General features: G+C 61.4%; 37 protein-coding genes and 6 pseudogenes. 32 read left to right on the forward strand and 11 right to left on the reverse strand.

The window, feature by feature from the left end:
• Positions 1 to 136: 136 nt before the first annotated feature.
• Positions 137 to 254 (reverse strand): annotated as a pseudogene (locus tag HDG33_RS38510) (IS5/IS1182 family transposase); the annotation flags it as partial.
• Between HDG33_RS38510 and HDG33_RS33675 the strand changes: the two are divergent.
• Together HDG33_RS33675 and HDG33_RS37830 are read left to right on the forward strand one after the other, a co-directional pair.
• Positions 239 to 448, forward strand: a pseudogene (locus HDG33_RS33675) (IS110 family transposase); the annotation flags it as partial. The pseudogenes HDG33_RS38510 and HDG33_RS33675 sit on opposite strands and share 16 nt — an antisense overlap.
• Before the next feature lie 1,560 nt (positions 449 to 2,008).
• Positions 2,009 to 2,131, forward strand: coding sequence for a hypothetical protein (locus HDG33_RS37830; protein ID WP_311548409.1), 123 nt, complete (start codon positions 2,009 to 2,011; stop codon positions 2,129 to 2,131).
• 71 nt (positions 2,132 to 2,202) lie between these two features.
• Here the strand turns inward: HDG33_RS37830 and HDG33_RS38515 are convergent, their stop codons facing one another.
• Complete coding sequence (locus tag HDG33_RS38515; RefSeq protein ID WP_409259122.1) at positions 2,203 to 2,643, reverse strand: BspC domain-containing protein; 441 nt, start codon at positions 2,641 to 2,643, stop codon at positions 2,203 to 2,205.
• Positions 2,644 to 3,256: 613 nt separating this feature from the next.
• On the opposite strand from HDG33_RS38515, the gene HDG33_RS33685 reads away from it, so the two are divergent.
• A complete protein-coding gene (locus tag HDG33_RS33685) occupies positions 3,257 to 4,996 on the forward strand; it encodes a penicillin-binding protein 2 (protein WP_260330673.1) in 1,740 nt (579 codons plus the stop codon).
• Positions 4,997 to 5,445: 449 nt separating this feature from the next.
• Here the strand turns inward: HDG33_RS33685 and HDG33_RS33690 are convergent, their stop codons facing one another.
• From HDG33_RS33690 to otsA, 4 genes are all read right to left on the reverse strand, one after another.
• A complete protein-coding gene (locus HDG33_RS33690) occupies positions 5,446 to 6,690 on the reverse strand; it encodes a sodium:proton antiporter (protein ID WP_184039797.1) in 1,245 nt (414 codons plus the stop codon).
• Positions 6,691 to 6,946: 256 nt separating this feature from the next.
• Positions 6,947 to 8,071, reverse strand: coding sequence for a mechanosensitive ion channel family protein (locus HDG33_RS33695; protein WP_184039800.1), 1,125 nt, complete (start codon positions 8,069 to 8,071; stop codon positions 6,947 to 6,949).
• A gap of 157 nt (positions 8,072 to 8,228) precedes the next feature.
• The gene (locus tag HDG33_RS33700; RefSeq protein WP_184039803.1) at positions 8,229 to 8,450 is read right to left on the reverse strand and encodes a hypothetical protein; all 222 of its coding nucleotides are present in this window, start codon (positions 8,448 to 8,450) and stop codon (positions 8,229 to 8,231) included.
• A 149-nt stretch (positions 8,451 to 8,599) separates the two neighbouring features.
• A complete protein-coding gene (otsA, locus tag HDG33_RS33705; protein ID WP_184039806.1) occupies positions 8,600 to 10,033 on the reverse strand; it encodes an alpha,alpha-trehalose-phosphate synthase (UDP-forming) in 1,434 nt (477 codons plus the stop codon).
• Between the two features lie 335 nt (positions 10,034 to 10,368).
• Here otsA and HDG33_RS33710 point away from each other — a divergent pair, with 335 nt between their 5' ends.
• On the forward strand, positions 10,369 to 10,905 hold the full coding sequence (locus HDG33_RS33710; protein WP_184039808.1) for a hypothetical protein: 537 nt from the start codon (positions 10,369 to 10,371) through the stop codon (positions 10,903 to 10,905).
• 118 nt (positions 10,906 to 11,023) lie between these two features.
• Here HDG33_RS33710 and HDG33_RS33715 read toward each other — a convergent pair.
• A pseudogene (locus HDG33_RS33715) lies at positions 11,024 to 11,260 on the reverse strand (SDR family oxidoreductase); the annotation flags it as partial.
• 504 nt (positions 11,261 to 11,764) lie between these two features.
• Between HDG33_RS33715 and HDG33_RS33720 the strand changes: the two are divergent.
• The 8 genes and pseudogenes from HDG33_RS33720 to HDG33_RS37835 all read left to right on the forward strand — a co-directional run.
• Entirely contained in the window at positions 11,765 to 12,511 is a 747-nt protein-coding gene (locus HDG33_RS33720) for a GntR family transcriptional regulator (RefSeq protein ID WP_184039877.1), read from the forward strand.
• Between the two features lie 168 nt (positions 12,512 to 12,679).
• Positions 12,680 to 14,248 (forward strand): gamma-glutamyltransferase family protein, encoded by a 1,569-nt coding sequence (locus HDG33_RS33725; RefSeq protein WP_311548410.1) that lies wholly within the window; start codon positions 12,680 to 12,682, stop codon positions 14,246 to 14,248.
• 112 nt (positions 14,249 to 14,360) lie between these two features.
• A complete protein-coding gene (gene oxlT, locus HDG33_RS33730) occupies positions 14,361 to 15,662 on the forward strand; it encodes an oxalate/formate MFS antiporter (RefSeq protein ID WP_184039814.1) in 1,302 nt (433 codons plus the stop codon).
• A 52-nt stretch (positions 15,663 to 15,714) separates the two neighbouring features.
• The gene (locus HDG33_RS33735) at positions 15,715 to 16,491 is read left to right on the forward strand and encodes an ABC transporter ATP-binding protein (RefSeq protein WP_184039816.1); all 777 of its coding nucleotides are present in this window, start codon (positions 15,715 to 15,717) and stop codon (positions 16,489 to 16,491) included.
• A complete protein-coding gene (locus HDG33_RS33740; protein ID WP_184039818.1) occupies positions 16,488 to 17,342 on the forward strand; it encodes an ABC transporter permease in 855 nt (284 codons plus the stop codon). Before HDG33_RS33735 ends, HDG33_RS33740 begins: the two co-directional genes overlap by 4 nt.
• 41 nt (positions 17,343 to 17,383) lie before the next feature.
• Positions 17,384 to 18,364 (forward strand): ABC transporter substrate-binding protein, encoded by a 981-nt coding sequence (locus HDG33_RS33745; RefSeq protein WP_184039821.1) that lies wholly within the window; start codon positions 17,384 to 17,386, stop codon positions 18,362 to 18,364.
• 20 nt (positions 18,365 to 18,384) lie between these two features.
• Positions 18,385 to 19,737, forward strand: coding sequence for an amidase (locus HDG33_RS33750; protein WP_184039823.1), 1,353 nt, complete (start codon positions 18,385 to 18,387; stop codon positions 19,735 to 19,737).
• Positions 19,738 to 19,853: 116 nt separating this feature from the next.
• Positions 19,854 to 20,007: pseudogene (locus HDG33_RS37835) on the forward strand (IS6 family transposase); the annotation flags it as partial.
• 228 nt (positions 20,008 to 20,235) lie between these two features.
• Here HDG33_RS37835 and HDG33_RS33755 read toward each other — a convergent pair.
• Positions 20,236 to 20,478 (reverse strand): annotated as a pseudogene (locus HDG33_RS33755) (transposase); the annotation flags it as partial.
• A gap of 208 nt (positions 20,479 to 20,686) precedes the next feature.
• Here HDG33_RS33755 and HDG33_RS33760 point away from each other — a divergent pair.
• From HDG33_RS33760 to HDG33_RS33805, 10 genes are all read left to right on the forward strand, one after another.
• Entirely contained in the window at positions 20,687 to 21,037 is a 351-nt protein-coding gene (locus HDG33_RS33760; protein ID WP_184039825.1) for a hypothetical protein, read from the forward strand.
• A gap of 475 nt (positions 21,038 to 21,512) precedes the next feature.
• Positions 21,513 to 22,814: an ATP-binding protein gene (locus tag HDG33_RS33765; RefSeq protein WP_260330674.1), complete on the forward strand. Its 1,302-nt coding sequence runs from the start codon at positions 21,513 to 21,515 to the stop codon at positions 22,812 to 22,814.
• Positions 22,815 to 23,078: 264 nt separating this feature from the next.
• Positions 23,079 to 24,077 carry an efflux RND transporter periplasmic adaptor subunit gene (locus HDG33_RS33770; protein WP_311548411.1) on the forward strand — a complete coding sequence of 333 codons (999 nt, stop codon included), beginning with the start codon at positions 23,079 to 23,081 and terminating at the stop codon, positions 24,075 to 24,077.
• A 12-nt stretch (positions 24,078 to 24,089) separates the two neighbouring features.
• Entirely contained in the window at positions 24,090 to 27,164 is a 3,075-nt protein-coding gene (locus tag HDG33_RS33775) for an efflux RND transporter permease subunit (RefSeq protein ID WP_184039829.1), read from the forward strand.
• The gene (locus tag HDG33_RS33780) at positions 27,161 to 30,313 is read left to right on the forward strand and encodes an efflux RND transporter permease subunit (protein WP_184039831.1); all 3,153 of its coding nucleotides are present in this window, start codon (positions 27,161 to 27,163) and stop codon (positions 30,311 to 30,313) included. Before HDG33_RS33775 ends, HDG33_RS33780 begins: the two co-directional genes overlap by 4 nt.
• Entirely contained in the window at positions 30,310 to 31,728 is a 1,419-nt protein-coding gene (locus HDG33_RS33785) for an efflux transporter outer membrane subunit (RefSeq protein ID WP_221311625.1), read from the forward strand. The genes HDG33_RS33780 and HDG33_RS33785 overlap by 4 nt, the downstream gene beginning before the upstream one ends.
• Positions 31,729 to 32,006: 278 nt before the next feature.
• Positions 32,007 to 32,147 (forward strand): hypothetical protein, encoded by a 141-nt coding sequence (locus tag HDG33_RS33790; protein ID WP_184039834.1) that lies wholly within the window; start codon positions 32,007 to 32,009, stop codon positions 32,145 to 32,147.
• A gap of 137 nt (positions 32,148 to 32,284) precedes the next feature.
• Positions 32,285 to 32,950: a MipA/OmpV family protein gene (locus HDG33_RS33795; RefSeq protein WP_184039837.1), complete on the forward strand. Its 666-nt coding sequence runs from the start codon at positions 32,285 to 32,287 to the stop codon at positions 32,948 to 32,950.
• 147 nt (positions 32,951 to 33,097) lie between these two features.
• Entirely contained in the window at positions 33,098 to 33,544 is a 447-nt protein-coding gene (locus HDG33_RS33800) for a glycine zipper domain-containing protein (protein ID WP_184039840.1), read from the forward strand.
• 119 nt (positions 33,545 to 33,663) lie between these two features.
• Complete coding sequence (locus HDG33_RS33805; protein ID WP_184039843.1) at positions 33,664 to 33,915, forward strand: EF-hand domain-containing protein; 252 nt, start codon at positions 33,664 to 33,666, stop codon at positions 33,913 to 33,915.
• A gap of 736 nt (positions 33,916 to 34,651) precedes the next feature.
• Here the strand turns inward: HDG33_RS33805 and HDG33_RS33810 are convergent.
• Positions 34,652 to 35,398, reverse strand: a complete 747-nt coding sequence (locus HDG33_RS33810) for a response regulator (protein ID WP_184039847.1) — start codon at positions 35,396 to 35,398, stop codon at positions 34,652 to 34,654.
• A gap of 589 nt (positions 35,399 to 35,987) precedes the next feature.
• On the opposite strand from HDG33_RS33810, the gene HDG33_RS33815 reads away from it, so the two are divergent.
• Positions 35,988 to 36,734, forward strand: coding sequence for a response regulator (locus tag HDG33_RS33815; RefSeq protein WP_184039850.1), 747 nt, complete (start codon positions 35,988 to 35,990; stop codon positions 36,732 to 36,734).
• 49 nt (positions 36,735 to 36,783) lie between these two features.
• On the opposite strand, the gene HDG33_RS33820 is transcribed toward HDG33_RS33815, so the two are convergent.
• Together HDG33_RS33820 and HDG33_RS33825 are read right to left on the reverse strand one after the other, a co-directional pair.
• Positions 36,784 to 37,743, reverse strand: coding sequence for a response regulator transcription factor (locus HDG33_RS33820; RefSeq protein ID WP_311548412.1), 960 nt, complete (start codon positions 37,741 to 37,743; stop codon positions 36,784 to 36,786).
• 10 nt (positions 37,744 to 37,753) lie between these two features.
• Positions 37,754 to 41,182, reverse strand: coding sequence for an ATP-binding protein (locus HDG33_RS33825; protein WP_184039856.1), 3,429 nt, complete (start codon positions 41,180 to 41,182; stop codon positions 37,754 to 37,756).
• 181 nt (positions 41,183 to 41,363) lie between these two features.
• Between HDG33_RS33825 and urtA the strand changes: the two genes are divergently transcribed.
• From urtA to HDG33_RS33870, 9 genes and pseudogenes are all read left to right on the forward strand, one after another.
• On the forward strand, positions 41,364 to 42,638 hold the full coding sequence (gene urtA / locus HDG33_RS33830) for an urea ABC transporter substrate-binding protein (RefSeq protein WP_090804068.1): 1,275 nt from the start codon (positions 41,364 to 41,366) through the stop codon (positions 42,636 to 42,638).
• A 55-nt stretch (positions 42,639 to 42,693) separates the two neighbouring features.
• Positions 42,694 to 43,611 (forward strand): urea ABC transporter permease subunit UrtB, encoded by a 918-nt coding sequence (urtB, locus tag HDG33_RS33835; protein WP_090804070.1) that lies wholly within the window; start codon positions 42,694 to 42,696, stop codon positions 43,609 to 43,611.
• Positions 43,612 to 43,679: 68 nt separating this feature from the next.
• Entirely contained in the window at positions 43,680 to 44,846 is a 1,167-nt protein-coding gene (urtC, locus tag HDG33_RS33840) for an urea ABC transporter permease subunit UrtC (protein ID WP_184039859.1), read from the forward strand.
• A 3-nt stretch (positions 44,847 to 44,849) separates the two neighbouring features.
• The gene (gene urtD, locus HDG33_RS33845; protein WP_090804072.1) at positions 44,850 to 45,593 is read left to right on the forward strand and encodes an urea ABC transporter ATP-binding protein UrtD; all 744 of its coding nucleotides are present in this window, start codon (positions 44,850 to 44,852) and stop codon (positions 45,591 to 45,593) included.
• A gap of 20 nt (positions 45,594 to 45,613) precedes the next feature.
• Positions 45,614 to 46,303, forward strand: coding sequence for an urea ABC transporter ATP-binding subunit UrtE (urtE, locus tag HDG33_RS33850; RefSeq protein WP_184039862.1), 690 nt, complete (start codon positions 45,614 to 45,616; stop codon positions 46,301 to 46,303).
• A 52-nt stretch (positions 46,304 to 46,355) separates the two neighbouring features.
• Positions 46,356 to 47,594 (forward strand): formamidase, encoded by a 1,239-nt coding sequence (fmdA, locus tag HDG33_RS33855; protein ID WP_184039865.1) that lies wholly within the window; start codon positions 46,356 to 46,358, stop codon positions 47,592 to 47,594.
• 25 nt (positions 47,595 to 47,619) lie between these two features.
• The gene (locus tag HDG33_RS33860; RefSeq protein WP_184039868.1) at positions 47,620 to 47,955 is read left to right on the forward strand and encodes an FmdB family zinc ribbon protein; all 336 of its coding nucleotides are present in this window, start codon (positions 47,620 to 47,622) and stop codon (positions 47,953 to 47,955) included.
• A gap of 72 nt (positions 47,956 to 48,027) precedes the next feature.
• A complete protein-coding gene (locus HDG33_RS33865) occupies positions 48,028 to 49,053 on the forward strand; it encodes an aliphatic amidase (protein WP_184039871.1) in 1,026 nt (341 codons plus the stop codon).
• A 55-nt stretch (positions 49,054 to 49,108) separates the two neighbouring features.
• Positions 49,109 to 49,524: pseudogene (locus HDG33_RS33870) on the forward strand (DDE-type integrase/transposase/recombinase); the annotation flags it as partial.
• Positions 49,525 to 49,709: the final 185 nt, after the last annotated feature.

Below are 49,709 nucleotides of genomic sequence, written 5' to 3' on the forward strand. Positions count from 1 at the left end.
GAAATGAGCGTCGATTCGATTCGTTATCCAGAAAATTTGACGCGTCTTGATCTGCAAGCCGATCCGACAGTTCATTAATCAGCGTTTCCCTAGCGGCGGCAGGTGGATTTTGCCGCACGCCCGGATTGCGATGTTGTTGAAGGATCGAACGCTGGTCGCTGACTATGGCCTCGAAACAACCCCGCCCGAATCCAGCGTGGCGTTTGCTGATAGACCATCTCCCACGGCGGGAAGTCTCGAAGGTCTGCCCAAGGCCATCATCGACCGCGCCTGGGACGCCCAGGTACGGCTGTGCCGACGATTCCGCCGGCTGACGGCGCGAGGCAAGCCCATCAACATCACGGTCGTGGCTATTGCTCGCGAACTGGCAGCGTTCATCTGGGACATTAGTCGACTGGCCATGTCGCTTGCAATACCTCGCAGAAAACTGCCCGCGGCCTGTGTGTGATTCCCCGAACAACGGAAGAAGTTTCCTGAAGGCGGCGCAGCCCGGCATCCGAGCAACCCGCGATGGTATTACGCAACGGGCATCACCAACTTGCGGCGGAAGTTAGCGGCAGGCTCATGAGGCGGACCTCTGTAATGCGGTATCCAACCCGCGGATATCAGTGTGATCCACCGTCGAGACTTACTGCTGCGCCGCCCTCAGGAAATTCATGCGTCGATGCAACAACCTGAAAACCAATGTCGTGATTGACATGCAAAGTCATATCAATACCAGCGAACCGCGCAATTGATAACGACTGCAGGGAAGCGGTGGCCGTGATAGGGTGATTTCGTTTTTTTCATCATTTCATTCTACCGCCGCCGCCCCACCGACCTGACAGCGCCCGCGACATTCACGCTGAATGTCGCGTTGACACCTTGAATGAATAACGGCGGCATCAAAATCGCTTTCGATTCTTGAATTTTCGGTTCGGGGAATGTGGCAGCCGACCTGAGCGTAGGAAGCGGTAACCAAAGGACTCGTACACCTATTGAACGTCTTTGCAGGTCAACGACCATAGATTCGGATATTGATTCGGCCAGTCCCCAGAAATTGCCTTCTGCGCGCGAGTCAGAGGAAGCGCACCCGCGCATACGCAGTGTCTCAGGAATACAGCAAAGCGCCGCTTGCGGCGTTCACCGTGTTCGCCTTCCCACGGTATCAAGTCGATATTTTCGGGTGCGTCTGGTGCCCCGCCGAGTAGTACGGGCATGCGGAAGTCGAGAGCGTAAGCGGTAGCCGATTCGGCCGGTATATTTCGTTGCTCAAGCAGTCCCGCTTTCAGTCGCATCCGCTCGTCGAATGAAGGCATCACCTCTGCGAGGTGTCCTCTGCGGCATATCGTTGTTTTGATGGTCTGCTGAGAAACGCGCGTATCGGTCCACGCCGTCTGGGCTTCGCAAAGCGCCGCCGTGCATAGCAATAGCACAAATCCGGTAAGCGTCGCCGCCCTGCGCCACCATGCCGGGCGCGAACGTTGAACTGTCAATCCATGAACCATGAGAAAGCCGTTCTGCCTGAAAGTAGGGTAACTACGCAGAAAAGATGTGGCGCCACGGAAAAAGTTTACAGTGTAGCCGCGGCAGGTCGAGTTTATAACCCGCTTGCTGTGGACGGGATAACCCTATGCTGACGTTCTCGAGAGGCGAAAAGACGACTTACGTGCAGTTGGCCCACCGCACGTAAGCTGTCTGTGCAACCGGAGAATGTCTTGATGGCCGTTAAGGTGTGAACATGCCTCCCCTTGCTGAAGAGCGCATCGGCATCTTTAGGTGCCTGACGTTCGCAGCTTCGCGGTATCCGAATCTTCGATCGACCATGTGACGTTATCGGTTTCCCGGCGAGTGATGGCGAATTTGACAGAGCGTCAAGGAAAGAATGCGAGCGTCGGCAAGGACAACGGGCACGAGATCGGCGGCAGGCTATCGCATGAAGCAAGATATCTGATGATTGCAGGCGCGGTGATCGGGGGGAGGGCTAACGGTCATCGCCAACGCACCCAGTCCGGCCGAGATCATCCTTGTGCGACGGGGATTTTCTAATGAATCCGTCAGTGCCCTCTGGCTGCTGGCCAGCCCCATTCTTCCGACCGCTACGGCGCGCGTAGCATTCGTTTTGCTGCAGACGCGTTGCCAATCGCGCTGACGCGCTCGGACAAGCATGACTACCAGTAAAGTCGTTAAAAGCTTCGGGTGCAACGGCAGCCAGCGTGCGCTTTATGGGCGTCGCTCTCTAGGTCTAAGTGAAAAGGAAACGACGTGCTTCTTCCAGACACCACAGGAAGCCGTGACAGGAATCCACACATACTTTTGTCGAAGCTTGGCGACTGCAGGCATATCTACTGTTGCATCGAGTATTGCCGATTGCCCTGATTCTTGCGCGCCTCTCCAGGGCAATACTTTTGCGTGTAACGCATTGCCCGCCGAGACGATAATTGAATCGTAGCGCTGCCCGGTTCGAACCCATTGGTCGAACGCCGCGATGCAATTTACGACCGCTTCGCGAACATGGATGCGTCTGAGAAAGGTGTAGTCGGCTAGTGGTGAGGGTTTCGGTTGCGCATGAGCCAGGTGATACGTCCAGCAACATACGACGAGAAAAAAAAGACTAGTGATAACCTTCATTCGGTAGCAAGCCCGCAGGGGGCACTTATCCATAGGGCAACAAGCCGTGAGTATACACGCAGCCTTAAACCGGCTTTCTGCACGCTTTGCCCGGAGCGGGGATGCCCACGACAATTGCGCAGCAGTGCTGCGAGTCGGGATTGCCGGAGCGGAGCGATACTCGCATCACCGCCGAACGAGAAGGAACTGGATGCTTGCCGCGGCATTTGGATGCGCCATGCTCATATCGTGTTCACGAACGCATGATGTGTTTGAAGGTGCACCCATTTACTCGGGCGCGACTGAGCTGGACGTGTCATCCGTGGTCGAATGCATCACCGAACGCTGGAAGCGTAGCACGCGCAAATTGCACCGTTCGCGCTCCGGGGAGGGTGTGCGATTGCAAGGTAAGACTTTCTTTCGTGGCGTACCCGTTGGCGTGACGGTAGCTCGCGCAATGGGGCGCACTCGCGTGCAGTTCTTTCAGGAGCGGTCGACAGATCACATCTATATGTCGTTTGTGAAAGGCTGTGTGCGGTAGAGATCGAGCGCAGAGGGGCTCGTGCTAGTATTTTGGAGATCCCAGGCTCGGATGCTTCCTCGTACTGCCCATGTTGGCGGTCGTTCCCGTCCAGTTGGCGAAGGACATCTCCTCTGAAATCACTCAATGCGTTTCCGCTCCAAGTCCATCAATTTTTCGCCAATTTCGACTAGACCACATGCGCTGCCGCGTTGGCGTTCGCACGCGCTGGGAGCGGCTTTCTCATTGGGGTTTCTCGTCCTCGCTGCGCGAGCGGCGTGGGTGCAGGGGATCAACGATAGGTTTTATCAGAAGCAGGGGGAACTTCGACAGGTGCGCGAGTTCAGCATTCATGCGATGCGTGGACGCATTCTCGACCGCGACGGGAGAGCGCTGGCGGTCAGCCTTCCGACGCGCACGTTATGGCTGGATGCGGACGGTGCGGACACGGTCTCGTCCGACCAGGCATCTGCACTGGGTAAGTTGCTCGACATTGACGCGGACCGGATCGGCGCAATGGCGGCGTCCCACAAATCATTTGTCTACCTCAAGCGGCAGGTGCCCCTGGATGTTGCGCAGCGGGCGATGCTTCTCGATGTGCCGGGCGTTTATGCCCAACCAGATTACCGTCGCTACTATCCGGAAGGCAGCATTGTGGCGCATGTCACCGGTTTCGCTGGCGTCGACGGTAATGGTCTGGAGGGCATTGAAAAAGTCGATAATCGCCTACTGACCGGTGGCAATGGCAGGCGCCGCGTGCTGCGAAACGCTCAAGGGCAGGTCATCGATACGCTTGCGCTGCAACGTCCCATCGCCGGCAAGGACGTGACGCTCACCATCGATGAGCCCGTCCAGTACGCAACCTTCAAAGCCTTGCGTGATGCCGTTGAGCGCACCGATGCACATTCAGGCTCGGCGATCGTTCTGAACGCACACACTGGCGAGATTCTCGCAATGGCAAACTGGCCGAGTTTCGATCCGAACACCCGCCGCGGAAGAACGGGCGAGGCGATGCGCAACCACGCTGTCACCGATGTGTTCGAGCCGGGCTCGGTCATGAAGCCCCTGACGATCGCACTGGCGTTGCAACGCAATGAGGTATCGCCTCGCTCCGTGGTACCGACCAACGGTGGAAGGCTGCGGCTCGACGGGGCCGTGATTCACGACGACAAGAACTTCGGCACTTTGACGGTTAGCGGCGTCGTGCAGAAGTCAAGCAACGTGGGCACGACAAAAATCGCGCTGCTGATGAAGCCACACGACATGTGGAACAACTTCCATGCTGTCGGGCTGGGTCGGGCGCCGCGCGCGGGGTTGCCGGGCGCGGCAACCGGCACGCTGCGTCCTTACCAGAACTGGCGGCGGATCGAGCAGGCAACGATGTCATACGGCTACGGTCTGTCCGCGTCGTTGCTGCAACTGGCGCAAATGTACACGGTGTTCGGCAATGAAGGTCTGTTTGTACCCGCTACGATTCATCCGCGACATGGTATGCCGGCGCATGGTCGACGCATTTACTCGCCACGCGTCGCGGCGGAAGTGCTCACCATGCTTGAGTCCGTGGTGTCCGAGGACGGTACAGCACCACAGGCAGCCGTACCGGGCTATACGGCCGCAGGCAAGACCGGAACCGCATATCGTTGGACCGCGCGCGGCTACGACCGCAGTCAGTATCGGGCGTCGTTCGTTGGGATTGTCCCGGCACAACATCCGAGGGTGATCATCGCGGTGTCGATCGACCGGCCCCACGTGGGCTCGCATTTCGGCGGCGCAGTCGCAGGACCTGCCTTCTCGGATATCGCGGCGAAGACCATGAATCTTCTGGGCGTGACGCCTGATGACCCTGGCGCACAATTTGTGCAGGACAAGCCAGGGCCGGTCACATAGACGATATGCACCAGGTTTTGTCGCAGCGCATAAAGCGATAGTGCCGCCTGAGCTCCGTCACGTTTACGGGGCCGTCGGCTAAGTTGGTGTAACGAAAAAAGCGAAATCGCTCCGTTAGGATCATCGGTTTCGGATTGCCTTCTTAAGGCTAGGCGCGCGGAGCACCTGAAGCAAACGTTCTGTCGGCCGGCTAATGGGTGCCGCCTGTTATATGTTTGGCCTGGAGTCGACCCACTGATGCCTGAATTCCAGCACGTGTGTTGAGCGGCCGCCGGGACGAATCAGACTCTCAGCGGGGTATTTGACTATCCACCTCCCGGGCAATCGCCGGATCTGATTCTCCGATACGGCGTCGCAGTCCTGGTCGAGATCGCGTCTCACGCGCTGTCGTTAGCGGTCGACGCCTGGCAATCCTTTTGTCGTAACTGGCCACCGCTTACGGACCGTTTTCATTCTTCCTTGACACCTGCTGCCCGACGGATAACCCAGCCAACCGTGAGCCCCTGACCCAGGATCGACGAAACGACCACACAGTACGTCAACGCGAGGACGACGTCGCGCCCCGGTCCAGGCTGAATCGATAGTGCCAGTGCAACGGAAATGCCACCACGCAGCCCGCCCCATGTAAGCACACTCCACGCTCCTTTCGGTAGCCGGGACGCCCGCCCAAGAAGCATGACAGGCAGTCCCACCGACACCAGTCGCGCGAGCAGTGCGACCAGTGCCGCACCGGCGCCAGCGAGTAGTATCCTGCCGGGGAACTCGACGAGCAGAACCTCCATGCCGATCAATACAAAAAGAACGGCATTCAGAATCTCATCGATCAACTCCCAGAACATGTCCACGTATCGCCGGGTCGTCTCGGACATCGCGTCGGCGCGGCCGCGGTTGCCGATCATCACGCCCGCAACCACCATGGCGAGTGGCCCGGAGACATGCAGATGATTAGCGAGCGCGTAGCCGCCGATCACCGATGCGAGCGTCATCAGGACTTCGACCTGGTAATGGTCGACGCTTTTGAGCAGCCGATATGTCAGATAGCCTACGACACCGCCGAATAGCAGGCCGCCGCCGGCTTCCAGGATAAATGCAGCCAACCCCGTCTGGACGGATGGTGTGACGCCCGTGCTGGCCATCGTGAGCAGCAGAGAGAAAAGCACGACCCCGACGCCGTCGTTGAAGAGCGACTCTCCAGTAATGACCACCTTCAGGCCTTCGGGCGCGCCTGCGGACTTCAGGATGCCCATCACCGCGACGGGGTCCGTCGGCGAAATCAGGGCGCCGAACAGCAGGCAGAAGGGCAGCGCGAGTTCGATTCCGCAAAGGGGGAGCAGTTTCCACATCGCGAATCCGATCAGCAGCGTGGAGGTCGCCGTACTGAGCACAGCCAGACTGATGATCTGGGTCCGGAAAGCCTTCAGCTTGCGTAAATCCACATGCATCGCGCCGGCGAACAGCAAAAGCGACAGCATGCCTTGCAGAAGCACCTCACTGAAATTGATCGAGTTGACGAGATGCTCTTCTGCAACGCGCAGACCGTGCGCGACGCCAAGCTTGTCCAGTCCAACGATCGCAAGGGAGAGTCCGAGCGCCGTTACCATGACGCCGATCGTCGTCGGAAGCCTCAGAAAGCGGTGATTCACATACGCCAGTAGCGCGGTGACGACCAGACAGATGGCAATGATGTCGAGCATGCGGGTTGGTGGGGGATGAAGGTTCTGGGCTGGATTGAGCGGACCAGCGGCGCTGGATCAGGTGATCGGATTCGCACGGGAAATCTATGTTGAATTTTCTGCATCCGGACTCCAGCCGTGCCTTGGGAAACGGGAGTATACGCGGTAGCCAAACAGGTCATCCGGCAGACGCGTGGGGCAGCCAGGCGCCTGAAATCCTGTCCCAGGCATTAACCCGAACACGCTCAGGAACGGCCCGGGCGGTATTCGGAAGCGTTTATTGTGCCTCTCGAGTAGCCAATTCCGCGTGCGGTGCGAACGATGACCTCTTTGCACCGTCCTCCGCCTGTTGCTTGTTCACTACGTGGAGCGTGCGCGTCGGGAAAGCGAATTCAATACCCCGTCTACCAAATTGGGTCATCAACTCGAGATTGATTCTCTGCTGTATGTCCATGTACAGGTTGTAGGCGGGATCGGTGACGTAATACACGACTTCGAAATCGAGCGAGCTGTCGCCGAACCCCTTGAAATGCGCACGATCAAAGCGGGTCTTTCCGGCGGATTCGACTGCCTTCTGTACGATGGCAGGAACGGCGCGCAATTGCTCGGGACTCGCATCGTATGTCACCCTGAAATTGAACAGAATGCGCCGCTCGGCCATTCGCTTGTAGTTGTGAATCGTGTTTTTCAGCAGTTCGGTATTGCTGCAAACGATCTGTTCTCCACTCAGACTCCGGATGCGTGTGGTCTTGAGTCCGATGTGCTCGATGCTCCCGGCAATCTCACCGAAGACGATGAAGTCGCCAATCTCGAATGGCTTGTCGAGTCCGATGGCCAGCGATGCGAAAAGATCACTCAGAATGCTTTGTACCGCGAGTGCGACGGCAACACCACCCACACCCAGGCTCGCGACAAACGCGGTGATGTTCACGCCCATGTTGGCGAGCACCGCCAGCATAAGAACGGACCACAGCAGCGCGCGCAACGTCCACGACATCATGGTCGTGATGACCGGATTGTGGGCGAGCGTCTCTGTCGCTTGCAGCCGCCTCTCGGTCCATAGCGTCACGCCACGGTTTATCCACAGGGCCAGCTGAAAACCGATGATGAGAAACCAGAGATGGCCAAGACGGGCGTCCCACCTGTCCGGCAATGTCAGAAACTTCGTGCCGACCAGCGCTGCTGCCGCGAGTAGCGTAAGCCGGTGCGTGCCTTCAATGACCTGAACCAGCATATCGTCGAGACGGGTTGACGTTCGTTGGGACAGCATCGAAAGGCGCGTGATGGCGAACTTCAGCAGATAGATCAATGCCAGGTAGCTGACGATAGTCGCGATCGCCGCATAGATCCACTCGCTGGCAGGGATACCCAGAAACACGTTCAGGTCGAGCCACTTTTTCATCGATTTTCCTCCCCAATTGATTCCGAGTGACGGAACTCATAGACGTGAGCGGTGTAAGCGCTCGTACCGGTCTGTCAGGCCTCCAGGAAGATAGTTCCCCAATCAGCTCAGCCATGTCGGTCTCCATCGTCAAGTATGCGGAACCGCCGTGCGCGGCTCAGTCCCAGTTTTCGTCGCACCATTTGATAGCCCACGCTTTCGCGCAAGATATGGCATCGGCCTCGTCGGCGAACGAATCGATATCACCTGAATCATGCGTTTCGACGCGGTCTTCCGCGTCGCCCGGTCCGCGACTGATTCTGGCTCTCGCAACGTAACGACCATCGTTAGCGCGGTGCGCCCGGCAATCGATGTGAAATGTTCCGTAGTCGTATTGCATCGCGGCACCTCAACATTCGTTTGTTACATCAGTTGTCACGCAATCAGTCTGCATGTGCTCTTCAGTGGGGCTGCAACGCGATGTCGCGTGGGTACTCGAGCCGATTGCGTCGTCGGCGCAGGGCGGCACGATGCGCCAATCGCCGTCGGTTAGCTCGCGCGATCGGCTGAATGTCCCAGCACCGGTTCACGGCCGTCACTGCGCTCAGCAGCCGAGAGATCCCTCAGAAAACTCGAACTCCACCAGTGCACATCGAACTGGCGAATCCGCCCCATCAATGCCGCGTGACGACTGATCCGTTCTTCGATTGACATCGTCAGCGCACGCTGAATGACGTGCGCTGTCCCGTGCGTATCGTACGGATTCACAAGAAGAGCTTCTTTCAATTGTTCCGCTGCGCCGGCAAATCGGGAGAGAACCAGCACGCCGGGATCGCCTGGGTCCTGCGCGGCGATAAACTCCTTGGCGACCAGGTTCATCCCATCGCGCAGTGGCGTGACAAGCGCGACGCGGCTTGCGCGATATAGTCCCGGTAGCCGCTTACGGGCGACGTTGCGATGAATATAACGAACCGGCATCCAGTCAAGTTCGCCGAAGTCACCGTTTATCGCGCCGCAGAGGCTGTCCATCTCGCGGCGCAGATCGTCATAGGCACCCACGTCTTCCCGGCTCGGGGACGCGATCTGGATGAGTGTTGCACTGTTGCGGTTCTCGGGGTAGTTCGCGAGAAGCTCACGAAACGCGTGCACGCGCTGCGGTAGACCCTTTGAGTAATCCAGCCTGTCGACGCCGAGAAGCAGGCGGCGTCGGGAGTACTCCTGTCGCATACGATCGAACATTTCGACACCCTCCCGGTCCTGCGCGAGAGCGGCGAACTCATCGACGTCGATTCCTATCGGATACGCCCCGACCCGCAACGTGCGATTGAAGGCCCGAAGCTGTGCGCCGGGTAGCGCGTCAGCGCTGGCTTCGGACTCAACGTAGCGCGTAAAATGCGTTACGTCCGCTTCGCTCTGGAAGCCGGCCAGATCGTAGGCGAATAGTGAACGCATGAGCCATTCGTGCTCTGGAATGGCCGCCATGATGAGAGGCGGTGGCATCGGGACATGCAGAAAGAATCCGATCCGGTTGCCGCACCCCATCGCTCTGAGTTCGGCAGCAAGGGGGATCAGGTGATAGTCATGGACCCAGATGATGTCGTCGGGCCTGAGCAACGGTAGCAGCTTTCGCGCGAACAGCTGGTTGACCCGCCGGTACCCTGCTGCGAATCGTACGTCAAAATTCGCAAGGTCCAGCCGGTAGTGGAATACCGGCCATAAGACATCGTTCGCGTATCCCAGATAGTAGCTATCGTAATCCTGCTGGTTCAGGTCAAGCGTCGCCAGTTGTATGTTCCCGACTGTTTGCAGTTTGACGCTGGTCTCGCTGTCAGATTCGGGTGCCGCGTCGCGAATCTTGCCGCTCCAGCCAAACCACATCCCACCTGTCTGCTGCAGACTCTCTTTTACCGCTACAGCGAGACCTCCCGCTGCGGCCTTCCGGAGGTCAGCAGTGCGATTCGAAACAACAACAAGACGGCTCACTCAATCCCCCGGTTGGATACCGCAGCGCAAGGCAAGGGCGTGAGCGTGTTATCAGCAGGTCCGATTTGCCCAGCGCTACCGCTTGTCGCAAGGACAAAACCGCCTTTACCAAGCGTCCGTTCTTTACTACAGTGTGTAAGCAATCGTAACACAGTAGTGTTTAGCGCTATTCAAAGCCGCGAAGTTCACTACGAATGGGCTGGAAAAAGGCTCAAGGCCGGGGCCGTTGAGTGGGTGGGACATGAATTGAGCAAGAAAAACACTTTCCATTCCTATCGAGGCGCCACGGCGAAGTACATCCTGCAGGCGTTGTGCAACCTGTAGCTGGCTGCGGGATGTTGGTGGCAATCGTCATGATTGCGCTATCCGCTTTCGTGCTGTATCAGAGCCGTCGCGATGCCGCAGAATATACTCGAATCAACCTTCGCAATATCGCCCTGATTGCAGAGCGGGACATCGAGAGAAATTTTGCACTGTATCAATTGTCGTTGCAAACACTCATCGAGCGGCTGCGGCAACCTCGCATCATGACTTTGCCGCTGGCGGTACGGCGGCAGGTTCTTTTCGATCGCATGGCAACCGCGGGATCGCCTGGAACCGTCCTGGTCGTCGATCGCTCGGGTCGCGTTTTGCTCGACTCGGATGATGCGACGCCTGAACAGGTAAGTGTGGCGAGTCAAAAATATTTCATCGTTCAACGAGACGATCCGCACGCGGGCTTTTATATCAGTGATCCCTATTCTTCCCCATTGCGTTTCGGCACGCCCAGCATAGCCCTGAGCAAGCGGATCTCCGAGTCAGACGGATCGTTCGGTGGAATCGTCGTCCTGGTCATCAGTCTCGACTACTTTCGCGCCTTGCTGTTTCGCTAATCGGGAAGGATGGCGTCACGATCATGCGTCAACCTCTCGGTAATGGAATCCTTGGGAAGGACATCAGCCAGTCCCATACATTGCGGCGATTCATCTCGGCAAAGCGTCGTTCGCCAAGTCACGTAGCCCGCGCGAGTGATCGCTGGATATTTCGGTCTCCATGGGGAGTTACTCCCTTCGCGTTCAGTTTTGCGCCCGCCGACGAAGCCAGCATGACAGCCACTCCGGCGATCTCATCGACGCCGCCGAAGGGCTTTGACGGGTTGAGCTGTTCGTACCAGGCGACCATCGCGGGATCTTCCCATTGTGAACGCGCCATCTCTGTCTTGAAGGTGCCGGGTGCGATGCCGTTCGCACAAACCCCCTTTGATTAGAGGGCAACAGGCGGTCGGGTATGGACTGGCGGAATCGCGTAGTTGCCTCCGGACAGTTGATGGACGAGGCCCTGAAACTCGCTGACAAGCTGCTCGCCCAGGCACACAACGCCCTTCGGGAGACCAGGAAGATCATGAATACGGTTCTGCGTCAGAGTGCATCGCACGTGCTCGACACGACGCTAGCAGCGCAGCTTTCCGCCACGCTAAGCGATGGGCATCATCAGCTTGCAGAAGCATTTCTCGCTGGCCAGAAGCGCGCCTGGCGCGCCCCGGACTGCAGAGTACTCCATGCGCCCTCAGCTTTTCAGCATCCGTATTACCCAGCTTCTCGACATACGGCACCTGTCCGATTTAAGTTTGTTACTGACGCCTACAATGGCGGCGTCCGCCCGAGCCGCCGGCAGATTAAATTTCTGTTGACGGATGTTTTGAGGCTAGCCGATAGTCACTGCCGAAAAGACCCGTCCATTCCAGGCTCATGCGTGAAAGACACAACCCAATCTCCCTCGTCGCGCGCTGACCATGTTTATTTCAGCGTGCGCGACGATATCTTCGACATGCGCCTGCTGCCCGGCGATCGTATGACCGAAGGCAGTATCGCGGATCGCTTCGGCGTTTCCCGCACACCGGCGCGCGAGGCGCTGCAGCGCCTCCAAAGCGACGGGTTGATGCGCGGCTATGTGCGCGGCGGCTGGGAAGTCGTGCCGATCGATTTCAAGCGCTTCGAAGATCTATACGAAATGCGCAAGCTGATCGAGACGTTTTCGGTCAGCCGGTTCTTTGGGGGCGACGGCGCCTTATCCGCGACCGCCTTGCAGATGCTCGAGCGGCTCGAGCGCATCTGGAACGTTCCTCACGCACAGCGCGTTCGCGATGGCCGCGAGATGGTGGCACTCGACGAAGCCTTTCACGAGGCGTTGGTCGTCGCCGCCGGCAACGCCGAGTTGAGCGCGGCCATGCAGCGCGTGACCGACCGCATTCGCGTGGTGCGGCGGCTCGATCTCGTCTATGGTGACTGCATCGATGACACTTACGACGAACACATTGCAATTCTCGCGGCCATCCGCAATCTTGCGGCGGACAGTGCCGTCGCGTTGCTGGGACGGCACATAGAAGGGAGCCGGACGGAGGTGCGCACGCTGACGACCGAGCGCCTGCAACGCGCCCGCACCGCATTGGAGCCTCACAGCGCTCCCTATGCACCACCAAGGTTGCGCGGCACCATCTAGCAACATACGTTGGAGCGGCTCGAGCTTTTAAGCTCCTTCTGCAGTCAGCCTCTGCGGGAATTCTGGCTGTTGGCACGGTTTTCGCATAGACATGGGTATGTATACAAGCAAACCCCTGTTGCTCCCATGGCATCCAAATTCCTGAATCCGGGCCGCGGAACCCGCGGCATGGCGGTTGCGCCCCACGCGCTCGCCGCGCAGAGCGCTCTCGCGATCCTGCGTGAAGGCGGCAACGCCGTCGAAGCGATCATTTCCGCCGCCGCGACCATCGCGGTCGTCTATCCGCACATGAACAGCATAGGCGGGGACGGCTTCTGGCTGATCTCCCGTCCCGGCGCCGAGCCGGTCGGCATCGAAGCATGTGGCGCGGCGGCGCTGGCCGCAACAATCGACGAATACCGCGCGCGCGGACTGTCGGCGATTCCCGTGCGCGGCCCGCTCGCAGCCAATACCGTGGCCGGCACGGTGTCGGGCTGGCAGCGCGCGCAGCGCTGGTCGGCTGAAACGCTTGGGGGCAGGCTGCCGGTCGAACGCCTGCTGGAAGACGCGATCCACTACGCGAAGCACGGCGTGCCGGTCACGTGCAGCCAGGCGCAGTGTGTGGAGAGCCGCCTTGCCGAATTGCGCCCGATCGCGGGTTTCACCGAAACCTTTCTACACGGCGGTTCCGCGCCCGTTACCGGCGAGCGCTTCGTCGCACCGCGTCTTGCCGCTACGCTCGAACGTCTGGCCGACGCGGGCTTCGACGACTTCTATCGGGGCGACCTCGCACGCAGCATTGCCGGCGATCTGCAGTCGGCGGGCTCCCTGCTGAGCCTTGCGGATCTCGAACGGCACGAGGCGCGCCTGCGAACGCCGCTCGCGCTCAAGCACTCGCTGGGCACGATCTATAACATGCCCCCGCCGACCCAGGGGCTGGTGTCGCTGCTGATTCTGGGCATCCTCGATCGGGTGCTGACGAAGGACATGGACCCGCTCGGTCCCGAGTTCGTGCATGCGTGCGTCGAAGCGACCAAACTGGCGTTCGCCGTGCGCGACGCCGAGATTACCGACCCGGATTACATGCGCGTCGATCCGCGTGAGTTGCTGCAGCCGGCCGCGCTTGACGCGATGGCCGCGCAAGTCTCGATCACCCAGGCCGCGCCGTGGGGCGCCGGTCGCGGGCCGGGCGATACGGTGTGGCTTGGCGTGACAGACAGCAACGGCGTCGCGGTGAGCTTCATCCAGAGCATCTATCACGAGTTCGGCAGCGGCATCGTGCTGGCGGGGTCGGGCATCAACTGGCAGAACCGCGGCTGCAGTTTTTCGCTCGACGAGCGCGCACGCAATCCGCTGATGCCGCTGCGCCGGCCTTTTCATACGCTGAACCCGGCGCTCGCACGTTTTGCCGACGGCCGTACGATGGTCTACGGCAACATGGGCGGCGACGGCCAGCCGCAATCGCAGAGCGCGGTTTTCTCACGCATCGCGAAATTCGGCTGGAATCCGCAAGCCGCGATCGATGCGCCGCGTTGGCTGCTGGGCCGGACCTGGGGCCAGTCGACCGACACGCTCAAGCTCGAAGCGCGCTTCGCACCAGGTACAGTGGCCCGGCTCGAAGCGCTCGGCCACCAGGTCGAGACGATGCAGGCCTACGACGAGGCAATGGGACACGCCGGCGCAATCGTTCGGTATCCAGATGGATTGATTGAAGCGGGCTACGATCCGCGCAGTGACGGGGCAGCCGCGGGCTGGTAGACGCACACGCGCGCTTTTTTTCAATCAGATTGCAGGTCCGGCCTTTGAGGCCCGGAGGACGCTGCACGTCTGCCGGGCGCCGGCAGGCATTTGCTCAGTAAATGGAGTTTCGATGACCACACCCACACGCTCGCAATCCATAGCGTCGGCGGACCTCCGCAGCGCTTCGACCACCGTGACAGACAACCGTTGGCTTCAGCTGGGGCTGGGTCTCGTCTGCATGATGGCGATCTCGAGTCCGCAATATGTATGGACGCTGATGACCAAACCGCTCGCCGCGAAACTCGGCGTAGCGCTACCTGAACTGCAAGTCACGTTCTCGCTGCTGATCATATTGCAGACGTTTTTCTCGGCGTTTCAGGGCAAGCTGATCGATCGCTTCGGACCGCGCATGCCCATCTCGATCGGCACGGCGATGGCGGGCCTGAGCTGGATTCTGGCCTCGCAGGTGCATAGCGCGCCGATGCTCTATCTGACCTACGGTGTGATCGGCGGGCTGGGCACGGGCATTGTGTATGTCGGCGTGGTGGGGCTGATGGTGCGCTGGTTCCCGACCAGGCGCGGCTTCGCGGCGGGCGCGGTGGCTGCCGGCTATGGCATGGGCGCGATCGTCACGACGTTCCCGATCGCCACGTCGCTGCAGACACGCGGTATCGAAGCCACGCTGTGGATGTTCGGCATTGCGTTCGCAGTGGTCGGTCTGCTGGCTTCGCAGGGTTTGCGCGTGCCGCCTTCGCACGACGATGCCGCCGGTTCCGCGGGTTCCATTTCCGCGCCGACGGTCGCGAGTTTTCGCCCGTCGCAGACACTGAAGACGCCGCTCTTCTGGCTGATGTTCGCGATGATGACCATGATGTCCACGTCGGGTCTGATGGTCACCTCGCAGATGGCCACCTTCGCCGCCGACTTCGGCGTGACCAAGGTGCTCGTGTTCGGCATGGCTGCGCTACCGCTGGCGTTGACACTCGACCGCTTCACGAACGGACTCACGCGGCCGCTGTTCGGCTGGGTGTCGGACAAGGTGGGGCGCGAGAACACGATGTTCTTCGCGTTCGCGCTCGAAGGCGTAGCAATGGCGCTGTGGCTGCTCACGCGCGATAACGCCGTGCTATTCGTACTGCTGTCGGGCGTGGTGTTCTTCGGCTGGGGCGAAATCTTCTCATTGTTCCCGGCGACGCTGACGGACACCTTCGGCACGCGTCACGCCACCGAGAACTACGGCTGGCTCTACATCTCGCAAGGGATCGGCTCGATCTTCGGCGGCCCGCTCGCGGCATTGCTGCATCAGCACGCGGGCAGTTGGGAGCCGGTGTTCTCCACCGCGATCACGCTCGACATCGCCACCGCACTGCTGGCCATTGCCGTGCTTAAGCCGATGCGCCGCCGCTTTCTCGCCGCACAGCGGGGCGTTTGACTCCGCCCGCCGTCTGCCGCAATGCACACCGAACCGTCGTCGAGGAACAAACATGCCCGTTCAGCTTGCCTTACGCAATATCCGCAAATCGTTTTCGAACAAACTCGGCTCGGTCGACGTCCTCGGCGGTCTGACCTTCGATATTCACGAACGCGATTTCGTCAGCATCATCGGGCCTTCGGGCTGCGGGAAAACGACCGTGTTCAACGTGATCGCCGGCCTGCTCGAGGCGGATAGCGGCGATATCGTCTATCGCGGGCAAAGCGTCGACGGCTTACGCGGCAAGGTCGGCTACATGATGCAGCGCGACCTGCTGCTGCCGTGGCGTACCGTGCTGCAAAACGTGCTGATCGGACCGGAACTGTCGAATATGCCGGCCGCTCAGGCGCACGACATGGCGATGGAATACCTCAACACGTATGGCCTCGCGGGCTTCGAACATGCCTATCCCCGCATGCTGTCGGGCGGCATGCGTCAGCGCGTCGCGCTCATCCGCACGCTGATCAACGATCCCGACATCATCTTGCTGGACGAGCCGTTCTCGGCGCTCGACTACCAGACTCGCCTGTACCTGGAAGGCGTGTTGATGGAAGCTGTCGAAACGTTCCATAAGACAGTGGTGCTCGTCACACACGACATCGACGAAGCGGTCGCGTTGTCCAAACGCGTGGTCGTGCTCGGCGGCCGGCCTTCGCAGGTGAAGAAGATCTATGACATCGACATCGCCGCGCGCTCGCCGATCGGTGCGCGCAGCGACCCCAACTTCGCGGGTTACTTTCATGCATTGTGCGGCGAGCTCGATATTCAGACGGAGGTAAAGGCAGCATGACGCAGTCTATTTCCATCGATAAATCGGCACCGGCACGGCGTGCACCGAAGGCTCGCGTGCGGTACGCACTTGACAGCGGCTGGGGCCGCTCGCTGCTGCAACTGGCGGCCGTGATTGCGTTCTTCGCCATCTGGGAAGGGGCGGCGCGCCTGGGCTGGGTATCGAATTTCCTCGTTGGCTCGCCGTCGAAAATCCTCGCGGCGCTCGTGCGCGACATGCAATCGCATCAGCTTTTTATCGACACCGGCTATACGCTTTTCGAAGCCATTCTCGGTTTCGTGTTCGGCACGGCGGTCGGATCGGTGTGCGGGCTCGCGCTGTGGTATTCGCCGTTCGTCGCGCGGCTGATCGAGCCATTCATCGTCGCGATCAACAGTGTGCCGAAGATCGCTTTCGCACCGATCGTGATCTTGTGGTTCGGCACCGGGTTGATCTCGAAGGTCGCGCTGGCCATTTCGCTGACCGCGATCGTCGCGCTGATCGCCGCGTATGAAGCGGCCAAAGACGCCGATCCCGATTTGCAGGCGCTGCTTGTCACGCTCGGCGCGAACAAGAACGATGTCTTCATGAAAGTGGTGGTGCCGTTCACTCTACCCTATGTGATCTCCACCTTTCGCATCAACGTCGGCTTCGGTCTGGTTGGCGCGGTGGTGGGCGAATTCATCTCGTCAGAGAAGGGCCTCGGGCACATGATCTTCACAGCGTCGAGCCTGTATGACCTCAACACCGTGTGGGCGGGCCTGTTCGTACTGATGGCGATCGGCTTCGTTCTGTACTTTTTGATCGACCTGCTCGAGCGCAAGCTGCTGCCGTGGCGGCAGGCGTCGAATACCACCACGCTCAAGGTTTAACCCATTTCCGGCAGTCCAACCACTTCATCTCAGGACAGACGATGGCACTCACCGCAAGAAAGGCGCTGACCGCGCTGAGCATCGCTTTAACAGTGAGCGTTGCAGCTGTTTCGACGCCGGCGCTTGCCGCAGGCAAGAAAGTGACTATTTCGCAGGCGTTCCAGTCGATGCTGTATTTGCCGCTCTATGTAGCGATCGACGGAGGCTTCTTCGAGAAGCAGGGACTCGACGTTAGCAAGCAGACGGCGGGTAGCCCGAGCGCGGCGCTCTCCGCCGTGCTGTCGGGCAGCGCCGATTTCTCGCTGCACGGGCCGGAGTGGACGGCCGTGGCCGCCGAGAAGGGCGCGGATGTCGACGTGATCGCCAACGTCGTGAACGGTGCGGCGGTGTGGATCGCGGTTGCGCCGGACGTGAAGTTCAGCGGCATCAAGGATGTGAAGGATCAGGTTGTCGTGTCGGGACAGATGCCGACTACGAGCACGTCGCTGTTCTTCAAGCTGTTGAAGGAGAACGGCATGTCCCAGAGTGACATCAAGCTGGTTCAGGTGCCGCTCGGCTCGGAGATCGGACCGCTGGTCGCCGGTCAGTCGAAGATCGCGGTGATGTATGAGCCGGGTCTCGATCAGGCCGTCGCGAAGGGCATGAAAGTCGTGCTCGGCTTTCCGAAGCTCTATGGCGAATACGCGTTCTCGTCGATCTCCGCCAAACGCAGCGTCGATCCTGATGCGGCCGCGAGGTTCGTGAAGGGGCTGCAAAACGCGCTGGTTTTCATGCAGGGCCATCCTGCGGAAACCGCGGCGATCGCTCGCAAGGAATTCCCGACGCTCGATCCCGTGGTGGTCGATGCAGCCGTCAAGCGCATGCTGGACGAAGGCGTGTATCCGAAGAACGTCGGCATCACGCCGAAAGCGCTGACCGTCGCGATGGACACGCAGATCGCGCTCGGCAACCTGAAGCAGCAACCCAGCTACGATAGGTTCATCGTTCAGAGTTACATTCAGCCGGCGCTTGCCGCGAAATGACACCGTTTGCCGACGCTTCCATGACCATGTTCCCTGCTTCTTCCACCGTCGCCCCGATTCCCACTATCGCCCGGATTCGCGCCGAGGTCGCCTCGGGCAATGCAGACGTCGCGCAGTACGTCGTGCGCGCCCACGATGCCGCGTGCGAATCGCAGGCGTCATTACATGCGTTCTGCTATTTGCCGGAGATCGCGCCGGTCAATGCCGTCGATGCGACGGCGCCGTTGGCGGGCGTGCCTGTCGCGGTGAAGGACGTTCTGGATACCGCCGACATGCCGACCGAATTCAACTCACCCGCCTACAAGGGCCGACGCCCTGAGCATGATGCGTGGGTGGTGGCGCGTCTGCGTGCGGCGGGCGCGTCGATTATCGGCAAGACCGTGACCACCGAATTCGCCTGGCGTCAGCCGGGCGCGACCGTCAACCCGTGGAATGGCGGGTTCACACCGGGTGGTTCGTCGAGTGGCTCCGCGGCGGCGGTGGCGGCGGGCATCGTGCCGCTCGCACTCGGCACGCAGACCCAGGGCTCGGTGATCCGGCCTGCGGCGTACTGCGGCATCGTCGGGTTCAAGCCGACTTATGGCGCGATCGCGCGCACGGGCGTGTTGCCGCTGGCGTGGTCGCTCGATCACGTCGGCATGTTCGCGACGCGCGTCGCCGATGTAGCTTACACACTGGCGCTCGTCACTGGGGCCGATGCAGCCGATCCGCACGTCTCGCACGTTCCGCACACTGCCGCGACGACGCGCGGCACTGGGACGCGGCGCATCGGCGTGCTGTCGAAACAGGTCGGCGGCGAAGTCGAGCCGGCGCAGCAGGCCGCGCTGGAGAGGCTCGCGGCCCAGCTCGCGCGAGACGGTGCCGAGCTAGTCTCAATCGATCTGCCTGTCGAGATCTTCGAAACGCCCGCGCATGCGTTGAAACTGATGTCCGTGGAAGCGGCCATCACGCACGGCGAACTTGTCGATCGCACGCCCGAGCTGGTGAGCCAGGCAATGCGCGGTCTCGTCGACGAGGGACGCAAGCTGCCCGTCACCGCCTACGCCAGGATCAAGGCGGCGCAGATGCCGATGGCGCATCGCTTTCACGACTGGCTGACGCGCACGATGGCGCTCGATGCGCTGCTGGTCGCGCCGGCCACGGGCGAGCCGCCGCGCGGACTCGACTATACGGGCGACGCATCATTCTGCGCACCGTGGACGTTCCTCGGTGTACCGGCCGTGACCGTTCCGGTGGGATTCGGGCCGGCGGGCTTGCCGCTTGGCGCACAACTGGTGGGCGCCGCTCACGGCGACCTGGATTTGCTGATGTTGGCGGAGTGGGTGGAAGCGCGCACTGGCTGGCAAGCGACGGTGGCTCAGCAGCACGGCTGAGCGCAGAGGCAAGGCCGGGGGCAATCGAAAACCGCATAACGCCGAGGGGCCGGTGAGCTGGCCTTTCCCATCGGCCGGTGTTGATGTTCGTAAATTCCGCTAGCCGTGTTCGCAGCAGCTATCCGGCGGCGAAGGCCAATATCCCTGAACTGGCGAACGTCAGGCATGTGTTCGTCAAGGCGCGCGCTCGTGTCGACAACCGCGCAAAGCAGTCATCAGCCGACGCGCGAGCGCGAGCGCCGAATGCGTGGCTTCCGGGCCCCAGAGAAATTGACTAGGCCCTAGGCATCCGGATCGAAGCAACGCGTTCAGATCGCGTCGACGTCGACCGAGCTTTCGTCGTGCGCGAGCAACTGGCTGTCCGGCAGGCGCAGGGGCACGAGGTTGTCAGCGAGTTCAGGCTGATCTGCGTGTTGACCGCCAGCTCCAGTTCGCCATCATGCCTCACACGCGCGCGAATGGACGAACGGGACGAACGGCCCAACTGAGCCGCTTACGAGTCAATTGCCCGATCTTCGCGTGCAACACCTTCACATCGAGTGGGGGCTCGGCCGATGTCTGGCCCGTCTCGAACACTTCGGCAACACGCTCTTGCAGTTGCTTCTTCCAGTCCGTGATCCGGTTCGGATGCACATCAAACTGCTGGGCCAGCTCGGCCAGCGTCTTGTCGCCCTTGAGCGCCGCGAGTGCCACCTTTGCCTTGAACGCCGGTGAGTGTGTCCGTCGGTTGCGTTTCGTCATCTTCTGGTTCCTTGTTGCCGACCATGATGACCGACTCACGTCCCGGCTTTTCCACTTACCGACCTCTCCGAATTCTCGGCGCCACTTCTAGTGCCAAAGTGACATCTTTTGACACACCTTTCCAACAGATTTGAGGTCGCGATCTCTGTACATTCTCTTCTCGGCGCGCGATCCGCTTCGTGCGCCCTCTATGTAAAGGAGGATGCTCATGAAAACTCGAACGTTTGCCATGCTGGTGGGTGGGGCTTTGCTCACATCCATGACTGCTTCCGCATTCGCCGGCGTGGTCGTCGGTGTCGCCGTGCCGGCTCCCGTCGCTGTCGTTCCGGCGACACCTGTCTATGCGCCGCCGACCGTGGTCGTGCAAAACGGTTACGCAGCAGCCGCCGTGCCGGCGGCAGTCGCACCGGTTGTGACGGTTGCGCCAGCGCCCCCACCTCCCATGGCGGTCGTCGTCATGCCGCGTCGTCCTGTGATGCATGTAGTTACGGTGCCGCGTCGCGTCTGGATGCCTGGTCACTGGGTAGGTGGGGTTTGGGTGGCCGGTCACTGGTCGTGAAATCTCTGCGCCGCACCCGTCTCGTGCGATACATCACCCCGGTCCTTCAAAGCAGCAGAGCCATGTTGCACATCGCTTCGGCGCCAACGCTGCTCGCCGCGGTCTGCTGGTTGCCGACTTTGTGCTGCTGGCCGTCCTCGGTGCACTTACGGTTGGAGGGTGCATGAGGCTGAATGGACGTGCACCCAAACGATTATCCCCCGCAGCGATAATTCACCATCGTTTAACAGCTTGGCATCGCAGTGCACAGTGCCGTATGCGGCGCTAATGAACCTGGCGGAGCTCGCGCGACGCTATGGCAATTCGTCCGCCATCCTTTTGGACGCGCTGTACGGCATGACCGCGCAAGTGGATGAGTGCCTTTCCCGGGCAAGGATGCACAGGACCCACTGCGATCCCGGGACTGGTCAATCGAATGCAAAAGGCATCTGACTGTTTTATGTATACCTGCGTAGCAGGTCATCGAGAGAGCGAGATGAAAGGAAGCGGTATGTCGGTATGGCGGGGTTCCCTTTTCGCGCGCAACGTATTGCTGTTGATTGTACTGATGCTGACAAGTCAGATCCTGGTCTTTGCCGTCTATCTGAACTTTATCCAGAAGCCAAGAGTTGACGATGGCGCAGCGCTCGTGGCATCGCAGATCCGGATCCTGGACCGGCTGTTGTCAGTACTGCCGGACGACGAGCGAAACCGGCAACTGCTCGAAATGAACGGAGCGCCCCAAGGTGAACTGCCGCCGCCACAGGCTCGCGACGGGTTGCCTCCCGACTACATGGCGCACCGCTTTTTCGGTCGACTGGCATCGGAACTTGCCCCGGACGAACAGCTTCGCTGGGAGCGCGACGGGCACCGGATCTGGGTGCGTCTCCATGTGCAGGACGTGCACTACTGGGTGGCGCTGCGTGGAACGTCGGCCATGAGCAGTACGCTGCCTTGGGCGCTGATCGGCCTGTTGTTAAGTGCGGCCACCCTTCCTGCTCTTGGGGCCTATCTGATCCATCGGCCGGTCGAACAGGCGCTGCGCCGGCTGGCGCGCGCTGCCGGCACCATCGAGCGTGGCGTTTGGCCCGAAGCGGTTCCCGTGAGCGGCCCGCGCGAGCTGGCAACAGTAGCGGAGGCGTTCAACCGGATGGCGTCGACGCTCGAAGATCTCGAAGCGACGCGCGCCGAAATGCTTGCGGGCATATCGCATGATATCCGCACGCCGCTGACCAAGCTGCGCATGGCCATCTTCGCGCCGGAGTCGTTCGAGGCCCCGGCCGCCAGTGCGGAACGCTTTGTCGAGGAGATCGACACGATCGTCCAGCAGTTTATTGATTTCGCCCGTGGGTGGGATAGCGAACCGGCGACGCACGGCGATCTGAACGCGCTGATCGAACAGCTCGCCGCCGACTATGCAGGTCTTGGTCGCACGTTCGAACTGTCGCTCGCGGAATTGCCACCTGTTGCGTTCCGACCGGTCGGCATGCAGCGCCTGTTGATGAACCTGATGCAGAACGCGGTCGTGTACGGTCAGGTCGGGCTCGCAGTCCGGACTACCGTGGACGCGCGAAGTGTCACGATTGCGGTTGAGGATCGGGGGCCGGGCCTGCCTCAAGAGCTTCTGTCGTTGATCAAGCAACCATTCCGGCGCGGCTCAGAGGCGGATCGAAAGGGCGGGAGCGGCCTCGGCCTCGCGATAGCGGAGCACGTCGCACAGCAGCATGGCGGCACGCTCGATCTCTTCCAGAATGCGCCGTCCGGACTCAAGGCCGTGGTGCAAATTCCCATTCCTTAACGGGCACTTGTCGGCGCGATGACTGCGCCGTCGACGTGGTGTGGCAGGGACTACGACTTAATGTGACGCTCGAGCCCCGCCCAAAGGGTCTGGCAGGGCAGCGTGAGCATTTGATGAGATGGCCATTTTTCAGGTTGTGTGATGAAAAACCTTACAGGATACCTTGCGGTACTTAGTATATTCATGGCCGGCGTCGTGGCCGTTGGGTGGTTCCACCAGGCTCACGGTCACCGTCAGACGGCTGTCGCACCAGATCCGATCCCCGTGAGCGCGGTTGCGGCTTCGGTTACCGATGTTCCTGTCTATATCGACTCGCTCGGCACCGTGACACCGACACGTACCGTCACGGTCATCACGCAGGTCAACGGGATACTGCGTTCCGTCGATTTCAACGAGGGGCAGACGGTCAGGAAAGGACAGGTGATTGCACGCATCGATTCGCGGGCGCTCGAAGCGCAGTTGCTGCAGGCACAGGGTACGCTGCGTCATGACCAGGCTGCATTCGTAAACGCGAAACTGGACCTGCAACGTTATCAGCAGCTGATCAAAGCGGGCTCGATTACGCAGCAGACGCTCGATACGCAAGTTGCTACCGTCCAGGAGGACGAAGGCACCGTGCTGGCGGACACGGGCAACGTGAACAATCTGCAGGTTCAGGTCGGCTATTGCACCATCACGTCTCCCGTGGATGGCGTGGTGGGCCTGCGCCTGGTCGACCCCGGCAACTACGTGAGTAGCACCAGCACGACCGGTATCGCGGTCGTTACGCAACTGCAGCCGGCGACCGTGATCTACTCGGTGCCGGAAGACGACCTGGGACGGATCCGGCGGGCGATGTCGCAGGGGGAGGTTCAGGTGCTGGCCTATGACCGTGACGGCAAATCGTTGCTCGCGAAGGGCTCGCTGCTTGCGGTCGACAACCTCGTCAATACGAGCGCCGGCACGATCAACGTCAAGGCCGTCTTCCCCGATTCCGGCAACGCGCTGTTCCCGAACGAATTCGTGAATGTCCGGATGCAGGTCGACACGCTGCAGCGGATTCCGGTCGTGCCGACTACGGCGATCCAGCATGGCGCGAACGGCGATTTCGTTTTCGTGATCGGCGGCGCAGGCGCAGTGGCATTGCGCAACGTGAAGACCGGGCCGGTAAAAGGCGACGACACGGCGATTCTCGATGGCGGGGTGAAGGAAGGAGAGCGGGTCGCGACCGACGGTGCAGACAGGCTCGATACCGGCTCGCTCGTGAAAGTCGTGGCGCACTGAGCGGAGCCGACGATGAACGCTTCACGAATCTTTATCGAGCGACCCATTGCGACCGCGCTGTTGATGATTGCGTTGTTTCTGGCCGGGGTGCTGGGATACATCCTGCTGCCTGTTTCGGCGCTACCGGAAATCGACTATCCGACGATCCAGGTCTACACGCAGTATCCCGGCGCAAGCCCGGATGTGGTCAGTTCGTCCATCACCTCGCCGCTCGAAAGACAGCTCGGCCAGATGTCGGGGCTGAAGGCGATGAACTCGACGAGTTCAAACGGCACATCGGTGATCACGTTGCAGTTCGATCTGTCGTTCTCGCTCGACGTCGCCGAGCAGGAAGTGCAGGCCGCGATCAATGCGTCGTCGAGCTTTCTGCCGGCTAATCTGCCGTATCCGCCTGTCTACAGCAAGGTCAACCCTGCCGACCCCCCGGTGCTCACGCTGTCGCTGACATCCGACGTGCTGCCGCTGACGAAGATCGAGGACCTGGCCGATACCCGGCTTGCGCAGAAGATCTCGCAGATTTCAGGCGTGGGCCTCGTCACGATCAGCGGCGGTCAGCGGCCGGCCGTGCGGGTGCAGACTGATACCGGCGCGCTCAACGCACTCGGCATGTCGATCGACGACGTGCGCACCGCGCTCGGCAGTGCCAACGTTGACCAGGCGAAGGGCAGTCTCGACGGAAAATACCAGTCGTATTCGATCGGTGCGAACGACCAGCTGCAATCGGCGGCGGACTATCGCGACCTGATCATCGCGTACCGGCAAGGCGCACCGGTTCGGCTGGCGCAGATCGCCAGGTCGATCGACAGCGCCGAGAATTTGCAACAGGCGGCATGGACCAACAGCACGCCGTCTATCGTGCTGAACATCCAGCGGCAGCCGGGCGCCAACGTGATCGATGTGGTCGATAGCGTGCAGAAGCTGTTGCCGCAACTGCGGGCGAGCTTGCCCGCATCGGTGAAGGTCGCCGTGCTGACGGATCGCACGAAGACGATCCGCGCGTCGGTTGCCGACGTCGAAACGGAGCTGGCAATCGCCGTGGCGCTCGTCGTGATGGTGATCTTCGTATTCCTGCGCAATGTGCCCGCTACCGTGATTCCCGCTGTCACCGTGCCGCTTTCGCTCGTTGGCACGCTCGCGGTCGCGTACGGGCTCGGCTTTTCGCTGAATAACCTCACGTTGATGTCGCTGACTGTCGCGACAGGCTTTGTCGTCGACGACGCGATCGTAATGATCGAGAACATTACGCGCTACATCGAGGCTGGGCAAACGCCCCTGAGGGCCGCGATCAAGGGTGCGAAGGAGATCGGCTTTACGATCGTCTCGTTGTCCGTGTCGCTGATTGCGGTCATGATCCCGTTGCTGTTCATGGGCGACGTGGTCGGGCGCCTGTTCCGCGAGTTCGCGCTGACGCTGTCGGTTGCGATCGTCCTGTCGGCGTTGGTGTCGCTGACGCTTACGCCGATGATGTGCTCGCGCATGTTAAAAGCGCAGCCACACTCGCATCGGGTCGATTTCTTCGACCGGCTCAACAGTAGGTACATACGCGGTCTCGACTGGGTGTTGTCGCATCGGCGCCTGACGATCGCATCGGTGGTGTTGACGGCCACGCTGACGTTCGTCGTGCTGATGCTGATGCCGAAGGGCTTCTTTCCCGAGCAGGACACAGGTCTGATCGAAGGTGTCGTGCAGGCCGCGCCGACCATTTCGTTCCAGCGCATGATCGGCCAACAGCAGCAGGTCGTCGACCGGATCGCACGCGATCCGGCAGTCGCAAGTCTCTCGTCGTTCGTCGGCATCGACCAGACGAGACCGACGATCAATCAGGGCACGCTGTTGATCAACCTGAAGGACAAGGGCGAGCGAGCGCGCATCGACGAGGTGATTCGCCGCCTGACCGATGACACCGCAGGCCTCGCGGGCGTGCGCCTGTTTCTGCATCCGGTGCAGGATCTGACGCTCGACGACACCGTCTCGACGACGAGCTACCGGCTCGGCGTGCAGTCGACCGATCCGGCGCTGCTCACTCGCTGGACTGGCGAGCTGGTTGGCGCGTTGCGCGGCGATCCGGCGTTTGCCGACGTGCAGAGCGAGGCGATGCAGTCAGGCAATCAGGTGCAACTCACGTTCGACCGCGATACCGCGTCGCGCCTTGGCATTACGCCGCAGGCGATCGACGACGTGCTGTACGACGCGTTTGGTCAGCGCCAGGTGTCGACGATCTACACGCAGTTGAACCAGTATCACGTGGTGCTGGTCGCGAGAAACAACGCCGACGACCTTGCGCATCTGCTTTCAGGACTCTATGTCGATACGTCGTCGGGCAGCCTCGCGCCGCTCGCGTCGATGGCGACGATGAAGGTAATGCCCGCGCCGCTGAGGATTGATCGCAAGGGCCAGTTCCCGTATGCGGACGTGTCGTTCAATCTCGCTCCCGGATACAGCCTCGGCACGGCGATCGCTCGTCTTGAGCGGGTCAAGGAGCAGATAGGGTTGCCGCAGTCCGTCCAGGTGTCGCTGGAAGGATCGGCCGCGACCTTTCAGTCGTCGCTGGCGAGCGAAGGGTATCTGGTCGCCGCTGCCGTGATCGTGGTCTATCTGATGCTCGGCATCCTGTATGAGAGCTTCATTCATCCGGTCACGATCCTGTCCACGCTCCCCTCGGCGGCGCTTGGCGCGCTGCTGGCGCTGCTGATGACCGGAACCCAGTTCGACATCATGGGCCTGATCGGTATCGTGCTGCTGATCGGCATCGTGATGAAAAACGCGATCATGATGATCGACTTCGCGCTGGACGGGCAGCGCAACCACGGCCTGTCCGCGCACGCTGCGATTCGGCGTGCGGCTGAACAGCGTTTCCGTCCGATCCTCATGACGACGATGGCGTCGCTGTTCGGCGCACTGCCGCTCGCGTTCGGCTCCGGCATGGGCTCCGAGTTGAGGCATCCACTTGGCATCGCGATTATCGGCGGCCTGTGCGTCAGCCAGTTGCTGACCTTGTTCTCGACGCCGGTGATCTATCTGGCGATGCATAGTCTGGAAAGACGCTTTGCCGCGGACGAGCCGATCGTAACGGAGTATGTGCAATGAACCTGTCTGGCCCATTCGTCAGGCGGCCCATCGCGACGACGTTGCTGGCGGTCGCCCTTGCGCTGTTCGGTATCCTGGCATTCAGGCTGCTGCCGGTTGCGCCGCTGCCTGAAATCGACTTTCCTACGATCCTGGTGCAGGGGCAACTGCCCGGCGCCGATCCGACGACCGTGGCCACCTCGGTCACGACGCCGCTCGAGCGGCAGTTCGGCCATATTGCGGGCCTGGCCCAGATGACGTCGGTCAGCTCGCGCGGGCAAACGCAGATCACGTTGCAGTTCGACCTGAGCAGGAATATCGACGGCGCGGCACGCGACGTGCAGGCCGCGATCAACGCGGCGAAAACCAACCTGTCGCCCAACATGGACGGCAGCCCGACGTATCGCAAGGTCAATCCCGCGGATTCGCCCATCCTCGTGATCAGTCTGACCTCCGACACGGCCACGCCAGCCCAGCTTTACGACGCGGCGTCGACGGTGCTGCAACAGAAGCTGATGCAGACAACCGGCGTGGGCAACGTGGTGGTGGGCGGCGCCGCGCTGCCGGCGGTGCGGGTCGAACTGAATCCAGATCGGGTGAGCCACTACGGCATCAGTCTGGAGCAGATCCGCAGCACGATCGGGAATGCGAATGTCGATTTGCCCAAGGGATCGATGTCGGCGAGCGGGCAGAACTATTCGATCGGCGCGAACGACATGCTGTATTCGCCCGCCGACTACGGACGGCTGATCGTCAGGCAGAACAACGGCAACATCGTGCGTGTGTCGGACCTCGGCTATGTACGTCAGGATGTCGAGCAGCTCGAGAACTACGGCCTGTCGAACGGCAAGCCGGCCGTGTTGCTGGTCCTCTATAAGGAACCGGGCGCGAACGTGATCGACGCCGTCGACAACGTGAAGGCCGAACTCCCGGCGCTCGAGGCGGCGATCCCGTCGTCCATCAAGCTGGCGATTTCGGTTGACCGTACGAAGACGATCCGTGGCTCGCTGCTCGACGTCGAAATGACGCTGCTTGTATCCATCGTGCTCGTGACGGCCGTCACGTTCGCGTTCTTCCGCAGCTGGCGCGCGACGCTCATTCCGGCGATCGTCGTACCGCTGTCGCTGCTGGGTACGTTCGGGGTCATGTACGTCCTTGGCTACAGCTTGAACAACCTCTCGCTGATGGCCTTGACCATTTCGACCGGTTTCGTGGTCGACGATGCAATCGTCGTCGTCGAAAACATCATGCGGCATCTGGCGCGCGGCAAGAAGCCCATCGAGGCGGCACTCGCAGGGGCGCAGGAAGTGGGCTTCACGGTGTTTTCGATCAGCGTTTCGCTGATCGCGGTATTCGTCCCGCTGCTGTTCATGGGTGGCCTGATGGGCCGGCTGCTGCGTGAGTTCTCGGTGTCGCTTTCCGTTGCGATCGTGATGTCGATGCTGATTTCGCTCACGGTCACGCCGATGCTGACGAGCATTTTCCTGCGCGCAGGACCGCAAGCCGGGAACGGCGACGAGCATCACGAAAGCGGATTTTCTCGCCTGTACGGCACATCGTTGCGCTGGGTCATCCGGCATCCGCTATTGATGGGTGGCGTGACGGTGCTGGTGTTCGTGCTGAACCTCTGGCTGTTCACCGTGGTTCCGAAAGGCTTCTTCCCGGAGGAAGACACGGGGCTGCTGCTTGGCACGCTGCAGGCGTCGCAAAGCATCTCCTGGCACGAGATGCAGCATCAGTTCCAGATGGTCAACAAGGCGGTGCAGGAGAATCCGAACGTCGCGTTCGTGGGTGGCTTCGTGGGGGGAGCGAACGCGCTCAACAACGCACTGCTGTTCGTCACGCTCAAGCCCCTGGGTGAGCGTCGCGCGACGGCCGATCAGGTGATCGCCCAGGTGCGCCGACGGCTTGCCGATATGCCGGGGACACAGCTCTATCTGCAGTCGTTGCAGGACCTCGCGGCCGGTGGCCGACAGAGCGCCGCGCAGTACCAGTACACCCTTACCGCGGACGACCAGGCGACACTCGATCAATGGGTGCCGAAGTTGGTCGCGCAGATGCACAAGATGCCGGCGCTGGCCGACATCAACACCGACCAGCAGGACAAGAGCATGCAGGTCGGCATCGACGTCGACCGCGACTCCGCCGCGCGAATGGGCGTGAGTTTCAAAGATATCGACGAGGCGCTTTATGACGCGTTCGGCGAACGGCAGGTCTCGGCCATCTACGGGAGCGCGAATCAGTATCACGTCGTGATGGAGGTGGCGCCCGAGTACTGGACAAGTCCTTCGGTACTGAAGGACATCCATGTTCCGGCGAGCCCGGCGCTCGCCACGAGCGGCGCGTCGACGACCGCCGCCGGGGGGGCAGCCGGCGCAAGCGCCGCTACGCCGTCGGCCGCGGCCCAGGCGAACGGTTCAGCGCTGGTGCCGCTCGCCGCGATGGCCCGGTTCTCGACCGACCCCAGCGCCATTTCGATCAATCACCAGGCTACGTTCCCCGCCATTACCGTATCGTTCAATCTGCGCCCCGGTGCATCGATCGGACCCGTGACGCAGCAGATCAGTCAGGCCGTCGCTGCGCTCAGAATGCCGGCGAGTATCTCCGGCGCGTTCGCGGGCACGGCAGCAGCGTTTCGTGAGTCGATGGCGAGCGAGCCGCTGCTGATCCTCGCCGCGCTGTTGTCGGTGTACGTCGTGCTCGGCATGCTGTACGAGAATCTGGTTCATCCTTTGACGATTCTCTCGACGCTGCCTTCCGCGGGCGTCGGCGCTTTGATCGCGCTGCTGCTCACTCACACGGAGCTGTCGATCATCGCGTTGATCGGCGTGCTGATGCTGATCGGCATCGTGAAGAAGAACGCGATCATGATGATCGACTTCGCGATTGCCGAAGGGCGTCAGCATGCACTGCCGCCGGAGGAGGCGATCGTGCGCGCGGGCCTGATCCGCTTCCGTCCGATCATGATGACGACGGTCGCCGCAATTTTCGGCGCGCTGCCGCTCGTGCTGGGATCAGGCTACGGATCCGAATTCCGCAAGCCACTCGGCATCTCGATCATCGGCGGTCTGGTGTTCAGCCAGGTCATCACGCTCTATACCACCCCTGTCATCTATCTCTGGCTCGATCGGGCGTCGCAGCGGTTGCGGCGCCGAAGGAAACACGCATGAAATCGCCCATCGGATTCCTGTCGGCCGTGTCGGTCGGCATGCGCTGCTGCGCCTGTGCGCTCGGCGCCACGCTCTGGCTTTCGGGCTGTGCGGTCGGCCCGGACTATCACCAGCCGGCCGTAGCGATTCCAACGCAGTTCAAGGAAGCGGGCACACAGTGGCGACTTGCGGCGCCCAACCCGCAGGCATCGCTCTCAACCCGGTGGTGGGACGCGTACGACGATCCCGAGCTGTCCCGGCTCGTCGACGCAGCTCTGCAGTCGAATCAGTCGATTGCAGGCGCGGCGGCCGCCTATCGGCTCGCGCAGGCCACCGTCGCTGCAGACCGGGCGAGCCTGTTTCCGACGCTCGGTGTCGACGCGTCGGCCTCGCACAGCTCGAGCACGACGGCGGAATATGCGAAGGCCTACGCGAGTTGGGAAGTCGATCTGTGGGGCGCCGTGCGCCGGCAGATCGAGTCGGGCAAGGCGAACGCGCAGAGCGCGGATGCGACGCTTGCCGGCGAGCGCTTGTCGATTGCCGCGACGCTGGCGACCGACTATTTCGACATCCGCCAGCTCGATATCGACATCGACCTGTTGCGGCAGCAGGAGGCGGTCAACGGGCGGATTCTCGCGATCACGCGCGCAGCGCTGGCACAGGGGACCGCGTCGCAAGTCGATCTGCTGTATGCGCAGGACACGCAGGAGGCGGTTGTCGCGAACCTGCAAATTTCACAGACCTCGCGCGAGCAGGACGAGCACGCAATCGCGGCGCTCACGGGTGTGCCGCCGGCTTCGTTGTCGATTGCACCGCGGCTCGACTATGTGTTTCGCCAGCCCGAGGTGCCATCCGTGCTGCCGTCTGCGTTGCTGGAAAGACGGCCTGACGTGGTCAGCGCGGAACGCACCGCTGCTGCTGCGAACGCGCTTATTGGGGTAGAGAAGGCCGCATTCTTTCCGGACCTCGATCTATCGGCACAGGGTCTCGTGCAACACAACACCTTCGCGACGCTGTTCTCATTGCCGACCCGGATGTGGTCGCTCGGTCCCTCACTTGCCGCCACGCTGTTTGACGGTGGTGCCCGCGTGGCCGCCGTGCACAAGGCGCAGGCGACCTATGACGAAGACGTCGCATCTTACCGCGAAGCCGTGCTCACGGCGTTCCAGAACGTGGAAGACAGCCTGTCGTCGCTGAACCATCTGCGCCAGCAGGAGCACGCGTTTGCCGACATTTACCAGCGCAACTGGCAGTTGCTGGAGAGCGTCGCCGCGCAACTGACGGCTGGAACCGCGAGCGAGCAGTCCGATTTGACTCAGCAAGTGACGCTACTGACGGCCAGACAGAACCTGAACGACACGCAGGGGGCACTGGCGAAAAGCGGCGTTGGGCTGGTGAAGAACCTCGGCGGCGGCTGGATGTCGTCGAAGAGTTAGGCTCGATCCCATGATGGCGGGCGCGCCGTTGTGACGTCGTCTGCCGATCTGCGCGGTCCAGAGTCCGGTAGCGCCCACGGCCGTTTTTCAAAGTCCGCGTCTCGAACTGCGTGCAAGGCCCCGTTACGTCCACTCGTGCGGTATCGCTTCCCCGCGACGTGGCTTGACATGACATGCAACACATTTCCAACAACATGTAGCGCACAGGTTCCCTACATTGGCGGCTGTGTCATGCGGGGTTCGCCAGTGGGGCGAATCCATCACATGGAGAGTGTGCAGTGAAATTTGAAATCGTTCTCGTGTCTGCTGCCAGTGCGGCAATTTCAATGGCTGTCGGCAAGGCGCCTGCGGGGTCCCTGGCGATTGATATCAGCGTGGGCGTTGCGGTTCGCCGGACAACCATCGATAGATGGGCTTGAACATGCATGACTATCGCTTTGTCGCCGCGGTTTTCAAGCGAGGCCGCGCACGGCGGTGGCTGGGCGCGCTCGCCGTCATCGCCACTGAGTGCCTGCATTACTCACCAGCGTTGGCGCAGTCGTCGCCGGACGATAGCATGGGCATCAACGTGACCGCATTGCCCCACTATGAAGGCAGCAAGTCCTATCGTGTGCTGCCGTTGCCCATGCTGTCGCTGTTGAACGGGGCAATCTTCGTGCAGGGGCTCACGGGCGGCGTCGCCTACCCGTTGGGGCCGAGTGTTGCGGTGGGCCCGCTGATCGGCGTACAACTGGGCCGCAACCAGGACTATGCGGCGGTGCTCAACGGCATCGGAGATATCGCAACGTCCTTCGACTTCGGTGCGTTCGCGCGCTGGCATTATGGTCCAGCGAGCGCGGGTCTGCGCTTCCTTCAGTCCGCGCATGCCGGCTATGGCAATCGCGTCACGCTGAGCGCGTCCTATGCGCTGGTCCAGAAACCCGTTGACCGGGTGTCGGTGTCCGCCGACGCCGTGTGGTCCAACGGACCTTCGCAGCAGACGCGGTTCGGTATCGACAGCGAGCAGGCTGCGTCCAGCACGGCCGGCCTCTCGCCGTATCACCCCTCAGCCGGCTTTTCGCGAGTCGACCTCAAGGTCGACTGGAATCATCGGCTGAACCAGCAGTGGTCACTGCAAAGCGCCTTCGGCGTCGGTTCCTTGCTCGGCGATGCTGCGAACAGTCCGATCGTTGAACGACGCGCGGCTGTATTTGGATCGGTGGGCGCTGCTTACCACTTCTGAGCGCTTACTTCGCGCTGCATCATCGTGAGAGCATTATCAATGAACCAGAATCTGACATCGACTCGTATTGCGCCACTGCTTGTCAGCCTCGCTGTTGGGTTGGGCATGGCGGGGTGTGCGGTTACGCCGCCGAGTGCGCCTACCGTCATGGCGGTCCCAGCGAACGGCAAGACCCTCAACCAGTTCCAGCAGGACGACTATAGCTGCCGCATGTACGCGACGCAGGTCGTGAATCCGGCGGCGGTCTCGCATCAGGCGGCAACCTCCGGTCTTGCAGCTACCGCCGTCGGCACGGCTGGAGGCGCCGCGGCCGGGGCTCTGATCGGCGCCGGGGCGGGCAACGCCGGTGCCGGCGCCGCAATCGGTGCGGGTGCCGGACTGCTGCTCGGCAGCATGATGGGCTCGGCGCAGCACAATCAGACCGAAGCGTCATTGCAGCAGCAATACGACAACGCGTACGCGCAATGCATCACGTCGAAGGGAGATACGATCGAAACACCTCGTTCGGCAGCGATCGTCGTGCCTGTACGCCCCGTGCCGCCCCGCGCCGTAATCTATGGCGCCCCCCCACCTTACTACTACGCACCGTACTGATTTCGCTCATATGGTCGTGGCATGGCTTGACCTGGAATTCTGCCGGCTGGAAATCCTGGGTCGAGCTTTATCCCCCGGCTATTCCGTGCACGTCATTCATTTTCTTAAAGGAGTCTTTGATGAAACGTTTATTCATTATTCTGGCTGCAGCGTTCGCTGTGTCGTCTGCGTTCGCGCAGAGCAGCATGCAGCAGATGTTGGAAGCGCGCTTTACTGCCGCGAATGCAACTCATGACGGCAAGCTCACGAAAGAACAGGCGGAGGCAGGTATGCCGCGCGTCGCAGCCCATTTCGATGAGATCGATACTACGCATCAAGGGTACGTGACGCTTGAGCAGATCGAGCAGTTCGCTGCGCAGCATCGGCAGTAAGCGCTTGCAAGGCAAGCTTCAATACCCTCGGCTGGTTCAACCGTGTATTGAATATGTCCCATCGGGTCGCCTCATCACGTCGAATGATGGGGCTGCTGCGCGCTCCGGTAACCCGACGCCAGCAACCCGCCATGCGCAAGCCGATAGCTAGAAGTTCTGCGGGCCTTCGCCCCCAGCGGTAATGCCTGAACGCATCCCTAATGCCAGTCGCTGAGCCTCAATTGAAAGGAGTTGAAATAATGCTTGATGCGCGTGTTCTTTGTCGCTTTGCGCTTGCTGCCGGTTTTTGCATGAGTGCCGCGGTGCTTAGCGGCTGTGTAGTCGTTCCGGTGGGTCGTCCAATAGTGGCCCGGCCACTGGTTGTAGTCCCTCGACCGCCACTGATCGTCGCCCCCGCGTACTATTGACCTGAGTCTATTCGTGTCCGCCCCGTGGGCGGGCGGGATGCATAGCGGCCGCTTTGCATCCTGTCCGAAGCTCGCCGCAGGGACGATGCGCAACTGCGTCCAGTTCACGGATAGCGACCAGGATATAACGGCCGCTCAAAAATCGTGTATATCTGAGTGAGTCAGTGAGCCGGCGCTCGACTGATCTTCGATTACCCTTGCCATGGCGTTCGCGGTGGTCACCACCTGGCCGCTGCTACCGTATAGTAGTTTGGCGACTGGTCGCGCTCGAAGCAATAAGCGCATATTCCGCGAAAGGCGCAACAGCAGCATGAGGGCAACCAGAGACTTCAGTTATGCGAATGGTGAGTCGATGTGCCGGCAGCATGCTCTTCGAGGTCCGGCACGAAGACGTATCCGCACCCGCGAACGGTCTGGATGAATCGTGGTGTCGACGGGTCAGTTTCCACGATGCGGCGCAGACGATAGACCTGAACGTCGATGCCGCGATCGGCGGACTCGGATTCCGCGCCATGAAGTGACTTGAGCAGACGCCGGCGGGTGAGTGTGCACATGGGAGAATTAACGAAAATCTGCAGCAGCGCAAACTCACTGGCAGATAAGGTAAGAGACGTCTCTCCGCTATTCAGGGTGCGCGACTGAAAGTCCAGCGTGAACGCGCCGAATGTGTAAGGTTGCCGTCGTTGGGGAATGCCCGCATCGGGTACGGCGCGCTGGCGCCGCAGCACTGACTGAATCCGTGCTACCAGCTCACGCGGGTTAAACGGTTTGCGGAGATAGTCATCGGCACCCAATTCAAGGCCAGCGATGCGGTCCTCTTCGTTGGCGCGGGCGGTGAGCATCAAGACTGGAATGTCGTCGCCTGATGCGCGCAACCTACGTAGTGCCGTCAAGCCGTCGACGACCGGCATCATGAGATCGAGCACTATCAGGTCCGGGCGTTCGTGTTTGAGCCGGTGTTCGAGCGAACGCGCGTCATGTAGCACTGACACGTCGAAACCCCACCTTACCAGGTAGCGGCGAGTCGCATCACACAATTCGGCGTCGTCGTCGATTAGAAGAATCTGAGCTGACATAGGAAGAGAATAACGCTCACAAACGAGTGATGACCGGGGCCGCGACTAACCGCAATGCGAGCGCACCGCAGAAGCTGCAGCACACGATCGATCGAAGAAATGTAGGCGAAATTCATAACGCCAGGTGTTAGCAAATCATGTCAGGAAATGTCATCGACGGGGCCTGTTTTTCTGTCTGCAAATGCACGGGTGCACTCGCTTTCTCGCTGACCACGAGCGACAGATGTAATATGAGCAGTCAGGATGGCATGCCCGGTACATACGGGTGGCGCCGGGCGGTCGTGGGCTTTCGCCAGTCAGTGTTGTGGCCAGCACAATCGATGACATCTTTTGACATACCTTTCCAACACATCCAGTGCGGAGATCCTTGTATATTCCGTTCGTCGAACCATACGGAACTTCCTGTGGCATGCAGATGCATGCGAAGGTGTTAGCGGGTTGCAAGTCCGTTTTCTTGCCAAAGGAGGCATTGGATGTCGCTACGGAACTGCATGCCGCACTGGCACTGTCTGAGGTGCAACGTATCGCCGCGTAGCATCGGAAGCAGGAACTAAAAGACAGGCTTTATTAGAGGTGTCTGCTTAATCATATGTCAGATGATCTGCCAACCGGTCGCATCATCGTGCTTGACGATGATGTTGAAATCCGCAATATGCTGCAACGCTTTCTGACGGCACAAGGTTTCTCGGTGCGCGCGGTGAAGACAGGCATTGAGTTGGACGTATTGATCGAGCGCTACCCGTTCGACCTGTTGATTCTCGATATCATGATGCCAGGCGAAGACGGTCTGTCCATCTGCCGTCGGTTGCGTGCTCGGAGAGAGACAATCCCCATCCTCATGCTAACAGCGCGTGGCGATCCCGCGGACAAGGTCGTAGGTTTGGAGATTGGCGCCGACGACTATCTCGCGAAACCGTTTCTGCCGAGCGAGCTGATAGCGCGGGTTCGGGCGATGTTACGTCGGCAGCAGTTTCAGGTGCGCCTGCAAAACGTGCGGGGCGAGATGCTGCTCGCAGGCGAGTCGCAATGCTTGCGGTTCGGCGCCTTCAGGCTGGACGTTCGGCGTAGAGAATTGATGTCGGACGAAGCGGGCATCGTCGAACTCGGCGCAGCTGAAATGCGTCTCCTGTGTGCGCTTGCGGAGACGCCAAACCGTCCCGTAAGCCGCGCAAATCTGATAGAGCGCGCGCGTGGGTCGCAATATGAGGCGAGCGCCCGCAGCGTTGACGTGCAAGTTCTTCGCTTACGACAGGTGATTGAGACAGAGGCAACCTCGCCGCGACATATCCGCACAGTGTGGGGCCTCGGCTACATGCTCGTTGCAACCCCAAACTAAAGCGTCACCTGTTGGACGCTCGAAAGTGACATTCGACCGTTCAGCTATTTCAGGCCCTGTCCAGCGCCTTGATCGCAAGCGCAGCGCCTGCCGCGCGCGTCTCGACGTGCAGCTTACGGAACAGATGTTCGAGGTGCTTGTTCACCGTGCGCGGCGCCATGCCGAGAATGTCGCCGATATCGCGATTCGTCTTGCCGCGAGAGACCCAGAGCAGCACTTCGGCCTCGCGCGCCGTCAAATTGAAGCGCGCCGCGAGTGCGCTGCTGTGCACAGTGTCATCGGTCTCCTTGAGGGTGAGGATCCACTCTCCAGGATCGGGAGCGGAGGTTGCGCTCGCGGAACGCCGCACGTGTCCTGCGGTGAATTCGAGGACGGCGCCGGTCGGACTCCCGCGCCCGAGCCAGTCCGCAAACCAGTCGCGCAACAGCGGCGGCAACATGGGGTGCGCAACCGCTTGCACGTGGTCATCGGCGTGGCTGGCCCGGTAGGCAGAAATTTGCCGTGCCGCTTGCGGACTCTGCCAGCGGATCGCGCCATCGGCGCCGACGATCAGCGCCGCCCGCGCATCGAGCGACAGTGCCGCGTGCGCATAGAGTTGCGCACGTGAGCGCTGCACGTGTGCGCCAATGCGCGCGCAAACCTCCTCGGGACGCACGGGTTTCGTCACATAGTCGATGCCGCCGACGCGAAACGCGCGCACCACATGCTCGCTTTCCGTTAATGCCGTCATGAAGATCACGGGCAGATGTTCGTGGCGAACGTCCTGTTTCAGGTGGCTGCAGGTCTCGAAGCCATCCATGCCAGGCATCATCGCGTCGAGCAACACGACGTCGGGCGTCACGCGTGCGAGGCGCTTGAGCGCTTCTTCGCCCGAGAGCGCGACCAGCACCGCGTAACCATGTGCCTGAAGCGTATCGGAGAGAAATGCGAGGTTGTCCGGCGTGTCGTCGACAATCAACACGACGGGACGCTCGCGCAGCCACTCGGGCGACGCATCGGTGGAGTTCATCGCGCGCGCGTCAGACGTCCGCGGCGCGAGACAGTCGGTCGAGTTCATGCTCAAGCTCCCTTAGCTGAAAGCGTTCCGCCAAAGCGCGCAACACGTCGATCTGCTCCTGTAGCGCGGGCCATGTCGCGCGCGCCGAGTCGAGTTGTTCGATCACGCCTTGCAGGTAGCCGACTTCGAGGTGTGCGCGCAGCCGCTCGAGCACCGCTTTCGGCCACGCGACATCCAGTGACGCGTGCCTGACGGGCGGCGTGGCTTGCGCGGACGTGGACGGCTCGGATGGGATCCAGTCGAGCACGAGTAACTGCGCGAGCTTGTCGAGCAACAAATTGATCTGGAGCGGCTTCACGAGATATCCGGCGCATCCGGTCGCACTCGCGCGTTCCCGATCGTCGGCAAATGCATTAGCCGAAAGCAGCACGATCGGGGCGTTCGACAACTGGTTTTCGCGGATCAGCCGGCTGGCTTCGTAGCCGTCCATCAGCGGCATTGAGATGTCCATGATGATCACGTCGACGCTGTGTGTCGCCAGCCAGCGCAACGCGTCGGGGCCGCTCTCCGCCTCGGCGACGTCGAAGCCGAGCGGCGTCAGCAGTTGCACGACGATGCCGCGCTGATCCGCGAGATCGTCGACGACGAGAATCGCGCGCTTCGGCCCGGTATAGCCGCGGATCGCCGCGAGTTCAGTGCGCGCGTCGGCTGCGCTGTTCACTGCTGGCGCGAACAGTCGCACGATGAAGCGGGTGCCGCGCCCGACCTCGCTGTCCACTTCCAGACTGCCACCGAGTGCCTGCGTGAGAAGCCGGCAGATCGTGAGCCCCAGTCCCGCGCCGTGATCGTGCGCATGCGCCGCTTCGCCTCGCTCGAACGGCAGGAACAGGCGCTCCATCTCGGCCGGAGGAATTCCGGGGCCGGTGTCGACTACTTCGAACTTCAACGTGTCGAGCACGTGACTCACACGCAGCGTCACAGTACCCGTGGACGTGAAGCGAATCGCGTTGCCGATCAGGTTGGTCAAAATTTGACCCATGCATTTCTGGTCGGTACGCACGGTGGCGGGCAGGCGGCCTACGGTCTGCACGTCGAAAGCGAGCGTTTTCTCGAGCGCCTGCGGGCGCAGCATTGAGGTGACGTGCGCGACGAAATCCACCAGTGACACGCGTGCGATGTTCAGTTCCAGCTTGCCCGCCTCGATACGCGCGACGTCGAGCAGCCCATCGACGAGCGCAAGCAGATGTTCGCCGCTGCGGTGAATCGTTCGCACGGCACTGTAGCGCGTCGGCGAAAACTCCTCTTTCGCCTGCAAAAGCAACTGTGCATAGCCGAGAATGCTGTTCAGCGGTGTGCGCAACTCGTGGCTCAATCCGGACACGTAGCGGCTTTTCGCCTGATTCGCCGATTCGGCGGCGGCCGTCGCGCGCTTGAGCGCGGCGTCGGTTTTCTGGTGCGCGTCGATTTCCTGCATCAGCAATTCGTTTTGCCGTTGCGATTCTTCCTGCGTGACGCGACGGCTTTCGCGCTCCAGCACGAACCACCACGCCGCTATGCAGCCGACGAGAGAAAGCGCGAAGAATATCTTCAGAAAACTGTGGCCGATCGCGCTGTCGATCGACGATCCGTCGACGGCGAGCGAGGTCACACTCTGTGACCAGATCAGATAGAGCACGCTCGCGAGCACCGCGAGTATCGCGCACATGAGGCTGGCATAGTGCATGAGACGCAGCGCGGCTGGGCCGAGCCGCACGCGGGGAAACACGCGATGTAGCGCGCGATCGGCTTGCGACGCGAAGCGTGCGTGCGGCTTGCAGCGATCGTGGCAGCGCGAATCGAGCGAACAGCACAGCGAGCAGATCGTGCCGCCGTAGGCAGGGCAGAAGGCTGTGTCTTCCGGTTCGAACGCGTTCTCGCAGATCGCGCAGCGAAGCGAAGTGGCGTTGCCCGTGGGTTGGGCGGCGCGCGCGATGTAGTAGCGTCCGCGCGTGACGATCGCGAGCACCGGAGCACAGGCGACTGCCACGCCGAACGCGATGAACGACGACATGGCTTGTGCCAGCAAACCGAACATGCCGCTCTGCGCGAGCATCGCGGCGGCGGCGGCGATCAGCATCGCGCCTACGCCGACGGGATTCACGTCGTACAGATGTGCGCGTTTGAATTCGATATGACGCGGGCTAAGCCCAAGCGGCTTGTTGATGACGAGATCGGCGAACAGTGCGCCGATCCACGCGATCGCGATGTTTGCGTAGAGCGACAGCACCTTGGCGATCGCCTCGAATACACCCATTTCCACGAGCAGCAGCGCGATCATCACATTGAACACGAGCCACACCACCCGCCCCGGATGGCTATGCGTCAGACGGGCAAAAAAATTCGACCACGCGAGCGAGCCCGCGTACGCATTCGTCACGTTGATCTTCAACTGCGAAACGATCACGAACAGCGTCATCGCGGGCAGCGCCCAGCTCGCGAGCCCAAACGGATCGAGCAGCAGGTGATAGGCGACGAGGTACATCTGGGTGGGCTGCGTGGCCTCCGCCGGACTGACTTCATACTGGATCGCGACGAAGGCGAGGAATGCGCCGCCGAGCATCTTGAGCGCGCCGGGCACGATCCAGCCTGGTCCCGCCGACAGCAGCGCGAGCCACCAGCGCGTGTGGTTCTTTGCAGTCAGCGGCGGCAGGAAGCGCAAGTAATCCACCTGCTCGCCGACCTGCACGATCAATGCAAACACCACGGTCGAGGCCTGCCCGAACGCGATCACGCTGAACGCGCGGCCTTGCGCAGCGAAGCCGGCAAAGGTCGTCCATTCGTGCACCAGACCCGGATGGTGCCACAGCACGGCCGCATAGGGCAGCGCGAACAGTACCAGCCACAGCGGCTGAGTCCAGCTTTGCAGCCGATTGATCAGCGTGATGCCGAACATCACGATCGGAATCACGACGAGCGAGCTCAGTACATAGGCGATCGCCAGCGAGATATGAAAATAGAGTTGCAACGCGAGCGACATGATGGCCGCTTCGAGCGCGAAAAAAATAAACGTGAAGACGGCATAGAGCAGCGACGTGAGCGTCGAGCCGATATAGCCGAAGCCCGCGCCGCGCGTAAGCAGATCCATGTCGACGCCATGGCGCGCGGCGTAAAAGCTGATCGGCAGACTGGTGAGCCAGATGAGCACCGATACGACCGCGATCGCCCAGACCGCGTTCGTAAAGCCATAGTTGACGACGAGACTGCCGCCGATCGCTTCGAGCACCAGAAAAGACACGGCGCCGATTGCCGTGTTGGCGACGCGCAGTTCCGACCAGCGTCGAAACGAACGCGGCGTGAAGCGCAACGCGTAATCCTCAAGCGTTTCGTCGCCGACCCACGCATTGTAGTCGCGCCGCACCTTGACGATGCGTTGGGTACTGGGCGTGCCCACTGACGGGTGACTCTGGGGCATGGAGATGATCTGGATTGGTGCGGAAACGATCGGATCGGTGTCTGATGCAAATTACATTCCAGTGGGACTGCGGGGAATACGTCAATCGACGTATTCCGGTTGCCAATTTGGCTTTCTACATTGCGTCCAACCTCGAACCAGCTCTCGCAAGAAGCGCAGGGCGACCGATAAGGAGAATGTGATGTCCGCAGACGATCGAATCGATGATGATGCTCGCACACCGTCGCCGTTGCGCCGGAAACTGATCGGCGGCCTCGCCGCCGCGCCGTTGATGGCGCTGGGGCTGCCACGTACTTCATTTGCTCAAACGCCGCCCACCGCCAAGGTGAACACCACCGGACTGGCGGTGACCGATACCACGGTGACAGTCGGCCAGTTGCATTCGGCGACCGGCACGATGGCGATCTCCGAAACCGGTTCGATCCAGGCCGAACGCCTTGCGATCGAGCAGATCAACGCAATGGGCGGCGTGCTCGGGCGCAAGATCCAGATCATTCAGGAAGACGGCGCCTCCGACTGGCCGACCTTCGCGGAGAAGTCGAAGAAGCTGCTCGAGAACGACCACGTCGCCGCCGTGTTCGGCTGCTGGACCTCGGCCTCGCGCAAGGCAGTGCTGCCGGTGTTCGAGAAGGACAACGGGCTGCTCTATTACCCGACCTTCTACGAAGGCCTCGAACAATCGAAGAACGTGTTCTACACGGGCCAGGAAGCGACCCAGCAGATTCTCTGGGCGCTCGACTGGGCGTCGAACACGAAGAAGGCCAAGACGTTTTTCCTGATTGGTTCCGACTATATCTGGCCGCGTACGTCGAACAAGATCGCGCGCCGCCATATCGAGCAGCATCTGCACGCGAAGGTCGTCGGCGAGGAGTATTACCCGCTCGGCACGACCGAGTTTGCGTCGCTGATGAACAAGATCAAGCTCGCGCGGCCGGACTGCATTTTCGCGAGCGTGGTGGGCGGCTCGAACGTTGCGTTCTACAAGCAGCTCAAGGCGGCCGGTATCACTCCGCAGAAGCAGTTCCTGCTGACGCTGTCGGTAACCGAGGACGAAGTGCTCGGCATCGGCGGCGACAACTTCGCGGGCTTCTATTCGTCGATGAAATACTTCGAGGCACTCGATAACGAGAACAACAAGAAGTTCGTCGCTGCGTTCAAGGCGCGCTACGGCCAGAAGTCCGTGATCGGCGACGTGACCCAGGCCGCGTATCTCGGCCCATGGATCTGGAAGGCCGCCTGCGAGCGCGCGGGCAGCTTCGACGTGGACAAGGTGGTGGCGTCGTCGGCGGGCATCGACGTGGCCAATGCGCCGCAGGGCTATGCGAAGGTCGATGCGAATCACCACCTGTGGAGCCGCTCGCTGATCGGCCAGGGCCAGGCAGACGGCCAATTCAAGGTCGTCGCGCAGTCCGACCAGCCGATCCAGCCGAATCCGTTCCCGAAGGGCTACATGTAATCCGTCAACCGCAGCTGCGCGGCGACGCAACGCGCCGTCGCGCGAGGAGCGCTCGATGTCCGCCACCGACATTTTCAACATCACGCTGATGCAGGGCTTCGCCGGTCTGAGCCTGTTCAGCGTTCTGCTCCTGATGGGGCTTGGGCTCGCCGTGATCTTCGGCCAGATGGGCGTGATCAACATGGCGCACGGTGAATTCATGACGATCGGCGCTTATACCGTCTACATGTTTTCGTGGTTCTCGCAGAACGTCTGGCACGCGTTCACGCCGGTGTACTTTTTCTTCGCGATCGTCGCGGCGTTCGGCCTCGCGTTCGCGGCGGGCTGGCTCGCCGAATGGGCATTGATCCGCCATCTATACCGCCGTCCGCTCGACACGCTGCTCGCTACCTGGGGTCTGAGTCTCGGCATGCAGCAAGTGTTTCGCTCGACGTTCGGGCCGAAGGAAGTGAGTCCTGCGCTGCCCGACTGGCTGATGGGCTCCTGGGAGCCAGCGCCTGGCCTGGATATTCCAGTCAGCGGCATGTTCGTGATGGGACTCGCGCTGGTCATGACAGGTGGACTGCTGCTCGCGCTCTACCGCTCGCGCTGGGGCCTGCGCGTGCGTGCCACGGTTGCCAACCGGCCCATGGCCAACGCTGCCGGCATCAACACGCGGCGCACTGACCGGATGACCTTCGCGATCGGCTGCGGTATTGCGGGGGTGGCGGGCGCGGCGTTCACAGCGATCGGCTCGACCGGACCCACCAGCGGTTCTCTTTATATCGTCGATTCGTTTCTTGTCGTCACCTTTGGCGGCGCGGCGAGCCTGCTCGGCACCGTGGCCTCGGCGTTCGGCATCGCGCAGATGCAGTCGATCAGCGAGTTTTTCCTGTCGGGTTCGATTGCACGTGTTCTTACGCTGCTGACGGTCGTCGTGATCCTGATGCTGCGTCCGCAGGGACTCTTTGCGTCGAAGGTGCGGCGCGTGTGAGTGCAGGGCGCCGTGCACGGCTCATTCGTGCACGGCTCATTCACTGATTAATTCGTATGGAGATGGACATGGAACCCATCCAAGCCGTGGCGGGGAGCGTTTCCCCGCGATCCGGTCCCAGCGCGCCGGGAGGCTGGCGCGCGCTCGCGATGCGGCTCGACGCGTCGGGTTACGTGGGCATCGCGATACTCGCGGTGCTGATCGTTGTCGTGTTTCCGCTTGTGCTGGATACGTTTCGCCTGAACCTGATGGGCAAGTACCTCACCTACGCTTTCGTGGCGATTGGCCTCGTGATCGCGTGGGGCTACGGCGGCGTGCTCAGCCTCGGACAAGGCGTGTTCTTCGGCCTCGGCGGTTACGCGATGGCGATGTTCCTCAAGCTCGAGGCGTCCGACCCGGCCGCCACCCACACGCAGACCACGCCCGGCATTCCCGACTTCATGGACTGGAATCAGCTCACCGCGCTGCCTACGTGGTGGAGGCCGTTTCATTCTCTACCGTTCTCGATCCTTGCCGTGCTCGTGGTGCCTACGGCTCTCGCGTTTGTCGTCGGTTATGCGATGTTCAAGCGGCGGGTGGGCGGCGTGTACTTCGCGATCATCACGCAGGCGGTCGCCTTGATTCTTTCGGTGCTGATCATCGGCCAGCAAGGATATACGGGTGGCGTGAACGGGATCACCGATCTGCGCACGCTGCTCGGCTGGGACATCCGCACCGACCACGCGAAGCTGGTTCTTTATTTCGTCAATGCGGTGCTGCTGATCGGCGCGCTGCTGGCCTGTCGCTGGGTCCAGCGCAGCAAGCTCGGCACGCTGCTGCTCGCGATGCGCGACAAGGAGGACCGCGTGCGCTTCTCCGGTTACGACGTCGCGATGTTCAAGGTGTTCGCGTTCTGCCTCGCGGCGCTGCTCGCGGCTGTCGGTGGCGCAATGTTCACGTTGCAGGTGGGTTTCATGTCACCGTCGTTCGTCGGCATCGTGCCGTCGATCGAGATGGTGATCTATGCCGCAGTCGGCGGGCGCATGTCACTGGTGGGCGCGGTGTACGGCGCGATTCTCGTCAACCTCGGCAAAAGCTGGTTCTCGGAGAGCCTGCCTAATCTCTGGCTCTATCTGATGGCGGCGATGTTCATCGGCGTGGTGATGGCCTTTCCGAACGGGCTCGCGGGTCTCTACGAAGAGCATGCCCGGCCGCGTATCCGCCGGTGGCTCGGCGCAGCGAACAAGGAGATCTGACGCATGAGCAACACTGACTTTCTGCTTGCGATCGAAGATCTGAGCGTGTCGTTCGACGGTTTCAAGGCGATCGATTCGTTGAACCTCTATCTCGAGCGCGGCGAATTGCGCGTCGTGATCGGCCCGAACGGCGCGGGCAAAACGACGCTGCTCGATCTGATTTGCGGCAAGACCAGGGAAACCGCCGGCAGCATCAAGTTCCGCAACGAGGAAATCACGAATCTCGCCGAGTTCCGGCGGGTGCGCAAGGGCATCGGCCGCAAGTTCCAGACGCCGTCGATCTACGAAAACCTGAGCGTCGCGCAAAACCTCGAAGTGTCGTTTCCGCGCGGACGCAGCGTGTTCGGCGCGCTCGCCTATCGCGAGGATGCCGAAGTGGCCGACCGGGTGCGTGCGGTAGCCGATGAGATCGGTCTTGCCGCTTCGCTCGATCTCGAAGCCGGGCTGCTGTCGCACGGCCAGAAGCAGTGGCTGGAAATCGGCATGTTACTGATGCAGGACCCCGAACTCCTGATGCTGGACGAACCGATTGCAGGCATGAGCGCGCGCGAACGGGAAGTCACGGCGGAACTGCTCGATCACATTTGCCGCAATCGCTCGATGATCGTGATCGAGCACGACATGGCCTTCGTCGAGCGGATCGCGCACAAGGTCACGGTCATGCATCAAGGCAAGATCCTCGCGGAAGGGCCGATGGCGCAGGTGCAATCCGATCCTCGCGTGATCGATGTCTATCTCGGCCACTGAATTTACACGGAGAACACATCATGCTGGAAGTCGACGATCTCGTGGTCAGCTACGGCCAGAGCGAGGTGCTGCATGGCATCGGATTTTCCGTGGCGAACGGCGAAAGCGTCGCGGTGATGGGCCGCAACGGCATGGGCAAGACGACGCTTTTCAAGGCGCTCATCGGCATGCTGCCCGCCAATCGCGGCACGGTGCGGGTGGGCGGCGCCGACGTGTCCAAAGACGAGAGCTACCGGCGCGTGGCGAAAGGGATCGGCTACGTGCCGCAAGGCCGGCAGATCTTCGCGTCGCTGAGCGTCGAGGAGAACATCCAGACGGGCCTCGAAAACGCGCGCAGCCAGCTCGTGCCCGACGATCTCTACGCGCTCTTTCCCGTGCTGTTCGACATGCGACGGCGCAAGGGCGGCAACCTCTCGGGCGGCCAGCAACAGCAGCTCGCGATTGCGCGCGCGCTCGCGACCGATCCGAAGGTGTTGCTGCTCGACGAGCCTACCGAGGGCATTCAGCCGTCCGTCATCAAGGACATCGCGAAGGCACTCAATCAGATTCGCACGACCCGCAACATCGCCATCGTGGTGTCCGAGCAGGTGTTGAGCTTCGCGCTCGACGTCGCCGACCGGCTCTTCGTGATCGAAGGCGGCCGCTTCGTACATCAAAGCACCCGCGATGCAGGCGACACCGACCGCATCCGCGAATACCTCTCGGTATGAGTGCGGCGCACCGAACCGCATTTACTGACCCTCGAATCATGGAGCGAACGCAATGCCCGAAACTCTCATCAAGGTGGATCTGAACCAGCCGGCCTACGAAAACACGCAGGTGCACAACCGCTGGCACCCGGATATTCCGATGGCTTGCTGGGTCAAACCCGGCGACGACTTCATCCTCGAAACCTACGACTGGACCGGCGGCTTCATCAAGAACGATGACAGCGCCGACGACGTGCGCGACATCGATCTGTCGATCGTCCATTTTCTGTCCGGCCCGGTCGGCGTGCATGGCGCGGAACCCGGCGATCTGCTGGTCGTGGACCTGCTCGACATCGGTGCGAAGTCCGAGAGCCAGTGGGGCTTCAACGGATTTTTCTCGAAGTCCAATGGCGGCGGTTTTCTGACCGACCATTTTCCCGCCGCGCAGAAGTCGATCTGGGATTTTCACGGCGTCTATACGAACTCGCGCCACATTCCAGGCGTGAATTTCGCGGGTCTGATTCACCCCGGCCTGATCGGATGCCTGCCTGATCCGAAACTGCTAGAAACGTGGAATGCACGCGAAACCGGCCTGATCGCGACCGCGCCGGAGCGCGTGCCGCCACTGGCGAATCCGCCGTTCGCCGCGACCGCGCATATGGGGCAACTCACGGGCGACGCGCGTGACAAGGCGGCGGCGCAAGGGGCGCGCACCGTGCCGCCGCGTGAGCACGGCGGTAATTGCGATATCAAGGATCTGTCGCGCGGCTCGAAGGTGTTCTTCCCCGTCTACGTGGATGGCGCAGGACTTTCCGTCGGCGATCTGCACTTCAGCCAGGGCGACGGCGAGATCACGTTTTGCGGCGCGATCGAAATGGCGGGCTGGGTACACATGCGCGTGAATCTGATCAAGGGTGGCATGGCGAAATACGGAATTCGCAATCCGGTATTCCAGCCGAGTCCTATCACGCCGAATTACAACGACTACCTCATTTTCGAAGGCATTTCGGTCGACGAGCAGGGCGCTCAACATTATCTCGACGTGACGGTCGCGTATCGGCAGGCTTGTCTGAACGCGATCGAGTATCTGAAGAAGTTCGGCTATTCGGGCGCGCAGGCGTATTCGTTGCTCGGTTGTGCGCCGGTGCAGGGGCACATCAGCGGCGTGGTCGATATTCCCAATGCGTGCGCGACCTTGTGGCTGCCGACACAGATCTTCGACTTCGACATTCGCCCAAATGCCGATGGGCCCATCCAGCACATCAAGGGCGGTGTGGATTTGCCATGCTCGCCGGATCTGGCGAACGTCTGAGCCAACGCTACCAGGAGAGCTTGTCATGCCGATCTACGACTTCGAATGCGTGAGTTGCGGTCCCTTTTCCGTCATGCGGCGCATGGCGGACCGCGAAAAGCCTTGCCGCTGTCCCGAGTGCGGAGGGGAGAGTGGCCGGGTGATCAGCGCGCCGTCGCTAGCCTTGATGGCGAATACACGGCGCTCCGCGTACGCAACGAACGAGCGCGCGCAGCACGCGCCGCGCCAGTCCGGTGACGGGGCGCCGTTGCGTCATCGGGCGGGATGCAGTTGCTGCTCGGGTGGCAGCGCGAAGCTCGCGGGATCGGCTTCGGACGGCCTCAAACGGCCGGCAGGACGACCATGGATGATCAGCCACTAGTGAGTGTGTGCTGAAGCGGAGCGGGCGGCCCGAAGTCCGCCTGCGATCTGAGGGACTTAAGGAGGATATGTCATGCGACATGGCGATATTTCGAGCAGCAACGATTGCGTGGGCGTCGCGGTGGTCAACTACAAGATGCCGCGTCTGCATACGAAGGCGGAGGTGCTCGACAATGCGCGCCGCATCGCCGGCATGGTGATCGGCATGAAACAGGGATTGCCCGGCATGGATCTCGTCGTGTTTCCCGAGTATTCGACGCACGGCATCATGTACGACCGGCAGGAGATGTTCGATACGGCGTCGACGGTGCCGGGCGAGGAGACGGAAATATTTGCGGCGGCGTGCCGCCAGGCCAACGTCTGGGGGGTGTTCTCGATCACGGGAGAGCGTCACGAAGAACATCCGCGTAAGGTGCCGTACAACACGCTTGTGCTGATCGACAATCGCGGCGAGATCGTGCAGAAGTATCGCAAGATCATGCCTTGGACGCCGATCGAAGGCTGGTATCCGGGCGATCGTACCTACGTGACGGATGGGCCGAAGGGTTTAAAGATCAGCCTGATCATCTGCGATGACGGCAACTATCCCGAGATCTGGCGCGACTGCGCGATGAACGGCGCGGAATTGATCGTGCGCTGCCAGGGCTACATGTATCCGGCCAAGGAGCAGCAGGTGATGGTGGCTAAGGCAATGGCGTGGATGAATAACACTTACGTCGCCGTGGCGAATGCCACGGGCTGGGACGGCGTGTATTCGTACTTTGGTCACTCGGCGATCGTGGGTTTCGACGGGCGCACGCTCGGCGAGTGCGGCGAGGAGGAGATGGGCGTGCAGTACGCGGAGCTCTCGCTGAGCATGATCCGCGACGCGCGGCGCACGATGCAGTCGCAGAACCATCTATACAAACTTCTGCACCGCGGGTACACGGGCACGATCAATTCGGGCGACGGCGCGAACGGCGTGGCGGCCTGTCCGTTTGGGTTCTATCGCGACTGGATCGAAGACCCCGACGGCACGCGCCGCCGCGTCGAAGCACTCACGCGCCCGACGCCAGGGACGCCGGAGTGTCCGATTGAAGGGATTCCGAACGGGGCGTGAGGATTGGTTCGCCGGGCGTTGTCACGTTCGCGCGCTGGTCAGCTACGATGACGTGATGAAGAAGACGAAATCGCTCTACCATGGCCATCGATTCCCGGCGTCAGTCATCAGCCACGCGGTTCGGTGGTCAGGACTGCCCGTCGCAAGCCGGGCAGCACATGGCATCTCGACGAAATGTTCGTGACGCTGCGCGGCGAGCCCTGGCTGCGGTGGCGTGCAGTCGATGAGCACGGCATTGAACTCGACATCCTGCTTCAGAAGCGCGGCGACAAGGCCGCTGCCAAACGCTTCTTCAAACGGGTGTTGGCGGCCTGTCCTGCGGCGCCGAAGAAAATCGTCACCGACCAGTTGCGCAGCTACCCGGCCGCGAAAACAGAGATCCCTGAGCTGGCGAATGTGAAGCACGTGTTCGTCAAGGCCTGCGCGCGCGTGAACAACCGCGCTGAAAACAGATCCTATGAAGCATCCAGGTCGTCGACTGGCTAACGCTTAAAATCGGCGTACCGAGATTTGCTCACGGGAGAGCATCATGCGTACAGATCAGGGATACACGCGTACTGAGGAACCGGCGCTGGCGGTGTCACTCGAACTCGCTGCGGCGAAGTGGAAGGTAGCGTTGCACGACGGGCAGCGGGAGCAGCCGGCGGTGTACACCG

The sequence above is a fragment of the Paraburkholderia sp. Cpub6 genome (genome assembly GCF_014201065.1).
GTDB lineage: Bacteria > Pseudomonadota > Gammaproteobacteria > Burkholderiales > Burkholderiaceae > Paraburkholderia > Paraburkholderia tuberum.

Bases quoted from the DNA above. Each gene is read 5' to 3' on its own strand.
- HDG33_RS38515 (WP_409259122.1), bottom strand. From the start codon at position 2,643: ATGGATAAGTGCCCCCTGCGGGCTTGCTACCGAATGAAGGTTATCACT.
- HDG33_RS33685 (WP_260330673.1), top strand. From the start codon at position 3,257: ATGCGTTTCCGCTCCAAGTCCATCAATTTTTCGCCAATTTCGACTAGA.
- HDG33_RS33690 (WP_184039797.1), bottom strand. From the start codon at position 6,690: ATGCTCGACATCATTGCCATCTGTCTGGTCGTCACCGCGCTACTGGCG.
- HDG33_RS33695 (WP_184039800.1), bottom strand. From the start codon at position 8,071: ATGAAAAAGTGGCTCGACCTGAACGTGTTTCTGGGTATCCCTGCCAGC.
- HDG33_RS33700 (WP_184039803.1), bottom strand. From the start codon at position 8,450: ATGCAATACGACTACGGAACATTTCACATCGATTGCCGGGCGCACCGC.
- HDG33_RS33710 (WP_184039808.1), top strand. From the start codon at position 10,369: ATGTTGGTGGCAATCGTCATGATTGCGCTATCCGCTTTCGTGCTGTAT.
- HDG33_RS33725 (WP_311548410.1), top strand. From the start codon at position 12,680: ATGGCGGTTGCGCCCCACGCGCTCGCCGCGCAGAGCGCTCTCGCGATC.
- oxlT (WP_184039814.1), top strand. From the start codon at position 14,361: ATGACCACACCCACACGCTCGCAATCCATAGCGTCGGCGGACCTCCGC.
- HDG33_RS33735 (WP_184039816.1), top strand. From the start codon at position 15,715: ATGCCCGTTCAGCTTGCCTTACGCAATATCCGCAAATCGTTTTCGAAC.
- HDG33_RS33740 (WP_184039818.1), top strand. From the start codon at position 16,488: ATGACGCAGTCTATTTCCATCGATAAATCGGCACCGGCACGGCGTGCA.
- HDG33_RS33745 (WP_184039821.1), top strand. From the start codon at position 17,384: ATGGCACTCACCGCAAGAAAGGCGCTGACCGCGCTGAGCATCGCTTTA.
- HDG33_RS33750 (WP_184039823.1), top strand. From the start codon at position 18,385: ATGACCATGTTCCCTGCTTCTTCCACCGTCGCCCCGATTCCCACTATC.
- HDG33_RS33760 (WP_184039825.1), top strand. From the start codon at position 20,687: ATGAAAACTCGAACGTTTGCCATGCTGGTGGGTGGGGCTTTGCTCACA.
- HDG33_RS33765 (WP_260330674.1), top strand. From the start codon at position 21,513: ATGAAAGGAAGCGGTATGTCGGTATGGCGGGGTTCCCTTTTCGCGCGC.
- HDG33_RS33775 (WP_184039829.1), top strand. From the start codon at position 24,090: ATGAACGCTTCACGAATCTTTATCGAGCGACCCATTGCGACCGCGCTG.
- HDG33_RS33780 (WP_184039831.1), top strand. From the start codon at position 27,161: ATGAACCTGTCTGGCCCATTCGTCAGGCGGCCCATCGCGACGACGTTG.
- HDG33_RS33785 (WP_221311625.1), top strand. From the start codon at position 30,310: ATGAAATCGCCCATCGGATTCCTGTCGGCCGTGTCGGTCGGCATGCGC.
- HDG33_RS33795 (WP_184039837.1), top strand. From the start codon at position 32,285: ATGGGCATCAACGTGACCGCATTGCCCCACTATGAAGGCAGCAAGTCC.
- HDG33_RS33800 (WP_184039840.1), top strand. From the start codon at position 33,098: ATGGCGGTCCCAGCGAACGGCAAGACCCTCAACCAGTTCCAGCAGGAC.
- HDG33_RS33805 (WP_184039843.1), top strand. From the start codon at position 33,664: ATGAAACGTTTATTCATTATTCTGGCTGCAGCGTTCGCTGTGTCGTCT.
- HDG33_RS33810 (WP_184039847.1), bottom strand. From the start codon at position 35,398: ATGTCAGCTCAGATTCTTCTAATCGACGACGACGCCGAATTGTGTGAT.
- HDG33_RS33815 (WP_184039850.1), top strand. From the start codon at position 35,988: ATGTCAGATGATCTGCCAACCGGTCGCATCATCGTGCTTGACGATGAT.
- HDG33_RS33820 (WP_311548412.1), bottom strand. From the start codon at position 37,743: ATGAACTCCACCGATGCGTCGCCCGAGTGGCTGCGCGAGCGTCCCGTC.
- HDG33_RS33825 (WP_184039856.1), bottom strand. From the start codon at position 41,182: ATGCCCCAGAGTCACCCGTCAGTGGGCACGCCCAGTACCCAACGCATC.
- urtA (WP_090804068.1), top strand. From the start codon at position 41,364: ATGTCCGCAGACGATCGAATCGATGATGATGCTCGCACACCGTCGCCG.
- urtB (WP_090804070.1), top strand. From the start codon at position 42,694: ATGTCCGCCACCGACATTTTCAACATCACGCTGATGCAGGGCTTCGCC.
- urtC (WP_184039859.1), top strand. From the start codon at position 43,680: ATGGAACCCATCCAAGCCGTGGCGGGGAGCGTTTCCCCGCGATCCGGT.
- urtD (WP_090804072.1), top strand. From the start codon at position 44,850: ATGAGCAACACTGACTTTCTGCTTGCGATCGAAGATCTGAGCGTGTCG.
- urtE (WP_184039862.1), top strand. From the start codon at position 45,614: ATGCTGGAAGTCGACGATCTCGTGGTCAGCTACGGCCAGAGCGAGGTG.
- fmdA (WP_184039865.1), top strand. From the start codon at position 46,356: ATGCCCGAAACTCTCATCAAGGTGGATCTGAACCAGCCGGCCTACGAA.
- HDG33_RS33860 (WP_184039868.1), top strand. From the start codon at position 47,620: ATGCCGATCTACGACTTCGAATGCGTGAGTTGCGGTCCCTTTTCCGTC.
- HDG33_RS33865 (WP_184039871.1), top strand. From the start codon at position 48,028: ATGCGACATGGCGATATTTCGAGCAGCAACGATTGCGTGGGCGTCGCG.